General features: G+C 58.3%; 50 protein-coding genes and 1 riboswitch (1 of these 51 only partly in view). Of the genes, 19 read left to right on the forward strand and 31 right to left on the reverse strand.

Going from position 1 to position 57,671, the window contains the following annotated elements:
• Positions 1 to 116 precede the first annotated feature (116 nt).
• From ACFSKT_RS03680 to ACFSKT_RS03715, 8 genes are all read right to left on the reverse strand, one after another.
• Positions 117 to 1,277 carry a BMP family ABC transporter substrate-binding protein gene (locus tag ACFSKT_RS03680; RefSeq protein WP_377720447.1) on the reverse strand — a complete coding sequence of 387 codons (1,161 nt, stop codon included), beginning with the start codon at positions 1,275 to 1,277 and terminating at the stop codon, positions 117 to 119.
• A gap of 184 nt (positions 1,278 to 1,461) precedes the next feature.
• Positions 1,462 to 2,070 carry a nucleotidyltransferase family protein gene (locus ACFSKT_RS03685; RefSeq protein WP_377720448.1) on the reverse strand — a complete coding sequence of 203 codons (609 nt, stop codon included), beginning with the start codon at positions 2,068 to 2,070 and terminating at the stop codon, positions 1,462 to 1,464.
• Entirely contained in the window at positions 2,006 to 3,070 is a 1,065-nt protein-coding gene (locus ACFSKT_RS03690) for an XdhC family protein (protein WP_377720449.1), read from the reverse strand. The genes ACFSKT_RS03685 and ACFSKT_RS03690 overlap by 65 nt, the downstream gene beginning before the upstream one ends.
• A 228-nt stretch (positions 3,071 to 3,298) precedes the next feature.
• The gene (locus tag ACFSKT_RS03695; protein WP_377720450.1) at positions 3,299 to 3,721 is read right to left on the reverse strand and encodes a GNAT family N-acetyltransferase; all 423 of its coding nucleotides are present in this window, start codon (positions 3,719 to 3,721) and stop codon (positions 3,299 to 3,301) included.
• A gap of 28 nt (positions 3,722 to 3,749) precedes the next feature.
• Positions 3,750 to 4,556 (reverse strand): hypothetical protein, encoded by an 807-nt coding sequence (locus ACFSKT_RS03700; protein ID WP_377720451.1) that lies wholly within the window; start codon positions 4,554 to 4,556, stop codon positions 3,750 to 3,752.
• 23 nt (positions 4,557 to 4,579) lie between these two features.
• Positions 4,580 to 4,945 carry an ArsR/SmtB family transcription factor gene (locus ACFSKT_RS03705; RefSeq protein WP_377720641.1) on the reverse strand — a complete coding sequence of 122 codons (366 nt, stop codon included), beginning with the start codon at positions 4,943 to 4,945 and terminating at the stop codon, positions 4,580 to 4,582.
• A gap of 430 nt (positions 4,946 to 5,375) precedes the next feature.
• Positions 5,376 to 8,183: a glycoside hydrolase family 3 protein gene (locus ACFSKT_RS03710; RefSeq protein ID WP_377720452.1), complete on the reverse strand. Its 2,808-nt coding sequence runs from the start codon at positions 8,181 to 8,183 to the stop codon at positions 5,376 to 5,378.
• A gap of 237 nt (positions 8,184 to 8,420) precedes the next feature.
• A complete protein-coding gene (locus ACFSKT_RS03715) occupies positions 8,421 to 8,825 on the reverse strand; it encodes a hypothetical protein (RefSeq protein ID WP_377720453.1) in 405 nt (134 codons plus the stop codon).
• A gap of 409 nt (positions 8,826 to 9,234) precedes the next feature.
• Here ACFSKT_RS03715 and ACFSKT_RS03720 point away from each other — a divergent pair, with 409 nt between their 5' ends.
• Positions 9,235 to 9,381: a DUF4023 domain-containing protein gene (locus tag ACFSKT_RS03720; RefSeq protein WP_377720454.1), complete on the forward strand. Its 147-nt coding sequence runs from the start codon at positions 9,235 to 9,237 to the stop codon at positions 9,379 to 9,381.
• Positions 9,382 to 9,490: 109 nt separating this feature from the next.
• A complete protein-coding gene (xerS, locus tag ACFSKT_RS03725) occupies positions 9,491 to 10,591 on the forward strand; it encodes a tyrosine recombinase XerS (protein WP_377720455.1) in 1,101 nt (366 codons plus the stop codon).
• 75 nt (positions 10,592 to 10,666) lie between these two features.
• Here the strand turns inward: xerS and ACFSKT_RS03730 are convergent, their stop codons facing one another.
• Positions 10,667 to 11,416 (reverse strand): SDR family NAD(P)-dependent oxidoreductase, encoded by a 750-nt coding sequence (locus ACFSKT_RS03730; RefSeq protein WP_377720456.1) that lies wholly within the window; start codon positions 11,414 to 11,416, stop codon positions 10,667 to 10,669.
• A gap of 205 nt (positions 11,417 to 11,621) precedes the next feature.
• Here ACFSKT_RS03730 and ACFSKT_RS03735 point away from each other — a divergent pair, with 205 nt between their 5' ends.
• Positions 11,622 to 11,924 carry a DUF3817 domain-containing protein gene (locus ACFSKT_RS03735; RefSeq protein ID WP_377720457.1) on the forward strand — a complete coding sequence of 101 codons (303 nt, stop codon included), beginning with the start codon at positions 11,622 to 11,624 and terminating at the stop codon, positions 11,922 to 11,924.
• A gap of 209 nt (positions 11,925 to 12,133) precedes the next feature.
• Here ACFSKT_RS03735 and ACFSKT_RS03740 read toward each other — a convergent pair whose 3' ends face one another.
• The 7 genes from ACFSKT_RS03740 to ACFSKT_RS03770 all read right to left on the reverse strand — a co-directional run bounded on the left by ACFSKT_RS03740 (position 12,134) and on the right by ACFSKT_RS03770 (position 18,333).
• On the reverse strand, positions 12,134 to 12,730 hold the full coding sequence (locus ACFSKT_RS03740; RefSeq protein ID WP_377720458.1) for a spore coat protein: 597 nt from the start codon (positions 12,728 to 12,730) through the stop codon (positions 12,134 to 12,136).
• Between the two features lie 180 nt (positions 12,731 to 12,910).
• Positions 12,911 to 13,570: a TetR/AcrR family transcriptional regulator gene (locus ACFSKT_RS03745; RefSeq protein ID WP_377720459.1), complete on the reverse strand. Its 660-nt coding sequence runs from the start codon at positions 13,568 to 13,570 to the stop codon at positions 12,911 to 12,913.
• A gap of 44 nt (positions 13,571 to 13,614) precedes the next feature.
• Positions 13,615 to 14,637: an ABC transporter permease gene (locus tag ACFSKT_RS03750; protein WP_377720460.1), complete on the reverse strand. Its 1,023-nt coding sequence runs from the start codon at positions 14,635 to 14,637 to the stop codon at positions 13,615 to 13,617.
• Positions 14,634 to 15,389: an ABC transporter ATP-binding protein gene (locus ACFSKT_RS03755; RefSeq protein WP_377720461.1), complete on the reverse strand. Its 756-nt coding sequence runs from the start codon at positions 15,387 to 15,389 to the stop codon at positions 14,634 to 14,636. Before ACFSKT_RS03755 ends, ACFSKT_RS03750 begins: the two co-directional genes overlap by 4 nt.
• Before the next feature lie 187 nt (positions 15,390 to 15,576).
• Positions 15,577 to 16,227, reverse strand: a complete 651-nt coding sequence (locus tag ACFSKT_RS03760; RefSeq protein ID WP_377720462.1) for a carbohydrate-binding family 9-like protein — start codon at positions 16,225 to 16,227, stop codon at positions 15,577 to 15,579.
• A gap of 178 nt (positions 16,228 to 16,405) precedes the next feature.
• On the reverse strand, positions 16,406 to 17,434 hold the full coding sequence (locus tag ACFSKT_RS03765; RefSeq protein ID WP_377720463.1) for a Gfo/Idh/MocA family protein: 1,029 nt from the start codon (positions 17,432 to 17,434) through the stop codon (positions 16,406 to 16,408).
• 50 nt (positions 17,435 to 17,484) lie between these two features.
• Positions 17,485 to 18,333, reverse strand: coding sequence for a sugar phosphate isomerase/epimerase family protein (locus tag ACFSKT_RS03770; protein ID WP_377720464.1), 849 nt, complete (start codon positions 18,331 to 18,333; stop codon positions 17,485 to 17,487).
• Positions 18,334 to 18,499: 166 nt separating this feature from the next.
• On the opposite strand from ACFSKT_RS03770, the gene ACFSKT_RS03775 reads away from it, so the two are divergent.
• Positions 18,500 to 19,408: an AraC family transcriptional regulator gene (locus tag ACFSKT_RS03775; RefSeq protein WP_377720465.1), complete on the forward strand. Its 909-nt coding sequence runs from the start codon at positions 18,500 to 18,502 to the stop codon at positions 19,406 to 19,408.
• Positions 19,409 to 19,512: 104 nt separating this feature from the next.
• Here the strand turns inward: ACFSKT_RS03775 and ACFSKT_RS03780 are convergent, their stop codons facing one another.
• The 3 genes from ACFSKT_RS03780 to ACFSKT_RS03790 all read right to left on the reverse strand — a co-directional run bounded on the left by ACFSKT_RS03780 (position 19,513) and on the right by ACFSKT_RS03790 (position 28,446).
• Entirely contained in the window at positions 19,513 to 20,361 is an 849-nt protein-coding gene (locus ACFSKT_RS03780; protein ID WP_377720466.1) for an SDR family oxidoreductase, read from the reverse strand.
• A 65-nt stretch (positions 20,362 to 20,426) separates the two neighbouring features.
• Entirely contained in the window at positions 20,427 to 26,150 is a 5,724-nt protein-coding gene (locus tag ACFSKT_RS03785) for a HAMP domain-containing protein (protein WP_377720467.1), read from the reverse strand.
• Positions 26,151 to 26,262: 112 nt separating this feature from the next.
• A complete protein-coding gene (locus ACFSKT_RS03790; RefSeq protein ID WP_377720468.1) occupies positions 26,263 to 28,446 on the reverse strand; it encodes a PAS domain-containing protein in 2,184 nt (727 codons plus the stop codon).
• Positions 28,447 to 28,894: 448 nt separating this feature from the next.
• On the opposite strand from ACFSKT_RS03790, the gene ACFSKT_RS03795 reads away from it, so the two are divergent.
• Positions 28,895 to 29,059: a mechanosensitive ion channel protein MscL gene (locus tag ACFSKT_RS03795; protein WP_377720469.1), complete on the forward strand. Its 165-nt coding sequence runs from the start codon at positions 28,895 to 28,897 to the stop codon at positions 29,057 to 29,059.
• Positions 29,060 to 29,258: 199 nt separating this feature from the next.
• Here the strand turns inward: ACFSKT_RS03795 and ACFSKT_RS03800 are convergent, their stop codons facing one another.
• From ACFSKT_RS03800 to rnhA, 3 genes are all read right to left on the reverse strand, one after another.
• Positions 29,259 to 29,561, reverse strand: a complete 303-nt coding sequence (locus ACFSKT_RS03800) for a DUF6509 family protein (RefSeq protein WP_377720470.1) — start codon at positions 29,559 to 29,561, stop codon at positions 29,259 to 29,261.
• Positions 29,555 to 31,495 carry an ATP-dependent DNA helicase gene (locus ACFSKT_RS03805; RefSeq protein ID WP_377720471.1) on the reverse strand — a complete coding sequence of 647 codons (1,941 nt, stop codon included), beginning with the start codon at positions 31,493 to 31,495 and terminating at the stop codon, positions 29,555 to 29,557. The genes ACFSKT_RS03800 and ACFSKT_RS03805 overlap by 7 nt, the downstream gene beginning before the upstream one ends.
• A 105-nt stretch (positions 31,496 to 31,600) precedes the next feature.
• The gene (gene rnhA / locus ACFSKT_RS03810; protein ID WP_377720472.1) at positions 31,601 to 32,224 is read right to left on the reverse strand and encodes a ribonuclease H; all 624 of its coding nucleotides are present in this window, start codon (positions 32,222 to 32,224) and stop codon (positions 31,601 to 31,603) included.
• 165 nt (positions 32,225 to 32,389) lie between these two features.
• Between rnhA and ACFSKT_RS03815 the strand changes: the two genes are divergently transcribed.
• Positions 32,390 to 33,163, forward strand: coding sequence for an alpha/beta hydrolase (locus ACFSKT_RS03815; RefSeq protein WP_377720473.1), 774 nt, complete (start codon positions 32,390 to 32,392; stop codon positions 33,161 to 33,163).
• Positions 33,164 to 33,478: 315 nt separating this feature from the next.
• On the opposite strand, the gene ACFSKT_RS03820 is transcribed toward ACFSKT_RS03815, so the two are convergent.
• From ACFSKT_RS03820 to fabF, 5 genes are all read right to left on the reverse strand, one after another.
• Entirely contained in the window at positions 33,479 to 34,468 is a 990-nt protein-coding gene (locus ACFSKT_RS03820; RefSeq protein ID WP_377720474.1) for a Gfo/Idh/MocA family protein, read from the reverse strand.
• A 36-nt stretch (positions 34,469 to 34,504) separates the two neighbouring features.
• Positions 34,505 to 35,350 carry an alpha/beta hydrolase family protein gene (locus ACFSKT_RS03825; RefSeq protein WP_377720475.1) on the reverse strand — a complete coding sequence of 282 codons (846 nt, stop codon included), beginning with the start codon at positions 35,348 to 35,350 and terminating at the stop codon, positions 34,505 to 34,507.
• Between the two features lie 192 nt (positions 35,351 to 35,542).
• Complete coding sequence (locus ACFSKT_RS03830) at positions 35,543 to 36,502, reverse strand: DMT family transporter (protein ID WP_377720476.1); 960 nt, start codon at positions 36,500 to 36,502, stop codon at positions 35,543 to 35,545.
• 135 nt (positions 36,503 to 36,637) lie between these two features.
• A riboswitch (FMN riboswitch) is annotated at positions 36,638 to 36,788 on the reverse strand.
• Between the two features lie 186 nt (positions 36,789 to 36,974).
• Entirely contained in the window at positions 36,975 to 37,883 is a 909-nt protein-coding gene (locus ACFSKT_RS03835) for an NAD(P)/FAD-dependent oxidoreductase (RefSeq protein ID WP_377720477.1), read from the reverse strand.
• Between the two features lie 158 nt (positions 37,884 to 38,041).
• Positions 38,042 to 39,283, reverse strand: a complete 1,242-nt coding sequence (gene fabF, locus ACFSKT_RS03840) for a beta-ketoacyl-ACP synthase II (RefSeq protein ID WP_377720478.1) — start codon at positions 39,281 to 39,283, stop codon at positions 38,042 to 38,044.
• Between the two features lie 122 nt (positions 39,284 to 39,405).
• On the opposite strand from fabF, the gene ACFSKT_RS03845 reads away from it, so the two are divergent.
• Complete coding sequence (locus tag ACFSKT_RS03845) at positions 39,406 to 40,248, forward strand: helix-turn-helix transcriptional regulator (RefSeq protein WP_377720479.1); 843 nt, start codon at positions 39,406 to 39,408, stop codon at positions 40,246 to 40,248.
• Between the two features lie 61 nt (positions 40,249 to 40,309).
• Here the strand turns inward: ACFSKT_RS03845 and ACFSKT_RS03850 are convergent, their stop codons facing one another.
• Positions 40,310 to 40,732 (reverse strand): winged helix-turn-helix transcriptional regulator, encoded by a 423-nt coding sequence (locus ACFSKT_RS03850; RefSeq protein ID WP_377720480.1) that lies wholly within the window; start codon positions 40,730 to 40,732, stop codon positions 40,310 to 40,312.
• 103 nt (positions 40,733 to 40,835) lie between these two features.
• Between ACFSKT_RS03850 and ACFSKT_RS03855 the strand changes: the two genes are divergently transcribed.
• The 8 genes from ACFSKT_RS03855 to ACFSKT_RS03890 all read left to right on the forward strand — a co-directional run bounded on the left by ACFSKT_RS03855 (position 40,836) and on the right by ACFSKT_RS03890 (position 49,658).
• Positions 40,836 to 41,849 carry a zinc-dependent alcohol dehydrogenase family protein gene (locus tag ACFSKT_RS03855; protein ID WP_377720481.1) on the forward strand — a complete coding sequence of 338 codons (1,014 nt, stop codon included), beginning with the start codon at positions 40,836 to 40,838 and terminating at the stop codon, positions 41,847 to 41,849.
• 204 nt (positions 41,850 to 42,053) lie between these two features.
• Complete coding sequence (locus ACFSKT_RS03860; RefSeq protein ID WP_377720482.1) at positions 42,054 to 42,212, forward strand: aspartyl-phosphate phosphatase Spo0E family protein; 159 nt, start codon at positions 42,054 to 42,056, stop codon at positions 42,210 to 42,212.
• A 236-nt stretch (positions 42,213 to 42,448) separates the two neighbouring features.
• On the forward strand, positions 42,449 to 43,906 hold the full coding sequence (locus ACFSKT_RS03865) for a PTS mannitol transporter subunit IIBC (RefSeq protein ID WP_377720483.1): 1,458 nt from the start codon (positions 42,449 to 42,451) through the stop codon (positions 43,904 to 43,906).
• A gap of 74 nt (positions 43,907 to 43,980) precedes the next feature.
• Positions 43,981 to 46,044, forward strand: coding sequence for a PRD domain-containing protein (locus tag ACFSKT_RS03870; RefSeq protein WP_377720484.1), 2,064 nt, complete (start codon positions 43,981 to 43,983; stop codon positions 46,042 to 46,044).
• 2 nt (positions 46,045 to 46,046) lie between these two features.
• Positions 46,047 to 46,484, forward strand: a complete 438-nt coding sequence (locus ACFSKT_RS03875; RefSeq protein ID WP_377720485.1) for a PTS mannitol transporter subunit IIA — start codon at positions 46,047 to 46,049, stop codon at positions 46,482 to 46,484.
• Positions 46,481 to 47,647: a mannitol-1-phosphate 5-dehydrogenase gene (locus tag ACFSKT_RS03880; RefSeq protein ID WP_377720486.1), complete on the forward strand. Its 1,167-nt coding sequence runs from the start codon at positions 46,481 to 46,483 to the stop codon at positions 47,645 to 47,647. Before ACFSKT_RS03875 ends, ACFSKT_RS03880 begins: the two co-directional genes overlap by 4 nt.
• A gap of 23 nt (positions 47,648 to 47,670) precedes the next feature.
• A complete protein-coding gene (gene ptsP / locus ACFSKT_RS03885) occupies positions 47,671 to 49,395 on the forward strand; it encodes a phosphoenolpyruvate--protein phosphotransferase (protein WP_377720487.1) in 1,725 nt (574 codons plus the stop codon).
• A gap of 2 nt (positions 49,396 to 49,397) precedes the next feature.
• Entirely contained in the window at positions 49,398 to 49,658 is a 261-nt protein-coding gene (locus ACFSKT_RS03890) for an HPr family phosphocarrier protein (protein WP_377720488.1), read from the forward strand.
• A 143-nt stretch (positions 49,659 to 49,801) separates the two neighbouring features.
• Here ACFSKT_RS03890 and ACFSKT_RS03895 read toward each other — a convergent pair whose 3' ends face one another.
• A complete protein-coding gene (locus ACFSKT_RS03895) occupies positions 49,802 to 50,584 on the reverse strand; it encodes a squalene/phytoene synthase family protein (RefSeq protein WP_377720642.1) in 783 nt (260 codons plus the stop codon).
• A 385-nt stretch (positions 50,585 to 50,969) separates the two neighbouring features.
• Here ACFSKT_RS03895 and ACFSKT_RS03900 point away from each other — a divergent pair, with 385 nt between their 5' ends.
• Positions 50,970 to 51,128, forward strand: a complete 159-nt coding sequence (locus ACFSKT_RS03900) for a hypothetical protein (protein WP_377720489.1) — start codon at positions 50,970 to 50,972, stop codon at positions 51,126 to 51,128.
• Positions 51,129 to 51,250: 122 nt separating this feature from the next.
• Here the strand turns inward: ACFSKT_RS03900 and ACFSKT_RS03905 are convergent, their stop codons facing one another.
• Both ACFSKT_RS03905 and hemA read right to left on the reverse strand, forming a co-directional pair.
• Positions 51,251 to 52,426, reverse strand: coding sequence for a M20 metallopeptidase family protein (locus tag ACFSKT_RS03905; protein ID WP_377720490.1), 1,176 nt, complete (start codon positions 52,424 to 52,426; stop codon positions 51,251 to 51,253).
• Between the two features lie 301 nt (positions 52,427 to 52,727).
• The gene (hemA, locus tag ACFSKT_RS03910; RefSeq protein WP_377720491.1) at positions 52,728 to 54,062 is read right to left on the reverse strand and encodes a glutamyl-tRNA reductase; all 1,335 of its coding nucleotides are present in this window, start codon (positions 54,060 to 54,062) and stop codon (positions 52,728 to 52,730) included.
• A gap of 614 nt (positions 54,063 to 54,676) precedes the next feature.
• Here hemA and ACFSKT_RS03915 point away from each other — a divergent pair.
• The 3 genes in view from ACFSKT_RS03915 to ACFSKT_RS03925 are tightly spaced (at most 27 nt apart) and all read left to right on the forward strand, a layout consistent with a single transcriptional unit that may run on beyond the window.
• Complete coding sequence (locus ACFSKT_RS03915; RefSeq protein ID WP_377720492.1) at positions 54,677 to 55,333, forward strand: helix-turn-helix transcriptional regulator; 657 nt, start codon at positions 54,677 to 54,679, stop codon at positions 55,331 to 55,333.
• Positions 55,334 to 55,335: 2 nt separating this feature from the next.
• Positions 55,336 to 56,487 (forward strand): alanine racemase, encoded by a 1,152-nt coding sequence (locus ACFSKT_RS03920; RefSeq protein WP_377720493.1) that lies wholly within the window; start codon positions 55,336 to 55,338, stop codon positions 56,485 to 56,487.
• A gap of 27 nt (positions 56,488 to 56,514) precedes the next feature.
• Positions 56,515 to 57,671, forward strand: partial view of an N-acyl-D-amino-acid deacylase family protein gene (locus tag ACFSKT_RS03925; RefSeq protein WP_377720494.1) — the 5' portion only. 454 nt of this gene lie beyond the right edge of the window; 1,157 of the gene's 1,611 nt are visible here — the first part of the coding sequence; its start codon is at positions 56,515 to 56,517; the stop codon falls past the right edge of the window.

Genomic DNA, 57,671 nt, shown 5'->3' on the forward strand with positions numbered 1-57,671 from the left:
CCTGCCATCATGCTCGCTCGCATACGCCGATGGAGGCCCGATAAAGAACAAATCCCTTCGACAAGGGATTTGTTCTTCGCTAATTATGGATGAACAGCCGTCTCGGCCGGCGCGTTTTATTGCGGAATCGAGCCTTCGACGCCTTTAACGAACCAATTCATCTCCAAGATCTTGGCGAGCTCCATCGTTTCGCCCGACTTCAGCTTCTCGGCGCCCGACTGGTCGACGATCGGTCCGCTGAAGACGTGCAGCTCGTCGCTTAGGATTTTGGCCTGCGCGTCTTCGACGAGTTTCTTTACGTCGTCCGGGATGTTCTTGCCGAGCGGCGCAAGACCGACCATGCCGTCTTTCATCGATCCCATGTATGGCTCATTTGTCCACGTGCCTTCTTGCACCGCCTTGACGACCTTCGTATAATACGGCCCCCAGTTCCAAATCGGGTTCGTCAGATAGTAATCCGGCGCGAAACGAGACATATCCGAATCGTTGCCGCCCGCGAACGCGCCGCGCTCCGCCGCCGCTTGAATCGTCGCCGGGGAATCTTGATAGGCCATCAAGACGTCCGCGCCTTGATCGAGCAAGCTGACGGCCGCTTGGCGTTCTGTCGTCGGATCGAACCACGTATTGGACCACACGACCGACACTTTCGCATCCGGATTAACGCTCTGGATGCCGAGCGTAAAGGCATTAATGTTATAAATGACTTCCGGGATCGGGAACGCGCCGACATAGCCGATATGATTCTTCTTGGTCATCTTGCCGGCGGCAATGCCGCTCAAGTAGCTCGCTTCGTAATTCTCGCCGAAATACGTGCCCATGTTGTCGTTCGTCTTGTAGCCCGCGCAGTGAACGAACACGACATCCGGGAATTTCTTCGCGACGTTCAGCGTGTAGTCCATATAGCCGAAGCTCGTCGTGAAAATGATATCGTGATTTTGCGCCAGCTCCGTAATGACCCGCTCGGCGTCCGCGCTCTCCGGCACGTTCTCGACCGTATCGGCCTTCACCCCGGTCTGCTCCTCCATATACTTGCGGCCTTCGTCGTGCTGATAGGTCCAGCCGCCGTCGCCCGGCGGCCCGATATAGACGAATGCGACGCGCGGGAGCTTCTTCTCGCCGGCATTCCCGGCAGCTTTCGTGCCTGCCGCGTCTGCGCCGTTCCCGTTATTGGCCCCGCTCTCCTTCGCGTTGTTCGCGCCGGAACAACCCGCCAAAGCCAGAACGACCGTCATGACCATCATCAACGCAAGTATCCCGAACCGGTTACGAAGTTTCATATGAATCCTCCCCATGTCTCTTTGTTTCGTCGGCGTCTGCACTGGATGTTAGGTACAATATAGATCCGTTCGCAACTGACGTCAACTTATATAACATAGGTTATGGCGTTATATCCGAATCAGCACCGCCTCTTTTGTGCACGGCGCCTAATTCTGTCATCAAGGAATCCAACCTGTGACATGATCAACTGTACGTACCGCTCTTCGCTTTCGTCTGGATCGCCTGCCACAGCATCCGGGCATGCTTGAGATCCTCTTGCGTGTCCACGTCCACAAACGCCCATTCGGCCGCGAAGCGAGCGACAGCCCCCCGGTATTCCGGATTGCGAAACAGTCTCCTGGCGCCTTCGTCCCCTTCCAGATCGCCGAGGGCGGAGAACAGCGAACGGCTTAGTATAGCGGGCGGCATCGGCGTCTGCCCCTTGCCGGATGCGACGTAATCGAGGGAGGGGCTGCCCAGGTAGATCTTCATCAGTCTCCGAAGCTGAAGCGAGGAGACGAAGGGCTGATCGGCCAGCGAGATGAGCACGGCATCGGGGTTCTCGCCGCGCAGCGCTTCGATTCCCGCCTGCAGGGAGCGTGATAGCCCTTGCCCAGCGTCCCGGCAGGGTGCAATCCGAAGCTCCGGGAGGACGGCCCTCGCCTCTTCGCGCTCGCACAGCCAAAGCAGCGGATCATCGGGTCTGACGACGACGACGATGGGACTAATCCCGCAGCGCCACATCTCCCTAAGCCCGCGGCTGCCGAGCGTAATGCCCGGCGACAGCTCGAGCGACAGCTTGGGTTCGCCCATTCGTTTGCTGGCTCCAGCCGCCAAATAAATGCCTGCGATTTTCACTGCCGTTTCCCCCTTTGACTCGTAGCGCGCGCCGCTGCGCCCGAACGGCGATCAGCTCCGCGACGATGCTGACGGCAATCTCCTCCGGGCCTTCCGCACCGATCTGCAGTCCTGCGGGCGCATGGACGGGTGTTAAGCGCGAGGCCTCCAAACCATCGACCAACATTTGAATTCTCCGCTGCGATCCGATAATTCCGATATACCCCATCTCCAATTGGGTGAGCGCCGCGAGCATGGCGCGGTCGCGCTGCGCCTGATGGCTGCCGATAACCGCGTACCCGCCGGACTGGATGCCCGCCTCGGCGATGATCGACTCCGGCATTCCGGCAATCAGCTCCGCGTCCGGGAACCGCTCGCGCGTCAGCAATCCTTCCCGCCAATCCGCGACGACGACCCGGAAGCCCGCTTCCTGCGCGCGGCGGCTGATCGGCATCGCGTCTTCGCCGGCGCCGAACAGCAGCAGCGATGGCCTCGGCACGATCAGCGTCTGCGGGAATCGCGGATCTTCGCTCGCCGCTTCTGCGGCAAGGCCGCTCTCCAAGCGGTAGTGGAGCAGCCCGCCGCGAAGCTCGCGGATCAACCGGGTCGTCTCGCCTCGTTCCATCCGGCGTCCGGCTTCGGTCAGACAATCCCACAAATGGCCGCGCACAGGCTCCAACATCACGCTGATCGCGCCGCCGCAGCCGACCGACTCGCCCCAAATCGCGTCCTCGTCGGGATTCATATTATAATCGACGCGCTGCATGTTACCCGTTTGCCAAACTTGAGGCACGCGCGCGAGTAAATCCGCTTCCAGACAGCCCGGACTGATGCTTCCGACCGAACCGGCTTGCAGCCGGAACAGCATCGCCGCTCCGGTCTTTCGATAGGCGTGACCTTTCACCGACGCGATAGTCGCCAGCACGGCAGGCGCGTCTTCTTGCCGAATCGCTTGCAGTATAGGTTGATAATCCATAGACAACGCCTCCTCCTTATCGGCCAATTGCCGGTTTCGTCAGTCTATTATGTTAGTATTCCTTACATATTAGAGCAATTAATTCGTTTAATCAATATATATGTTAGTTTACATGACATTGATTACGGCTAGTGTGCAATTTCTATCGCAACGAAGCGAGCTGCGCACGACAAAGAGGCGGATATCCAATAAGGACATCCGCCTCTCCGAAACGAGGTACATTAGGAATTAGAGTGCTTTCACCATGGCGACATGCGGTATATCCGCTTCATAGAAGACGTCCGAGATTCGCTTATAGCCGAGTTTCTCGTAGAATGGCTCCGCATGGGTCTGCGCATGAAGCTTCGCTTTCTTAAGGCCTTTCGCCAGCGCGATGCCCTCCAGGGCGTCCATAATATGCCGGCCCAGACCCAGCTTGCGGTATTCAGGCAATATGCAAATGCGCTCCATCTTGGCCATGTCTTCCACGACGCGCGTGCGCCCCGTCCCGACCGGCTGGCCTTCGTGATACACGAGCACATGCTCGGCGCGCTCTTCATGCTCGTCGTATTCTTCCTCTTCGGACACGCCCTGCTCGCCCACGAAGACGATTTTCCTGATTTTGTAGACGGCTTCCAGTTCGTCTTTGGCAATCGCTTGTTTCGTTATCATGCTGTCTTCATCCTTTTCTCGTAATCTATCAACGGAGCAGCCGGATCATCTGCACAACCGATCTGCGGTCTCCCGGCAGCACGGCTTCCGCGCTTCGAAGCTGGGACGAGCCGTCGCCGTCGAGGAAAATACCGCCCAGCAGCGCGGCTTCCCGATCCTGCTCGTCATAATCTATGATGGCTTGTCTGAATTGCGACGCCGTCGCGGCATTCTCGCTCACGATCAGCAGCAGACGGCCGCGATCATCGTAGACGGCTGCGGTCCGAAGGCGCCGATCGTCCGGGAAAGGCATCCGCTCGGCGTCCGTCTTCCAACGCCAACTATGCGCGGGACCGGGGCTCAAATCCAGACTGATGCCGCCCTGCGCCCAATACCGGTGCCGATCCTTCACCTTGATATCGGCTGCGCTTCGCACCGTCTGCACGCTGAACCTTTCGGCCGCCGCGTCCCAGACTAATGTGCCTCTGGCATACTTGGCGTTCTCGTCCCCCGAGCCGTAACCGGACGCCGTGTTCACGGGGACGCCGTTATGCACGGCGATGCTCAGCAGCGCTCCCTCATAAAAGAAGCCGCCGTTCACGCCGAAGAATGCCGTATCCGTCACGTTCGCGTTGATCCGCTCGAGCTTGATATTATTCGGCGACGTCTTCAGCAAATGGATCGCCACGCCATCCGGCGACTCGTGCCGGCTGTACGCGTATTCGCGATATCCGCCTGGCTTATCGGCGTTCGGCAGCCGAATCAGCATGTACGCGATACCCGCGAACACGAAGAGGGCTGCTATCAGTATCGCAACGCCCGGCGCGTTAAATTTCGGCAGTCTTCGGAGGCTCATTGGCTTCCGCGCGCCTGCGCTCGTCATGGATGGGTCAAATGCTGAAGCGTCAGCATGAACAGCTGTTCCACATGATCATCGTCAAGCGAATAAAAGACCGTCTTGCCGACTTTGCGCCGCTTGACGATCCGAAGATTGCGCAGCAATCGCAGTTGATGCGAGATCGCCGATTGTCCCATATCCAGTACCTGGGTCAGATCATGCACGCACAGCTCACTTTGCTGCAGCGCATGAATGATTTTCACGCGAGTCGGGTCGCCAAGCGCCTTGAACAGGTCGGCCAGCTGCGCCGCGGACTGCTCGGTCACCAGCTTGCCCCGTATTTCCGCCAGATCGGCGGCCGTGCCTTCGCATGTCGACTCGCACGCTTCCATCGCCGTCTTCTCCATCTCTTTCTCACCCGCCATGTCCATTGGTCTGTCTGCCATTATAGCATATTTCGCAAGAAGGATGCAGACGCATGCCGGCCGCAGCGGTCCAATGCGAACAAGCCGCCCCGAAGGCGGCTGTTCGCAATACAAGGATTCGGGATTAGGAACGCAAACCAATCAGCTTTGGCTGAATGCTGCATTCCCGGTCTTTCGACCGTGAACGCAAACCAATCAGCTTTGGCTGAATGCTGCATTCCCGGTCTTTCGACCGTGAACGCAAACCAATCAGCCCTGAATGCTGCATTCCCAATCTCCCGATTAGGAACGCAAACCAATCCGTACTGGCTGAATGCTGCATTCCCAATCTCCCGATTAGGAACGCAAACCAATCCGTACTGGCTGAATGCTGCATTCCCAATCTCCCGATTAGGAACGCAAACCAATCAGCCTAGCTTAATCGAATGCGGCTAATACGCACGTTGCCCGTCAGAACGAGGCAAACCTCCTGTCGGCCGGTTGCGCCGGTCAATTCGCAGGCAACCGTGTCCCACTCCTGGCTGCCTTTGGCGGTTACTTCCGTCTCGCCGACGAGCGTGCCTTCGGCGCCGCCCAATCGAATCTCGATGCGTCCGCCGCCTTTGATCGCGGCAGCCCGAGCTTCGAATCGCGCTGCGCCCGCGCCGAGCTCCACATCGCGGAAGCTTAACCATGCCCCGTTCGCCGTCGGCACGACGCAGGTGCCGCCTTCCTTGCTTTCGTCCAAATACAACCGGTCGTAATCGTCGTAATTCTCGGCACGCGTCCACTCGCTCAAATCGCGGGCAGGGACGGTCTCGCCATCGACTTCGAGCGTAACCGCAAGCGCGATATCCGCAGACGAGCGACCAACCTGAATCTCGTAGGCGCCGTTCTCGACGCAATAGCGATCGCGCGTAACGTCCCAGAACGCCAGCGCTTCGGCGCTCAATTCGAATTGAACGGTCTTCGTCTCTCCGGCGGCGAGCGTAATGCGCGCAAAGCCAAGCAGCGTCTTGAGCGGGCGTTCCACGCGCGATTGGATCGCGCGGCCGTATAACTGAACGACCTCTTCGGCTGGTGCGCCGCTCGCGTTCGTCACATCGACCGAGACCGTAACCGCCCCGTTCGCCTGGAGACGGTCTGCGCTCAGCCGCAGATTGCCATATTCGATCGTCGCGTACGTCAACCCGTGGCCGAACGGATACAGCGCTTCCCCGTCGAAATATTGATACGTCTTCTTACCCTTGCGGATATCGTATTCCATGAAGTCGGACAGCTGCTCCGCCGACTTGTACCACGTCATATTCAGACGGCCAGCCGGAGCGGCGTCGCCGAACAAGATATCCGCGATCGCATTGCCCAGCTCCTGACCGGCGTGCGATACGTAGATGATCGCCGGGACGTTCTCCTGCGCCCAGTTCAGCGCGAACGGATAACTGCCGACCACGACGAGGACCATATTCGGATTCGCGGCGTATACTTCCCGCACGAGACGCTCCTGTGATTCCGCGAGCGACAGATCCGGACGGTCGATCTCCTCTTTGCCGTTAATGAGCGGATGGTTGCCGACCACGACGACCGCGACCTCCGCTTCTTTCGCCGCGCGTACCGCGTCGGCCAAGCCGTCTTTCACTTGAATCATGCGCAGCGGGGCGGCATGATCCGCGCCCGGACGATCCGACAGCGCCAATTCGTCGCCGCGCAGCTCGAGCGCCCGCTTATTCCACGACGTCAGCTTCACCTCGCCGGACGCCTGCGGATGCACGTTCACGATCTCCTTCACGAACCAGCCCCAAATGTCGTCGGCGCCGGCTGTCAGCGTCGCATCGTTCGCCGTCGTCACGTATTTGCCTGTCGTACGGCTGATGAAGGTGTGCGCACCCCAGCCCCAATCCGTGGCGTGGAAAATCTCGCCTTCGCCTTGGATCGCTTTGACGACGAGCGCATCGCTATGCTCGACGGACAACGCACGGCCGTCCGCGCAGGCGAAGCGCACCAGATCGCTGCCATCCTCGAATGCGACGGACTTGCCTTCAAGTTTGGCCTGAATCGCTTCCAGCGGCGTTACTTTGTAAGGGAAGGTGCCCGAATACCAGTCGCGGTAGACCCTATTCGCCAGCGGTCCGAGGACCGCCGCGTTATTCAGCTTCCCGGCGTTCAACGGGAGCAAGCCGCCCTCGTTCTTCAGCAGCACGACCGACTTGCGCGCCGCTTCGCGCGACAATGCCGCGTGCTCCGAAGAGAGCAGCACGGATTCGCCGATCGCTTCGTATGGGTTATCCTCGGGATTGAATTCGCCCAGCCTTATGCGCACGCGGAATGTGTTGCGCAGCGCGCGGTCCAGATCCGACTCCTCCAGCAATCCTTGCGCAAGCGCCTCGCGGATCGCCGCGCAGACCGGCTCGAACTCGTCCGTAATCGAGTCGACGCCGCTCTTAATCGTGTCGGCCACTGCGTGCGCGTATGTCTCATAATAGTGATGATCGTTCACGATGCCCATCATGTCGCCGGCGTCGCTGACGACGAAGCCGTCCATGCCCCACTTCTCCTTGACGACGCGGTTGACGTCTTCGAGCAGTAGCGCAGGCGTGCCGTTGACCGAATTGTAGGCGGTCATCATCGATTGCGCGCCGCCTTTGACGAACGCCGGCTCGAACGCCTTCAAATAATATTCGTTCATGTTGCGCGGATCGATCGATACCGAGCAGCTGCCGCGATTAATCTCGTTGTTATTACCCAGGAAGTGCTTCAGCGTCGCGACAGCCTTGAAATAAAACGGGTGATCGCCCTGCATGCCCTGGACGAGCGCGGCCGACAGCTCGCCCGTCAAATGCGGGTCTTCGCCGTAGGCTTCTTCGGTGCGCCCCCATCTTGGATCGCGCTCCATATCGACCGTCGGTGCCCACAATGTCAAGCCGTTAATCGCCGGATTGCGTTTGTAGAACACGCGCGCTTCGTCGCCGATGGCGGAGCCGATTCGCTGCAGCAGCTCCGTATCCCACGTACAGGCCAGTCCGATCGGCTGCGGGTACGACGTCGCTTCGCCGAGCCAGGCGATACCGTGCGCCGCTTCCGTACCATGCTTATAAGGGCCGATGCCGAGCCGGTCGATCGCAGCCATATATTGCGGCATCAGCCGCACCTTTTCGTCCAGTGTCAATCGGGAGACCAGGTCCTCCACGCGCGCTTCGAGGGGCAATGACGCGTCCTGGAACGGATATTGAGTCGATTTAGCCATGATAAACACTCCTATCCCCGGCTTGAAGCCAGGTTATGCTGTAGGGTGAGTGTATCATAGACGCAAGGATACGCAGAACGGGTGCGATTAGTGGTGTTTTCATGTCATTTTTGGATACGTAAGCCGATGCTCGCAAGAGCGGCGCCCAACACAAAGGACCGTCTCGCTCCGCGGCGAAACGGTCCTATCTTGCAATCTCTGGACATACACGGCGAATAAGCCGATAGCAGCAGTCGGTCACGCTTCATGGGCGGCGTACACGGACATCGGATTTGTTCCGTGCGCCAACTCCCAAACCGGAAGCTCCTCGTGCTCGCCGAGCAGGATCCCCTGCGAGAACGCGATCCATTCCCGAATCGAATCGGGCTGCTCGAAATTTCCCATATTCTCAAGCGTCGTCTCCAGACGCTGAACCTCGTGCAAATTATGCTTTTCCATCACGGAGCCGGTAAAAGCATACAGGCATTTTTGGAAGAACGACTGATGCCTGCAGTTGTCATCGCCGGCGAGCTCGATCAAAATTTGCAAATTGTTGAAGTCAATGAGCGTTATCGCCCAATGCGGATGCGGGAGGCTTGTCCCTTCATAGGCCCAGCGGCGAATTTCGTTATGCGTCGGATTCCATATATTTTTGATCATCATGTTCATATACACTCCTGCCAAGTAAGCTCTAACGTTACATTTGCGATATAGGAATTTATAAGGTTAACGCTTATAAATCAACCTCTACATCATCGGATTGAACCGCGCCGCGCCATTCAAGACGGCGACAACCGTTTCACCTTGCGTCGTCAGGCATTTGATATGTATATGTTGTATACCCCAAAACATGCAATTATTATCACAAATGCAACAAAAATTTCTTGCTGCGCTACCAACCCTATTGCCGGTCGGCATGGAAATGTTTCTTTCGTCTACGGTTAAATTTGCCACGCTTCCACGTCTTCCGATCCGGGCATCCTACCGCTGAAGCAGGCGGCTGCCATAATGGGCGCGCGGCTTCCTCGACGCCCTATCCGACTATATGCAGGCGAAAGGACGGAAATCGACGATGAACGAATCCTTGAACGGATCGACGAGCGAATTCGTGGCGAAGGTGCACGATACGCAGGAGAAAGCCCAGAAGAACAAGGCGATCCACGGCAAAGGAACGCCATCCTCCAAGCTGCCGACCAAGCAGCACGGCAATAACCCGTAACTTCAGCGAACGGCAGATTCGGCATGCGGCCGAACTGCCGTTTTTCCGATTCCCGCTCATTTCCATCGACCGTTCGCCTCTGCTACAATAGGGACAAGAGGTGAAGCGCATGAACATCATCAAGATCAAGGACCGCCAGGAATTGGATCGCAAGGTGCCGACCATGCCCTGGTACGTCGAGAAATTTATAGGCTATAAGCTGCCCGATCTCTCGCCCTCTTCGCTGCTCGAATATGTGCGCGATTACGAGACGTTCTTCTCCTGGCTCCTCGCCGAGGGGCTCGCCGAAGGACCCGCCCTCCGCGACGTGAAACTGGAAGAGCTGGAGCGGCTGCATATGGACAGCATCGACCATTTCAAGATGTTCCTTGCCACCCGCAAGGAGCATGCGAACAGCCGCACGACGATTACGCGCAAGCTGTCGTCACTGCGTTCTCTGTTCCATTACTTAAGCCAAATCGCGGAGGACGAGAATTTCTACCCGCTGCTCAAGCGCAACGTGATGGCGAAGGTCTCGATCAAACGGACCCACAAGCCGAAGGATACAGCGGCCAAGCTCGAAGGCAAGCTGCTGCAGGAGAACGAGATCGACGAATTTATCCGGTTCATTCATGAAGATTACGCCCAAGAGGTTGCAGATAATAAGCAGGCGCTCTATGCCTATACGCAGAATCGCGTGCGGGACACGTGCATCATCAGCCTCATTCTGAATTCCGGTCTTCGCGTCTCCGAGGTCGTCAACATGAACGTCGACGATTTCGATATGAAGAAGAAGCTGCTGTACGTCTTCCGTAAAGGCAAAAACGACGATACGTTCAAGACGCCGGTCTACTTCCGCCAGGAGGCCATTCGCGAGCTGCAGCAGTATATGGCGCTCCGAGACAGCCGCTATAAGGCGCCCAGACGCGAGAAGGCGCTGTTCCTCGCGATCGCCAACGGGAAGACGGAAGGTTCCCGGATGACGAAACGGGCGATCCAGGAGATGGTCATCAAATACGCCAAGCGATTCGGCAAGCCGTATTTATCCGTCCACAAGCTTCGCCATTCGTTCGCAACGGATTATTATTTGCGCAACGATCTCTATATGACGCAGGAGCAGCTCGGCCACGCTTCCCCGGAGACGACGCAAATCTATGCTCATCTGACGGACAAAACGATGTCGGAAGCGATCGACCGGCAGAAGGAAACCAAATCGGCGGAAAACCTCTAAAGCGAAGCCGCAGCTTCCGCTACAACGATACGCGCCCGTCGAATGTCAATCATTCGACGGGCGCGTATCGTTGTGTTATTCTTCGTAGATCATGCGATGCGTCATGCCGCCGTCGACCGTCAAATTAATGCCGGTCACGAAATCATTGCCCGGGCCTGTCAAATAGAAGCACGCTTTCAGAATATCATCAGGCTTGCCGACTCGTCCGGATGGATGCTGCGCATGGTCCGCCGGTCGCAGCGCGTCATAGTCGCCGTTCTCGATCCATCCCGGGCTGATGCAATTCACCGTGATGCCATGACCGCCGAGCGACACGGCCAGCGCGTGCGTCAGCGAGACGATGCCGCCTTTCGTCGCCGCATACGCTTCGCCGTTCGGCTCGGACATCGCGGCGCGGGTCGAGGCGATATTGACGATCCTCCCTCTGCCCTGCGCTTTCATCCGGATCGCCGCTTCCCGCGCGCACAAGAAGGTGCCCCGCAAATTGACGTTCACGACGTTGTCCCATTCCTCGACGCTCAGCTCGAGCGGCGACTTCCAGATGCCGAAGCCCGCATTGTTGATGAGAATATCAATCGACTCGGCCTGCTCGTTCACGCGGTTAAATAACGCGGCTATATCTGCGGGCGAACCGAGATCGGCTGCGAAAAATTCCGCTTGGCCACCGGCTTCCCGTATCTCCTTGGCGAGCTGCTGCCCGGCGGCTTCGTCCTTATCGGTCAAGATCGTCCGGGCGCCGGCCGCCGCGTAGCCGAACGACAGATGCCGCCCGATGCCGCCTGTCGCGCCGGTTATAAGCACTGATTGTCCTTCGAATGTAAACATGAATCGCCTTCCTTCCCCTAGCTTCGCTTATTTCCTTGATCGGTGAATTGACGAGTTGTTGTACGTGCCGCCTCGCAGTAATAGACGGCAATAGCCGTTTTGCCTTGTAAAGTACACCAATTTGTCAAACAAGTCAACGCCATCGTGACAAAGCTATCGTAATATTTAAGGGAATGAAATGATATCATCTTGGAGGCTGTCCCTAATGACGTTAAAAACGGCTGTTGGAAGATTTCGGTTAATTGCGCTTGTGGAGGGCTTATCGTTTCTGGTGCTGTTGTTCATTGCCATGCCGCTGAAGTATTGGGCTGACATGCCCGGAGCCGTCTCGGTCGTCGGAGGCCTGCACGGGGCGCTGTTCGGGCTGTACATGCTTGCGCTGGTCCATGCGGCGATTGAGGCCCGATGGCCATGGAAACGAGATGCGCTGGCATTCATCCTCGCCTTTATCCCCTTCGGAACCTTCCTTTTGGACGCTCAAATCCGCCGGAATCCATCCGGACGCTAAAGCCGCCCAGCCGCGCTCGAGCGGCGTTCGACCGGCTAATTTTTGACACCCGGATGAAAATTATCCCTGAATGTGTCGAGTTGTGCGCTCGCCCGGGAAATAAAAACCGTCTATTTCCCGCACAACGCCAATTACCCGGCCTCGGGCGCGAAAGAGCCTCCGGCGAAGAAACACTTTCTTCGCCGGAGGCTCTTGTGCTGCTTATGCGTTTAGCGCGTAGCGAAAGCTCCTTGCGGTGCCGGCGCGTACGTTTGGATCATCGTTTGCGTCGTGTTATCTTGCAGCGTCGGCACTTGGTAGAACCCTTTTTGATTCATGTATTGCCACAGCTCGTACGCTTGCTCGGAGCAGTTCACGGCCGATTGCTGCAGGTATGCGCGGAACTGCGGGTTCGTACATTCCAGGGCCGCCAACATTTTCTTGACGGCGCCGTTCTTGTGGCAGTTCAGCGCCGCGCAAGCAACGTCGCGATCATCTAATTGCTCGCCAGGCTGGTTCGGCGCCGCGGGAGTCGGCTGACGCAGCCCGAGAAGCGGCTGCACGTTCTTCGGCGCGCGGAATTGCGCCGGCTGCGCCGCGCCTTGACCGTTAATCAGCTGAACGAAGGTCTGGTAGCCTTGCGTCATGAATTGGAGTTGATTGTCCAGAATCCGAGCCAGCTGCGGATCTTGAACGAACGGACGGTACACTTGGAATAGGTTGATCGCATCGATGGAAGCCGCCAGGACTTCGTGAATTTCGAGAATTTCATGCGCGCCGTATTGCGCCGTGCCGTACTGCTGCTGTGCTTGGGATTGCGATGTCATAGGATGTTCCTCCTCGGAATGTTTAGGTCGGTAACGACGATTGATTAGCCCGCAACCACGTGCGACTTCATTCGTCGACAGTCGCGAGCCCGTTGTATTGTGGTTAGAAATGCCTTCTTTTATGTACTAGGCCACAAAAAAAGAGACCCGGACACGTCTCCGAAGGTCTCTTTCTCCATCTCACGGGGCAAGCCCCTTCATAATAAAATCAATCGTTGCCTGTCGTTCAGCCTCGTCGTCCCATTCGACGCCCCGCTGAAGGAGTAAGGCGCGCATCAGGACGTAGCTCATGATGGTGCCGACGGATAAGCGGATGACCGTCCGTGTCGGCAGCAGAATCAATTGGCCCTCGCGTTGAAACTTCTCTACGACGCGCGTGACCCGCTCGAGCACCTGCGTGACGACGAGCTCCTCCAGCGTGCGCTGCAGATCGGGGTGGAACGGCAGCTCCTGCAGCACGATTTTGAGCATGCTTGCATTCTCTTCCACGAACGCGATGCGATTCTCGATGAATGCCCGCAGGAACTGTTCGTAGCTGTCATATCCGGTTTGGAGCACGTTCTTGAACTCGCGGAGCAGGAACGGCGCAAGCAGCTTGATGATGCCAGGCGTGACGATCGACAGCAGCAAGTCTTTCTTCGTCTTGTAATGCCGGAATATCGTGCCCTCCGCCACCCCCGCGCGCTGCGCGATTTCGCTCGTCGACGAAGCGGCGAAGCCTTTCTCCGCGAACACTTCGACGGCCGACTCGACGATCCGCCGCTGCTTCTCCGTCATGCGCTGGCCTTCCGATTCGACGCGAAGCAGCTCCTCGATCCATGGTTCGTATGCGTTTGCCACTTGTAATACCTCCTACTGCCTATATAAGTTGAACAAGCGATGTGTTAAATCGACCGCTGTTTCTTTAACGCCGCCACGTTGAGCAGCGCGAACGCGATCGAGAAGCCGAGCAGCACGAGCACGTTGACGAGGATGTCGGAGAGCCCTTCCCCTCGGATCATCGTCCCGCGCAAGGCGTCTGCGCCGTAATAGAGCGGCATGAAGAAGCTGAGCTTTTGCAGCCATGGATTCATCGTATCCAAGCTGAACAACCCCGAGAAGAACACCTGCGGCACGATGACAATGGGAATGAACTGGATGATCTGAAACTCGGTGCTGGCGAATGAGGAGAGCAGCGTACCGAGCGTAAGCGCCGCCAACGACAGGAGCAGATTAATCAGCAGTACGAGCCAGAACGAGCCATCCATATAAAGATCGAGCGCGTAAATCGAATACCCCGCGATGAGCGCGGCTTGGAGCAGCGTAAACAAACCGAATCCGCCCAAATAACCGGCGACCACTTCGCCGCGACGGATCGGCGTGGCCAGCAGACGCTCCAACGTGCCCGTCGTTCGTTCGCGCAGGAACGAGACACCGGCCAGCAGGAAGACGAAGAAGAAGGAGAAGAAGCCGACCAACACCGGTCCGAACGAGTCGAAGCTGGTCAGGTCCGCTTTGCCGTGAAGGTAATGAACGTCCGGCTGCGCGCTCTCCCCTCCCGTTTGCCCCATGGCGCGTTGAAGCATCATTTGCACGCCTTGGCTCACCGCGGGATCGCTTCCTTCCAGCAGGATCGCGGGTCTCCCGTCCGCCATCTCCAGCAGCGCGTCGAGTTCGCCGTCTCGCAGCGCCTCCATCCCCGCTTCGCGATGGTCATAGATCGTCACGTTCGCACCGGCCTTCTCCAGCTTCGCCGCCACCAATTGCGGCATGCCGGCGACGCCGATATCCGGTTCGGGCTCCTGCCCGTTGAAGACGAAGTACATCAGGGTAAGCACCAGCAGCGGCGCGAGGAAAAGCAAGGCGAGCGTTCTCTTGTCCCGGACGAATTGCTGCATGATCCGTGTCGCGAGCGCGGATATTCTCATTGCCCCGCACCTCCCCCGAGCGCGATGAACGCTTCCTCGATCGTCGCCTTCCCGCTCTGGCGCTTCAGCGCCTCAGGCGTGTCGACGGCGGTCAAGCGTCCCTCCCGAAGCAGTCCGATCCGATCGCAGCGATCCGCCTCGTCCATGACATGGGTCGTCAAAATAATCGTCGTCCCCTTATCCCGCATCGCGAGCAGCTCCTGCCAGATCGCAAGACGCAGTACCGGATCGATTCCGACCGTCGGCTCATCCAGAATGAGCAATTCGGGCTCGTGCAGAAGCGCGATCGCGAGCGAAAGTCTGCGCTTCATGCCGCCGGAGTAAGCCGCCACTGATTTGTCGAGATGATCCAACAGATCGACCATGCCCATGGCCGCTTGAATCCGGGATGTAAGACGCGTGCCTTGCAATCCGTACAGTTTTCCGAAAAACTGCAGATTTTGCTTGGCCGAAAGCTCGTTATAGAGGGCATCGGACTGAGCCATATAACCGAACCGGCTCAACATCGCAAGCCTTGGCATTCGTTCTCCGAACAGCCGGATTTCGCCTCGATCGGTTCGGTCAATGCCGGTGATGAGCTTGATTAACGTTGTTTTGCCCGAACCCGATGGTCCCAACAGTCCGAGAAGCTCGCCTCTCTTTACGTCTAGCGAGATCCCGTTCAGGATCATGCGGCTGCCGAATGCCCGCGTGACACTCTCGATCGATAACACCGTCTCCTGTTCGTTGTTGGCCATTACGCTCATCGCCATGCGCCAATCACACCTTTCGACGAATGTGAGTAATCACTCATTTATAAATTCATTGTAGCATCTCACTTGCACATCGTAAAGTGAGTAATCACTCCTATTTTGTTTCGGCATGTCCTTCGTGGAGACCAAAGCAAACCAAAGACCGCATCTTGTCCGGACGCGGTCTCTTCTTCTCTTGAGTATCCTCTTACATAATGAACTCCATCCAGCCGAATGCCTGCGACAGATGAAAATTCACGGCGCCCGTCGGGCTCCACGCTTGATATTCGCGCTCTCCGTTCGGCTGCTCGTCGATTCGGTAGAAATTCGTCCGCCAGCAATCGCCGGCTTCGATCGGTCTGCGGAAGGCGTTCATCGGGATGCGGATATCGTACACTCGCGTACTGTCCGCGGAGACCGCAACTTCGGTCTCCATTCCCTCGATATTCCACGCTAGATCGGCTTGAACGATTGCTCCCCTGCCGTCGTTCTGGATGAGCGCGTCGAAAATCACGTTATTCGGACTGACTTCGATTTCCATATACTCTGTGCCCATGCCGAGCTCGTCGATGAAAATCTCGATCACGTCCTGTTCGTAGAGCGGATCGTCCCGGTCTGTATACACCGAAATCATATAGGGGTCCTGACAAACGAAGCGGATATGCAGAAACTCGCGGTCCCAGCATGCGCTTACGCGCGTCGGTTCGAGCGGCGGAAGTCCGGTCACGGTGTCAACGAGCGGCACCGTCTCGAACAGCTGCCACGGGACAGATTCAGGCCCTGCGACCACGGAGCCGTGCTCCGGAATTTTCTTGCATCGATAGATGTAGTCGCTGCTTGGCAGATACTTGGCCTTCATTCGAATCCTCCCTCATAGTAAGCGGCTCTTCTCATCATATCGCGTGCCCGCGCATCTGTCAGTCGATTGCCGCGATATTTCACAGCATGAAGGGTAACTGGTTCCGCGCCTATAAAAAAGCCGACTTCTTGGAGAAGTCGGCTGATGGCCATCCTTAACTATGCGCTTACATGCCATGTCATCCTCGGACGGCTGCCCGCACCTCAACCCATGCCGAACCGTTATCGGCGGACTGCTGCTCCGCCTCGATAATCGCCAGACTTCCCGCGGCGGAAGCGGCGGTGCTGACCGTGTTCGTCCCGCCCTTCTCGATCACATCCAAGAAGTATCGGATCTGACGATAGTACCCGTCATCGGCCGCAAGCTCCGGGCTGAAGGACGGCTCGCTCGACGGATATACCTTTAACTCGCCCCGCTCGAATACGATCGTGCACGTATCGAAGTTGACCCGATAACCCATGATGAAGCCATGCTCGCCGGCAAAAGTCCAGTCTGCCTGCGCGTTGATCACCGCGCCGTCGGGGTAGGCATACTGCGTGGACACGATATCGTGTCCGCTGCCCGGTATGACGTTCCTGCCGATCGTCGACACGCGATCCGGCTTGCCGAGCAGCCAATGAATCATGTCCGTGTCGTGGATGTGCATGTCGAGCAGGCAGCCTCCGCTCTGCTCGCCATTCAGGAACCAGCCTTGGGGCGCGCCCGAGCCGCGATAGAAGAAGCCGGCCTTGATCGCGCCGTATCGGCCGTCATCCACGCACGCTTTCAAATATTCATAGGCGGGCCAGAACCGCAAGCATTGCCCAATCAACAGCTGCTTGCCGGTTCGCTCGGCCGTCCCCGCCATCCGCTCGCCTTCCGCCAGCGTCCTCGCGATCGGCTTCTCGCACAGTACATGATACCCGCCCTCCAACAAGCGACAGGTCAGCTCGGCATGCAGCGGCGTCGGGAGCGTAATATCGATCATGTCCAACTCTTCGTTCGCCAACATCGTCTCGATATCGTCGTACAGCCGATAAGCCGTCAGATCGTAGACGTCCCGCGCCGTCGCGATATTGCCATCCGCCTTGCCGTTCTTCAGCTCCTCGATGCGAAGGTCGCAGATCGCTTTCAGCTCGATGGGAAATCCTTCCGAGGCGAGCCGGTTATAATTGTCAAAATGCATGCGGCCCATGAAGCCGAAGCCGATTAATCCTACCTTTACCATGCGATCTCCTCCTTGTAATGGCCGCCTACCCTGTCGCTTTCGTACATGCGCTAACGCTGCGTTCTGCCCAAAATGGCATCCATCGCGGCCGACGTATTGTAAATGATCTGATCGCCATGATGCGCGTAGGAGGGGATCATTTCGGCGGTGACATAACGGTCATAGCCGATTGATGCCAACGCCGCCACGACGGCTGGATAATCGACGTCGCCGGCAAGCAGATCGACGAATCCGTGCAAGCCGCCCGCTTGACGCCGGTAATCTTTGAAGTGCACCTTTTTGATCCGCTTGCCAAGGATGCGGATCCATTGTTCCGGATAACCGGCGTGCACGACGTTGCCGACATCGAAATACGAGCCGACGTAATCGGAGCCGACCGCATCGATGAAGCCGCGAAGCTCGAGCGGCGAGAGCAGGAATTTGTTCCACACATTCTCGATGCCGATGTGGACGCCCGAGTGGCGTGCGTCGTTCGCCAAGGCCGCAATCGCCTCCAGCGCCCGATCATAAGCGCGTTCGTAATCGACGACCTCGCTGCCCGGAATAAAATCGACGCCAACCGCTCCCGGGATGACCAAGATCGTATCCGCGCCCAGAATCGCCGCCAGCTCCAGCTGCTTCCTGCACACATCGATCGCCTTGTTCCTCGTCTCACGTGACTCGCTCGTCATCGAATACGACCAGTACAGCCCCGTCGCGAATCCGCTGATCTCCAGCTCCGATTCCTGCAGCAGCGCCTTGATCTGCAGCGCTTCCTTCTCCGTCGTCTGCAGCCCAAGCTCGCCTTCTTCGTTTAACGCCAGCTCGATCCCCTCGAATCCAGCCGCCTTCGCCAGTCGGATGCAATCCGCCGCCGGCATGCCTTCCCGAAACGACCACACGTTAATGCCCTTCTTCATTCCTTTCGCCTCCTAGTTGCACAATTCCGTATCTTTGGACAACCCGATATTCGATGATGAAATCGCTTCATGTCTATATTATAATGGGTTTCAACAAATCTGAATTTAGCGGATGCAGTCATTAGTTGGACGATTCCGGTCAATTGAAGGGGAAGTGACGCAACCGATGTCCGAACATCTACACGATCGGCACGCAGAGCGTCGGTCGTCGCCATATCGCGAATGGTCGCCCAGCATTCATTACGCCCAGACGCAGACGCTTCCGCCAGGCCGGATGATTTTGCGACGGTTGTACGATTTCGAGCTGCTCTACGTGAGTCATGGCTCGGCCAGGACGCATATGCGCGACCGGCAATACGACCTGTCGGCCGGACAGCTCATCTTCTTGTCGCCCGGCGTCTATCACCAGAACGAGATCGTATCCGATCCGCACGCCAAATTCATCGGCATCCACTTCGATTTCTTCGACGAGTTGGACGTGCAGGGCGAAGACGACATGGTCGTGAACGAGGAGCATCCGAAGCCCGATAAATTCGCGGTGGAGGCGGTTGCGCCCGATTTCGCGCCGCTGTCGGATAATCCGATCTATGTGCCGGGACACTACGCCGTCTCCCTAATGGAACAGCTCGTCCATGAGTTCGCGATGCGTCGTCCCGGTTACGAGCTCGTCTGTAAGGCGCATATGATGAACATCCTGGCCCACCTGCTCCGCGCGCAATTCGCGCGCACGAAGGCCAATGCCACCGTGCACGGCAGCCGGATCGCCGAGATGATGGAGGCGATGGAACTGGCGCCGGACGCGGACTGGAGCAACAAGACGCTCGCGGCCAAACTCAACATGAACGAGGATCACATGGCTAAGCTGTTCAAAGGTATCGCCGGCAAACCGCCCGGCGAATATCTGGCGTTCATTCGCCACCGGGAAGCGCGCAGGCTGCTGCGAGAGACCGATCTCACCGTAGAACGGGTCGGCCGCCGGGTCGGTTACGAAGATCTCCATTATTTCAGCCGCGTCTTCAAACGCCATGAAGGATTGTCCCCTCGGGAATATCGGAAGCTGGCGCGTATCTTGTAACAGAGCTGTCGATTCACGAAAAAACGAAAAACAAAAAAACCTCTGCCCCCGACGAATGAGCTATGTCATCCGCCGGGCAGAGGTTTTTAATGTCGTTAATGATTTTACTTACCCTTGCGGGTCAGCGCGGCAAGCTCTTCCCATTCCTGCGGCGTAATCTCAGCCAGATCGTTGAATTGGCCGGCGCCCTTCAACCATTCGCCGCCGTCGATCGTAATGACCTCGCCGTTCACGAACGAAGCATAATCCGAGATTAAATACGCGGCCAGATTGGTCAGTTCTTCCTTATCGCCGACGCGGCCAAGCGGCACGCGGTTGACGAGCTTCGCGGACAGCTCCGGCGTCGGCGCCAGCCGGCTCCACGCGCCGTCCGTCGGGAATAGCCCCGGCGCGATCGCCGCTTGGCGGATGCCATGCGGCGCCCATTCGACCGCAAGCGATCGGGTCAGCGCCAGCACGCCGGCTTTGGCCGCGGCGGACGGCACGACGTAGCCGGACCCCGTCGACGCATAAGTGGTGACGATATTCAGCATCGTTCCGCCGCGTCCTTGCTCAATCCACCGCTTCCCGACTTCGAGCGTCGCATAGAAGGTACCGTGCAGCACGATATTCAGCACGGCGTCGACCGCGCGAGGAGACAGCTTCTCGGTCGGACTTGCGAAATTGCCGGCCGCGTTATTGACGAGCACGTCGATCGCGCCGTAATGGCGTTCCACCGCATCGATCATGCTCGCAACCTGCTGCGAATCTCTGACGTCGCAAGCGGTATAGAACACCTCGCGCCCTTCGCCGCCCATCTCCGCAGCCGCCTGGGCGAGTACCTCTTCCCGTCGGCTGGCGATTGCGATTCTCGCGCCGAGCGAGAGGAATTTCTCGGCCATGGATCGACCGAGTCCCGTGCCACCGCCGGTAATCAGAACAACTTTCCCTTTCAGCAAATCCTTCTCGAACATGCTGCCACCCCTTGTCGGTTATGGTTGACGCCATTGCCGTTGTCATGCCCAATTTCGTGCCGTCGTTATTCGGCGTTCCCCTCGTTGTCCAGCCAGCTCCGGATCATCGAGAGCAATTGCGCGCTGTTCACCGGCTTCGTAATATAATCGGACGCGCCGGCTTCCAGGCACAATTCCCTGTCGCCCTTCATCGCTTTGGCGGTGAGCGCGATAATCGGCAAGCCCGCGAATTGCGGGTCGCGACGGATCAGCCTGGTCGTCTCGTAGCCGTCCATGACCGGCATCATAATATCCATCAGCACAATGTCGATCTCCGGATTCCGCTTAAGCGTATCGATCGCATCCTGTCCGTTCTCGGCCGGAATGACCCGCATGTTATGACGTTCCAGAATGGTCGTCAGCGCGAAAATATTCCGGATGTCGTCATCGACGACCATGACGTTCTTATACGCGATCATCTCGTCCGAGGAGTGAAGCTTGACGACCGTCTCCTTCGACGATTCCGGTAAATTCTCGGCTTTGCGGTGCAGGAAGAGCGATGTCGCTTCGATAATCTGCAGCGAGGTCTTCGCATCCTTCAACACCGCCGTCTTCTCCAGATCCTCTAGCTCCAGCTCTTGTTCGACCGGCAGCTTGCGACTGCGGAAGATGACGATCGGCTTGAATTTATTGGCGGCCTGCTTCTGCATCTCCCGCACGAAACGCGGCGCCTCCATGTCCGGCAGCTCGTTATCCAGCAGGACGCAATCGAACGTCTTTGCCTTCAATTGGTTCAATGCCTTGCGGGCGGTATCCACAGTTACGATGCGGACGTCCTTGCCGGTCAGCAGCTCGACCCACTGCGCACGCCGCTCTTCCGGACCGGCGACGAGCAGCATTTGGCGTACCTCGACGGAGGCATATCCGTTCAGCTTGTCCAACGCGTTCTCGAGCTCTTCGTTCGTGACCGGCTTGCGGATAAAGTCGAATACGCCTTTCTGCTTGAGCGCGACTTCGTCCTCTTCCACCGTGATCACCGTCACCGGGATATGAGACACGTCCAGATCGTTCTTCAACTGGTCGATGACGAGCCAGCCGTCCGTGTCCTTCAGGCGCAGATCCAGCGTTATGCCCACCGGACGATATTTGCGCGCCAGCTCCAATGCATTGCTGCCAGTCGTCGTGACGATAGCCTTGATCCCTTTCTTGTGCAGCAGCTGAATCAGAATTTCGTTGAACTTGTTGTCGTCCTCGATGATGAGAAAGACGCGATCGTCCGGCTGAATGTCGTGGCGGTCGTCCGCGATCCCCTTCTCGAGCTCGAGCGCATAGCTTCTTGTCTTGTGCGCGGGGACGACGTCGATGACTTCCGGCACGTATTTAGACTTGCCTGGATGCGGGTCATGGCTCATCCCCTCCACCGGCAAATAGAGATTGAACGTGCTGCCTCTGCCGACGCTGCTCGTGAGCGTGATCTCGCCGCCGAGCATCGTGGCAATCTCGCGGGAAATGGCAAGGCCAAGTCCCGTGCCGCCGTATTCGCGATTCGTGCTGCCGTCGGCTTGCTGGAACGCCTCGAAGACGATCTGCTGTTTCTCTTCGGAAATGCCGATGCCCGAGTCGCTTACGGTGAAGCAGAGAACATTATCCGCCTGCGCCAGATGTATGTTGTCCGTGCTCCAGCCGTGGTCGGCTTTGCGGACGTACATGGCCACTTGACCACGCTCCGTGAATTTGAACGCGTTCGAGAGCAGGTTTTTCAGGATCTGCTGAAGCCGCTTCACGTCCGTCACGATGAGCTTCGGTACGTCGGGCTCGACGATGATCCGGTAGTCCAGCTTCTTATCCTCCGCGATCGGCCGGAACGTGCGATCCAGACCGTTTGCCAGCTCCGCCGTCGATACCTCGGAATAATCCGGCGTGACCGTGCCGGATTCGATTTTGGACAGATCGAGAATATCATTAATCAGGTTAAGCAAATCCATGCCCGATTCTTGGATCGTCAACGAATATTTCACTTGATTGTCGGTCAAGTTGTTGTCCGGGTTCTCGGCCAGCTGTTCGGCAAGCAGCAGCAGCGAGTTGAGCGGCGTGCGCAGCTCATGCGACATGTTGGCCAGGAATTCGGATTTGTAGCGCGACGTCGTCGCCAGCTGCTCGGCTTTCTCTTCCAGATAGCGCTTCGCCAGCTCGACTTCGTTGTTCTTGCTTTCGACCTCTGCTTTTTGGATGACGAGCAGCTTCGCCTTGTCCTCCAGTTCTTCGTTCGTCTCCTTCAGCTCCAGCTGCTGCTTCTGCAGCTCTTCGGCAAGCGACTGCGACTGCACGAGCAGCTCCTCGGTTCTGCGGTTCGCCTGCATCGTGTTCATGACGATGCCGATCGACTCGGTGAGCTGGTCAAGCAGTGCGATGTCGATCTCGCTGAACGGACGGAAGGAGGCCAGCTCCAGCACCGCCAGCACCTGATCTTCGAAAATAATCGGCAGCAGCACGATGTTGAGCGGCGACGCTTCGCCAAGTCCGGAGGAAATGACAACATAGTCGCTCGGCACGTTCGTCAGCAAGATCCGCTGCTTCTCGATCAGACACTGGCCGACCAGACCTTCGCCTGGACGGTATACATTCGACAGGTGCTTCCGGTTCTGATACGCATAGCTGGCGAACAGCTTCAAGAACGGCTCGCCGCCTTCATTCTCGTTGATATAGATGACGCCGTGCTGCATGGAGACGAGCGGCGCCAGCTCCGAGAGAATCATGCGGCTGACCGCCAACAGGTCGCGCTGGCCTTGCAGCATGCGCGAGAATTTGGCTAGGTTCGTCTTCAGCCAGTCCTGCTCGGTGTTAATGCGCGTCGTTTCCTTCAGATTGCGGATCATCTCGTTGATATTATCCTTCAGCTCGGCGACCTCGCCGGCTGCCGCGACGTCGATCGAACGCGACAGATCTCCTTTGGTTACGGCGGTCGCAACGTTCGTGATCGCGCGTACCTGCGTCGTCAGCGTACTCGCCATATAGTTAACGTTATAAGTAAGATCCAGCCAGGTGCCCGACGCCCCCGGCACGTTCGCCTGGCCGCCCAGCTTCCCTTCCGCGCCTACCTCGCGCGCTACCGTCGTGACCTGGTCGGCGAAGGTCGCCAGCGTGTCGATCATGTTGTTGATCGTATCCGTCAGCTCGGCGATCTCGCCCTTGGCGTCGACGGTCAGCTTCTGCTTCAGGTTGCCGTTCGCGACCGCGGTCACGACTTTGGCGATGCCCCGCACCTGATCGGTTAGGTTCGTCGCCATGATATTAACGTTGTCGGTCAAGTCTTTCCACGTGCCGCCGACGCCGCGTACTTGCGCCTGGCCGCCCAGCTTGCCGTCGGTGCCGACCTCGCGCGCCACGCGCGTAACCTCGGAGGCGAACGAGTTGAGCTGGTCCACCATCGTATTGATCGTATTCTTCAGCTCGAGCAGCTCGCCCTTAACGTCGACCGTAATCTTCTTCGACAGGTCGCCGTTCGCGACGGCGGTCGTCACGCCCGCGATATTCCGTACCTGGTTCGTCAGATTCGAGGCCATGTTATTAACGCTGTCGGTCAAGTCCTTCCACGTGCCGGAGACGTCCTTCACGTCCGCCTGCACGCCCAGCTTTCCTTCCGTGCCGACCTCGCGCGCCACGCGCGTAACCTCGGAGGCGAACGTCGAGAGCTGATCCACCATCGTGTTCATCGTATTCTTCAGCTCGAGCATTTCGCCTTCGACGTCGACGGTAATTTTACGCGAAAGGTCGCCTTTGGCGACGGCCGTCGTCACGCCGGCAATGTTCCGTACTTGGTCGGTCAGATTGCGAGCCATGTTATTAACGTTCTGCGTCAAATCCTTCCATGTGCCGCCGACGCCTTTAACCTCGGCTTGACCGCCCAGCTTCCCTTCCGTGCCGACCTCGCGCGCCACCCTCGACACCTCGGAGGCGAACGTCGAGAGCTGATCCACCATCGTATTGATCGTGTTCTTCAGCTCCAGCATCTCGCCTTGTACGTCGGCAGTAATCTTCTTCGACAGATCGCCGTTCGCGACCGCCGTCGTGACGACCGCGATGTTCCGCACCTGGTTCGTCAGATTGGAGGCCATGTTGTTAACGCTCTCCGTCAAATCCCGCCACGTGCCGGCAACGCCGCGAACGGTCGCCTGGCCGCCGAGAATGCCCTCGGTGCCGACCTCGAGCGCCACGCGCGTGACCTCGGAGGCGAACGTCGAGAGCTGGTCCACCATCGCGTTGATGGTGTTCTTCAGCTCAAGAATCTCGCCTTTCGCGTTGACCGTGATTTGCTTGGACAGGTCGCCCTTCGCGACGGCCGTCGTCACGTCCGCGATATTGCGCACCTGATCCGTCAGCGTGGAGGCCATGAAGTTAACGCTGTCCGTCAAATCCTTCCACGTGCCCGATACGCCCTGCACGTGCGCTTGACCGCCCAGCTTGCCTTCCGTCGATACTTCGCGCGCCACGCGCGTAACCTCTGAAGCGAAGTTGCTCAGCTGGTCGACCATCGTGTTAATCGTGCTCTTCAGCTGGAGAATTTCGCCCTTGGCGTCGACCGTGATCGTCTTCGACAGATCGCCCTTCGCGACGGCCGTCGTCACTTCGGCGATACCGCGCACCTGATTCGTCAGGTTGCTCGCCATATAGTTAACGCTCTCCGTCAGCTCACGCCAGGTGCCGGCGACGCCGGTGACTTCGGCTTGGCCGCCCAGACGTCCTTCCGTGCCGACCTCCAGCGCCACCCGCGTGACCTCGGAGGCGAACGTCGAGAGCTGATCCACCATGGTGTTGATCGTGTTCTTGAGTTCCAATACTTCGCCCTGCACGTCCGCCGTAATATGTTTGGACAAGTCGCCGTTGGCGACCGCGGTCGTCACGACCGCGATGTTGCGCACCTGCTCGGTCAGATTGCTCGCCATGTAGTTAACGCTTTCCGTCAAATCCCGCCATGTGCCGGAGACGCCCTTAACGTCCGCTTGACCGCCGAGCTTGCCTTCCGTGCCGACCTCCCGCGCCACGCGCGTCACCTCGGAGGAGAACGTCGAGAGCTGATCCACCATCGTATTGATCGTATCTTTCAGCTCGAGGATCTCGCCCTTCGCGTTAACGGTGATCTGCTTCGACAAGTCGCCATTGGCGACGGCCGTCGTCACCGCCGCGATATTGCGCACCTGATCGGTCAGATTGCTCGCCATGTTATTGACGCTGTCGGTCAAGTCTTTCCACGTGCCGGAGACGCCGCGGACATCCGCTTGTCCGCCCAGAATGCCTTCCGTGCCGACCTCCCGCGCGACGCGCGTTACCTCCGAGGCGAAGGTGCTGAGCTGGTTAACCATCATATTAATGTTGCTCGCCGAGCGCAGGAACTCGCCGGTCAGCGGTCTGCCCTCGAATTCGACGTCGACCTTCTGGGTCAAGTCGCCCTGTGCGACAGCATTGATGACGCGAACCATCTCGCTCGTCGGCTGGATCAGGTCGGTGACGAGTCCGTTCAGCGACTCGACCGCGGTCTCCCATGACCCGCCGTTATTGTTATGCTCGAACCGCCGCGACAGCTTGCCTTCTTTGCCGACGACCCTTGCGACGGTCTGAATCTCGCTTACGAGTGACTCCTGCATGTCCATAATTTCATTGAAGGTATCCGCGATTTTGCCTGCAACGCCGGTATAATCGTATGGCATGCGATGCGAAAAGTTGCCTTTCTTCATCGCCATCAGCGCATTCAACAATTCTGCTGTATCCAGCTGTACTCTTCCACCGTCAAGATTACGATCCTGCTCTGACATCCGAATTGTCCTCTCCAGGTTTGATTAAATTGGAATTATATCTACCTATGTATGCTATTGTACTAGAAATAGATTAAGGTTGTCACATGAGAGAGTCCGGTTGGACCATAACCTAATTGGCGGGAACCCGCTGCGTCGAGGGATCCGGCATGCGAACGGGAAGAATGACCTCCACCGACGTTCCGACGCCTTGCCTGCTGCTGATGGAAAGCCGGCCGTGATGCGCTTCGATAATTCTGCGCATGACCATGTAACCGAGTCCCGTGCCTTTTTCCTTCGTCGTATAGAATGGCTCGCCCAGACGCTTCACCATCTCCTCCGGCATGCCGCAGCCTTGGTCGGCGAAGCGGATGCCAAGCTCGCCTTCGTTCAAGCGAATCGTGACCTCGATCGTACATCCGGGACCCGATGCTTCGATGGCGTTCTTCAGTAAATTCACGAACACCTGCTTCAGCTGATTGCCGTCGCCTGAAATATAAGCCTGTTCTTCTCCCGCGCCAAGCCGGATTTCAATATTGTTCATGACCGCCTGCGTGGCAAGCAGCATGATCGTCTGCTCCAGCACCTCCCGCACGTCCACGTCGGCAACCCGGCTCACCTGGGGCTTCGCCAGCACCAGCAATTCGCTCGAGATGAACTCGATGCGCGATAGCTCCTCCTGAATGATGCCTAAATATGGCAGTTTCGCATTGGCGTTTTGCGTTTGCAGCAGCTTGACAAAGCCTTTCAGCGCGGTCAGCGGATTGCGGATTTCATGCGCGACCGCGGCGGCCAGCTGGCCGACCACCTTCAGCTTATCCGACTTCCGGAGCAATTCCTCGGTTTCGAGCGTATCCGTCATATCCTTGATAATGACGTACGTTCCGACCCTTTGGCCGCCGACAATGATCGGCACGACCGTATTGGTGACGACGATGACTTTCCCGTCCTTGCGCTGAAGTTTCGAATCGATGCGCTCTAGCTCGACGCCATCCGTGGTATTCAAATAATCCCGGGCCACGCGCTCCGCTTCGGAAGGCGTAAGGAGCATCGAGTAACTTTGTCCGTTCAACTCGTCGGCGCCATACCCCGTTAATCGCGCCATCGAGGGATTCGCGCCGATCAATGTCCCGTCCATATCCAGCGCGCAGACGCCGTCCGGATGATGGTGAATGATGGACCAGGAGCGCTGTTCGCTCTCCAGCAGCTGGCGTTCGGTGCTCTTCAGCACGGTGATGTCTTGAATAATGCCTGTCATGCGGCTGGAATCCGCGGCGTTGACTTGCCCTTTCACAAAGACGACGCGCTCTTCGCCGTTCGGGCGAACGATGCGGCATTCCGTCTGGAAGCTCCCGTTGCGCCAGCCACCCTGCCATGCGTCCAGCACCCGGTCCGCATCCTCCTGTAACACCGTCTTCAACAGGTTCTCGTGCTCGACATGGCCGTCGCGCGTCGGCGGCATGCCGAAGATACGGAAGCTCTCTTGCGACCAATACATCCGATTGATCTTCGTGTTCATCTCCCAGCTGCCGATATGCGCGATGCTCTGTGATTGCTCGAGCAGGGAGATGCTTTTGCGCAGAAGCGCTTCGGTGACATATTCGCTCGTGACGTCCTTGGCAATCCCATAGACGCCGACGATCTGACCGCGATCGAAGATCGGGAAATTATTCACGATAAAATTGCGCATCGCGCCATCCGCCCGGATGATCCGGACCGGATAGCTCTGGGCCACCCCTTCCGCCGCCCGGTAGAAATGCTCGCGCACCCGCGGCAAATCCTGCGGGACGATCAATCCCGCGAAATCGCGCCGCATCAACTCGGCCGCCGAATAGCCGGAAAGCCGCACGGACGATGCGTTCACTTGTATGTATTTGCCTTTCAGATCAAGCAAGTAGACGGCATCCGGACTATGCTCGAAGAGGGATTGCACCATTTGCTCGGCCGATGACATTAACGTTCCCGACTCGGGCGTCCGCTCGATGAATGCCGAATAGCCATGCTCGTCCGGATAGACGCGTATCAGATAGATCTCGCCCGTATCGGGATCGATCCCTTCGCTCACCCGCGCGCCACCGATCGCCTCCGCGCGGCGAACGATGTCCATCAAGCTATTCCGCATCCAATCGCTGCCTCCGGCCGTCGTCGCGCCCTGACCCGATGATCCGCCGTAAAATTTAATTAACGCATGCGGACATGCAAACGAGAGCTCGCCTTCTGCATCGAAGCGAACGTAATAATGCCGCACTCTATCCGGCGACCAGTAGGCTGGTTGCTCCGAATCCGCGTCCGGCGCCATGTCTGGCACTTTATTCATGGTCACAATTCCCCCTTCGGTCTCGCTGTCTGATAGGAATATTCAACATATCGAGGAAGGAACCTGCCTTCATAAGCAAATAAAAACGGTACAATATTAAGCAATTCGGAAATGGATGCATGCCAATAGACCTTCTCGTGCCCGGAAGGTCTGCTTGTCGCCCGAAAGCCATTATTTGTACGCGGCATCCCCTTGGCTCGCCGCTGCGACGCGGCCGTTACCCCTGTCACGATTTCGTCAAAATCATCTTAAAAAACGATAAAACAGGCCAATTCGCTAGTCTTTTCCGTGTCGAATCCGCATAATATGGCAGTGTTTCGGTGAGGAGCGCTTAACGCGGAGGTAACATAACCACCGAAATTTGACTGCAAGCTAACATTTATTTGACAGTCGCTTCATAGGTTTGCGCTATGCTTGGAGCAGTAGAAGACGAAGGAGGTGAATAACGTTGATCGTGTTCGACGTGATCGTGGACGGCAAAGTAAAGGAAACGCTTCGTCCCGTCAACCAGCGACTGAAGGAAATCCAGCTGTACGTCAAATCCGAATCCGCCCGCTTGATCGAGAAGTACGGCAGCAACGTCCAGCTGAACCGAAGAATGCAGTACAAATAAGGCCCCCGGCGGAGGTCTTTTTTGACATACAGGAACGTGTAAGTTTCACGTCTATACATCAGCCGGTTATGCCTCCGAATGACGCCCGTATCACCGCAACTGTAAGCGCAGCCGCTCCCGCTTGCTGCCCCGAACGCTGCATGACAAAAACACCCGCGCAGGTGCGCGGGTGCCGCTGACGTGCCTTCTCGGAGCGCGACTAGCTGCCGCCTTCCGCTTCCGCCGTCCGTTCCTTGCAGAACGACAGCAAGAACGCGACCTCTTCCTCTTCGAGATCGAAATCCAAGTAACGGTCGGTCGACCGTTCGTGCAGATCGTATTTCACGATGGACCCTTCGCCGTCCTGCTCCTTGTACACGACACGCGCGTACACGCCCAGCTCATGATGCAATTCGTCATCCTCGGGAATGTCGAGATTCAGCACGAATTCGTAGCGCTTGCCCGGCAAAATGCCGAACGGATCTTTGACTTGCTCGGCCGTATACGATGATATGGTTAGCATATGGTATTCCTTTCTGTGCCTGAAGGCAGGAACGCGGCGATGCGCGAGCGCACCTCGGCTTGATTAAGCGCTTGTCCCAGTATGGAAATATAACCCTCGTCCTCCCGGGAGCGGATGAGCCTGCCGATGCCTTGGCGAAGACGCAGGAGCATATAGGGCATGTCCACCTCTTCGAACGGATCGGCGGCATCCGCTCGCCGCGAAGCGAACACGGCATCATTCGGCGGGAACGGCAGCTCCCAGACGATCACGTGTGACAGCGATGGCCCCGGAATATCGAGCCCCTCCCACAACGTCACCGCGCATAGAACGCTATGCTCGTCCTGCTGGAAGGCCGAGATCAGCGAGCTGATCTCCGCGCTTCCTTCATAGAGGAAGCGGTAGCCGGCTGCTTCCGGGTGCTGCCCGATCGACGCCTTGAACTGCCGCAGCTGTTCTTCGGCGGGGAAGAGAATAAGCGCCCTTCCTTCCGTCAGCCGCATCAGATCCAAGACGAGCTTCGTCTTGTCCGTGTCGTTCTGGTCCGGCAGCAGCGCGGCTTTCATCTGCGCTTGATAGTCATACGGCGAGTCCACCGAGAACGAGAGATAGTCGCGGATGCCCAGCGTACCGGCCATATAGTCGAACGAGCCGCTGACGGACATCGTGGCCGAAGAGAAGACGATCGGCATTTTCCGGCTGAACACCCGCTCCTCCAGCACTTCCTTCACTTTCTTCGGCATGATCACGAGCGACATGCCGTCGCGGTCTTCCTCCAGCCAGCTGATCAGCTGCTTAGGCTGCACGAACAGGCCGAGCGCCAGCTGAATCATCTCGATGTGCTCCTCGACGATCGTCAGGTGGTACGTAACCAGCGTGAACAGTCCGCTCTCGAAGACGAGCTCCTCTTCGATCTCCGCCAGCAGCGATCGGAACCGATTCGCTTCCTGCAGCAGCGCGTCGGTGATGACGACATCCTTACGGTTCGATCCGGATACGCGGCGGCTGCCCTTCTCCAGCAGGTCGAACAATTTCTCGCTCTGCGCGATAGCGTCCTCGACCGCGTACGCCAGCTTCTCCCGTACCTCGCCTTCCAGCAAACGCGTGATAATGCTTTCGAATACGGCATGTTTCAGCTTGTACGTCAGCGCGTTCTGCGCCGCCGTCTCCAGCAAGTGTCCTTCGTCGAAGACGACCGAGCTATGCTCCGGAAGCAGCGGCAGCTGGCCTTCTCGCTTGCGCGCCTCGTACGTCCACACATGCTCCATGTAGAAGTCGTGCGAGCAAATGATGATATCGGCCGCCTTGCGGAAATGCTCGCGCGAGATCGTCTGGCCGCACCGATGACGCTGGCTGCAGACGAGACAGTCCTGGAAGACGTCCCAGCCGATCTTCCGCCATTGTTCGTCGTCCAGCTCCGGGTAATCTTTGCGGTTGCCGTACGGCAGGAACGCTTGCATCGAATCCGGTTGGCGCACGAACGCGGGCAAGCTGTCGTAGAGATCCCGGAACCGCTCCCCGTCCTCTTCATGCTCGAATCTCGCGCCATCCAGCTTGTTCAAGCAAATATATTGATCGGGCGACTTGCCCAGCCGCGCGTCGATCGTCAAGTTCAGATGCCGCGCCAGCTTGGCGATATCGCCCTCTTCCTTGACAAGCTGCTCGATCAGCGATTCGTCCGCGCAGGCCACGATCGCCGGTTTGCGGGTGTAACGCGCATACATGACGGCATAGAGGAGGTAGACAAGCGTCTTGCCCGTGCCTACCCCCGCCTCCGCCAAGATCGTCTTCTTCTCGTTGTAGGCCCGCTCCAGCTGGAACGCCATGTAGATTTGCTCGTCGCGCACCTCGAACCCTGCTTCGGGCAGCCGCTCGTAAAAGACATCCGCAATCCAGTCGCTGGCCTGCTGCATGAACGGCTCTTTCGGGTCAAAATCAAAAGGATAAGTACTCAATCAGGACGTGCCCCCGTCTCGTAGCGTTGAAAACATTTCACCATTATACCGCAAAACGAGCGGACGGGAAAATGATGCGCGAATGTGCTTATTTCCCGCAGCCCGTTATTTCCGCCCATAGTCGGCCTTGATCTCGCCCCAGGCCGCCGTATTCCACTTGCGCACCGGCGCATGTGCGGGATGGCGCTTCAACCAATCGAGCGCTTCGTCGACCAGCGTCCAAATCTCACGGGTCGACGCGTCGCGGGCCAGATTCGTATTCACGGCGCGGTTCTTGACCCAAAGCATCGCCGTCTGCGAATCGGAATACACGATCTTCTCCAAGCCTTGCTCCTGAATAAGCCGCAGCGCGTGGACAATCGCGAGGAACTCGCCGAGATTGTTCGTCCCTTTGGCGATCGGAGGGTGCTCGAACAGAACGGCTCCCGTTACCGTATCGACGCCCTTATATTCCACGATGCCCGGATTGCCCTTGCTGCCGACGTCGACGGAGATGCTGTTCGCGACTATCTCCTCCTTCGCAGCCGCAGCCCCCGTGCCGCGGGCCGCCGACGTCGCGGCACGCTCGCTCGCTTCCCCGGCGTACGCCGCCTCGGCTTCGGCCTTCGACTCGAACGACTTGAAGCGCGCCCCCGAGAACCCCGTCGTCTGCTTCTGGCAGTCCGCCCAAGTCGTGTAGATGCCGGGCTTGCGGCCCGCCCATACGACGTAATATTTCGATTTCGCCAATTCATTCACCTCATTAAATAATTTCTGCTGCGCTAGTTTGCCGCGATCACCGCCATACGAACCGTTGATACGCCGTATCCGCAAAGACTGGCCGCATCGTTCCAGGATCGCGCGCATACCTATCCCTATAGCGTCTATTCTACCGCAAAAAGGAGAATGTCCGAGATGAGTATCATTTCCGCCCATGCGGCACCCGTCCGCTCCGAGCCGATGACGTTCGTGCTTGTGCATGGATCATGGGCCGATGCCGGGTTCTGGAACGGCACCGCGGCCGCGCTACGGCAGATGGGCCATACGGTCCATGCGCCGGAATATCCCGGTCATGGAGGCGATCCGAACAAGAACGTCACCCATGCTCAGATGAGCACGGCCGTAGGCGATTACATCGCCGGCAAGCAGCTCCAGGATGTCGTGCTGGTCGGACACAGCTTCGGCGGCACCATCATTCAGAAGGCGGCCGAGCTTGTCCCGGACCGGCTCAAGCGGCTTGTATTCTGGAATGCCTTCGTCCTGAACGACGGCCAATCGATGGCCGACGTTCTGCCCAAGGAAGCCGTCGACTTCTTCCTGCAGCTGGCATCCGCCTCCGCGGATAACACGATCGCGCTCCCATTCCCGTACTTCCGTGACGCATTCGTCAATACCGCGGATCTGCCGACGGCGCATGATATACACCGCCATTCTCCCCCCGAGCCGGCAGCCCCGTTTCGGGAGGCCTTGGATTTGAAGCGATTCTATGCGCTGCAAGTGCCGAAGAGCTATCTCTATCTGACGGAAGATAACGTCCTTCCTCAATTCGACGACACCGGCTGGCATCCGCATTTCTCGAGCAGGCTTGGTCAATTCCGCCTTATCAAAGGCCATGGCGATCATATGACGCCGGCGTACGTGCAGCCCGACAAGCTCGCGCGGCTGCTTGTCCAGGCCGGACGCGATTAGCGAGCATGCCCGAATTCGCGTATGCGATCTTATAGGCAGACAAAAACCGGCGGCGCATCCTGCTCCGTCGGTTTTGGCCTGTTTACGATTTGTCGGATTTGGTGGCAAGCTCGATCATCATGATGACCAGAATCAGCAGTTGAATGAGCAGATCGGCACTCATGGCATTCCCTCCATGCGTTCGTCATGCTCCTTCAGCCGGCCCTCTCCCATGCCGATGTCCAACTATACGCCTTACGTTTCCCGTTATCATATCTATGCGCGCAAGCTGCGATTTATGACCGACAGCTGCGCCAACAGCGGGTCAACTAGACATTAGTTCGCATCCGCCGGAAAGACGAGACCGATCTGCTTGCGCGCTTCATCCATCACTTCCATGGCCGTGAGCGAGCTGGCATGGGAATTGACTTCGGATTCCAGCTTGCCCTGGGCGAGCAGAGAGACGAATTCCCGCACCTCGTACATCATGTTATCTTCGATCTGCTTCGAGTCGGTGATGTCCTCTACCCGTCCGTCCCGATAATGAATGCGGACCTGGCTCGGCTCGCTGATGTGGTTGATGACGATGCTGCCTTCCTCGCCTTGAATTTCCGACGGTACATAGGAATTCGAGATCTTGGAATACATCAGCACCGCATCCAGGTCGCCGTATTTCAAAATCAGGCTGCCGTTGCCGTCGACGCCGGATTCGAGCATGTATGCTTCCGCTTGTACCGCGCTCGGCTTGCCGAACAGCACGGCGGTCGGATACACGCAATAGACGCCGATATCCATTAGCGAGCCATTGGACAGCTCCGGCTTGAATGCGTTCAAGACCGTTCCCTGCTTGTAGGCGTCATAACGCGAAGAATACTGACAGTAGCTCGCGAAGAAGCGGCGAACGCGTCCGATCTTGTGCAGATTGTTCCGGATGGCGGTAAAGTTCGGCGTCAACGTCGACTTCAGCGCCTCCATGAACAAAACGTTGTTCCGCTTGGCCGTCTCGATCATCTCGCGCAGCTCGCGCGCGTTGGATGCGGCTGGCTTCTCGCACAAGACGTGCTTGCCGTGCTCCATGCTTGCGATCGATTGCCCGGCGTGATAAGCGTTGGGACTTGCCACATAGACGGCGTCGATCACGTCGCTTTGGAGCATCTCGTCCAGCGACGTGAACCGATGCTCGATCCCCAGCTTGTCCGCGTATTCGTTCGCCCGCGCTTCCGTGCGCGAATAGACGGCCGCGATTTCCGCGCCTTCCGCCAGTCTCGCTGCTTTCACGAATTTCTCCGTTATCGTGTTGGTGCCAATTATGCCGAATCGAATCATTCTATTCGCTCCTGTTGCTTGATTTGATCATGAATGTTACCGATGTTCCTGAAGAAAATCGACGGTTAATTCCAGCGCACGCTCGAGATGCGGCGTCGGGCCGGCGAACGGATGGACCGCGCCGAAGGTATGGTTCGCGCCTTCAATCCGCAAATGCCGCTGATCCGGCGCGGCCTGACGGAGTCGTTCATGACCGAGGACGAGCCGCGGCGCATCCTGGTCGCCTTGAATCGTTAACACCGGCACCGTCAAGCTCGCGATGGCCTTAAGGATGTCGAACCGCTCGCGGTTTTGCGCCAAATCCTCGAAGAACCCCGCCGTAATCGGCATCTGCTGCTTCGTGCGCGCGTTCTCCACATAGCCGATCCCGTCGCGAAGCACCTGCTCTCGGAACTCGTCTCCGAACAGATTGGCGTCGGCGATCCCGTTCCAGCTTACGACCGCTTGGCATGCATCCGGATGGCTGGCCGCGGCAATCAGACTGTTGCCTCCGCCACGGCTGTGGCCGACCAGCGCGATCCGCGACGCGTCCATCCGATCCGACAGCGGCAAGTCGCCGGCCTGCAAACGCTCGAGCAGCGCGGACAAATCCGCCTGTTCCCGGCTGTATGTATTCCGTCCGAATTTGTGCAGCTCGTCGAAATCGGATTGGCCGACTCCGTTGCAGCTGAAATTGAACGTCACGACCGCGAACCCGCTTTGCGCCAGCCGCTCGGCGGCATACGGGAAGAATCCCCAATCCTTAAAGCCTTTGAAGCCGTGGACGAGCAGCACGACCGGTCTGCGTCCTTCCTCGCCGGTCGCGCGCACTTCGCCTCGAATGGTCAAATCCCGTTCGAGCGCGAACTCGAAAGAAGCCGTATCAAGCGGTTGTTGATCCATGATCCTTCCTCCTTGCCTCGTCTATGCCTGCCGCGTTTCACTATCTTACCAAAGATTGATTCTCCACGGGTAATCAATTTTCACCTGGCGAGCGGATTGGTTTTGAAGCAAATTGTGAACATTTTCGTTGCTATATATGTAGAAAAAGAGCGGCCTCTATCGAGGCGCGCTCTGCATGCGCAATATTTGAATTTATGGCTTCGGTGCCGGTTTCTCGGGTTCGTCCTGCTGCCACGAGATCGCGAACAGCGTCGTCCAGATCAACATGAAGCCGATCAACTGCGGGAACGAGATCATTTGATCGAAGACGACCCAGTTAATAATGACGCCGACCATCGGGAAGCTGAGCTCCGCCAGCGTGGCGTAAGAGGCCTTCACCGTGCTCAGCCCTTTGTAGTAGAGCAGCATGCTGAACAGCCCGGGCAGCAGCGCCGAAAGCGCCAAATTAAGGACGAGCAGCCCCGTATCGCGCCCTTCGGCCGGCATCGTCCATCCGTGGCTCTGCGTCAGCGTGAGGACGAACAGCAGCGGCAGCGCCAGGATGAACCGAAGCGAGGTGACCGTCTCGTAGGACATTTTGCCCAGCATGTAACGGCCCATCACGGTGGAGCCGCCCCATAGCAGCGCGGCGCCGATCGAGAACATGCTGCCGATCTGAATAAAGTCGGAGGCGCCGCTTTGGGGAATCGAGAACCCGAAGGTCAGGAGATACGTGCCCAACAGCGCCAGCACGAACAAGAAGCCGAACCTGCGAGGCAGATGCTCCTTCAGCAGCCAGCGCGCGAGCAAAATCGCGAATAGCGGCTGAAGCTTCTGCAGCAGCAGAACCGCGTTCAGATCGCCGCTCGCCAGCCCCTTCGTGAACAGGATCGTGGCGATCGCCGAGCCGCCCCATGACACGAACAGCAGCGCGCCGACATGCGATAGCCGCAGGCCGCTAAGCTCGCCGCGGCGGCTCCATAGGACGGGCGCGGCGAAGAGGAACAGAATCGCGTGTTCCAGCAGAACGATCTGCGTGGAAGTCAGATGCTCCAGCAGCAAGATGCGGAACAGCGGGTCGACGCCCCATAACGCGGCGCCGATGACGACGAGCCAGAACGCGGGCAGGCCGCGCTTGGTTCGCAGAACAGGTGTTACCGATACGGTACTCATGAATAATTACCCCTTCTGGATCCAGGGACATGAAGGAAGAAGGCCCCGTCTTGCGCGTCATGCGCAAAACGGGGCCAGTCAAATAAACCTGCGGATTAGCCTCTTTAGACGAGACGAGTCCCCCGCAAATTTACAGCTGATCTTCTACCATCCGGACTATACCGTCGGCCTTGGATTCGCACCAAATCAGTCCCCCGCCCGCTGACGGGAAGAGGAGTCGCGGGCTTCTTTCCTCCATGTGAAAGTTACCGCCGGTCGGGAATTGCACCCTACCCCGAAGATCGATATTAGATTTTGCAATGCCACTTCACTTTCTATAGTTTATTACTTTCTTCTCAAAATGTCTAGCCCACAATTCAAAGTGCTGCACTATGAATAAATAAGCGGCGCGTGGACGCGACTTCCGGCGATTGCTCAGTCGCCGCATGACAACGTTGAATTCGGAATGCCATCGACAACGCAGGTTCGATTGTTAGGCGTCCCGAAAAACGTCTTCCGTCAAATCGGCGTTCACGCCCATCGCGGCCCTGCTGCCTTCCGCGGCGGCAATGACCAGCTGGGACGGCGAGACGACCGAGGAATCGCCGGCGGCGTAGACGCCTCGCGCGCTCGTTCGGCCGAACGCGTCGGTAACGATGGCGCCGAACGCATTCAATTCGCAGCCCAGCTGCTCGCCGAAATCGCTCTTCTGCGCGAATCTCGGCGTCACGAAGCCGCCATCTCGCGCAATCGACGTCCCGTCCTTGAACCGGATGGCCTCGAGCTGCCCGTCTCTCCCCTCGTACCTTGCGATCGGCTTCGTATACACGCTGATGCCTCTCCGGTGCAGCGCGATCTGCTGCTCGGCCGACAAATTCGTCTGCCAATTGGTGCAGACGATTAGATCTTTGCTCCAGTTGTAGAGCAGCTTGGCCGTATGGAACGCGCCAGCGCTCTCGGACACGAGCACGAGCCGCTTGTCGCGCAGCTCCCAACCGTCGCAGTACGGGCAATTGAACAAGCTGCTGCCATAGAAATCGCCGAAGCCCTCGATGTCCGGGAAGGACTCCGCCAGCCCCGTTGCCAAAATGATTCGTCCAGCCTCGTATTGCGAGCCGCTTGCGGTCTGCAGCGAAAATCCCGATGGCGACCGATTCACGCGGATGACCTTCTGACGCGCTGCGGCGACGGATGGATAACGTGCCAGCTCCTCGTGCGCGAGTCTTCGAAACTCGGCAGGCTGTACGCCGTCCCGAGTCAGGAAACCGTGCGATGCCCGCGTCACCCGGTTACGGGGCTGCCCGTCGTCGAGCAGCAGCACCTCTCTTCTGGCGCGCCCCAGCAAGAGCGCGGCGTTCAATCCGGCCGGCCCCCCGCCGAGAATCGCGCAATCATACCGCATAGTTCTCCTCCTTCACTTGTCCGATCCCTTGCCCCCTAATTCCGCAATATAGATAAATATGGCAGCTGCGCCTGTTTTCATTCCCCTTTGACGATTTTTAAATACTCGTGCAAGCAAAAAGGCGGTCGCCATCCGGAATGGCAACCGCTCGTTCATGGTTATTGTTCTACCCAGCGCTTGATCACGATAACGGCGTTATGGCCGCCGAATCCGAACGAATTCGAGATGCCGATTCGCAGCTCGGCCCGCCGCGCCTCGTTCGGCACGACGTCCAGATCGCAATCGGGATCGGGCGTCTCTTGGTTGATCGTCGGCGGAATAATGCCGGTTCGCAAACTCTGCACGAGCGCGATCGCTTCCGCTCCTCCGGCAGCGCCGAGCATATGGCCGGTCATCGATTTGTTCGCGGTCACCGGGATGCGGTAGGCGGCTTCGCCAAACAAGCGCTTGATCGCCATCGTCTCGGAGCGGTCGCCCAGCTCCGTGCTCGTCGCATGCGCGCTGATGACGTCCACTTCCTCCGGCCCAATGCCCGCTTCCCGAATCGCTTCGCGCATGGCGCGGTAGGCGCCTTCGCCTTCCGGATGGGTCGCGACAATATGATACGCATCGGAGCTCGCCCCGTAACCGATCACTTCGGCGAGTATCGGCGCCCCGCGGTCGCGGGCGTGCGTCAGCGATTCCAGCACGAGTATGGCCGCGCCTTCGCCGAGGACGAACCCGTCGCGGCCGGCGTCGAACGGTCGGCTCGCCCGCTCCGGCTCGTCATTGCGCGTGGACACGGCGGTCGCGTTCGCGAAGCTTGCCGTTGCAATCTCGGAGACGGCCGCCTCCGAACCGCCGGCGAAGATGACGTCCGTTCTTCCGGATTGGATGCGGTGATACGCCTCTCCGATCGCCGTGTTGCCGATCGAGCAAGCCGTCACCGGCGCGAGCGTCGGGCCGAGCGCGCCCAACCGGATGCTGATCATGGCCGCTGCCATGTTCGCGATCATCATCGGCACGAGCGTCGGACTGACGCGGCCCGGGCCTTTGCCAAGCAGCGTCGCGTGCTGCTCCGTCAGCGTGTGGATGCCGCCGATGCCCGACCCGACATAGACGCCAAGACGCTCCTTGTCGATGCTCGCAAGGTCCAGCGCGGCATGTGCCAACGCTTGATCGGCGGCCGCAAGCGCGAACTGGCAGAACCGGTCCATCCGCCGTGCTTCCTTCGTCCCGAATAACGCCTGAGCGTCGAAATCACGCACGGTGCCGGCAATCCTCGCCTTATGGCCTGCCGTATCGAACGATTCGATCGCCCGCACGCCCGATTCCCCTCGCGTCAGCTTGTCCCAGAACGCGTCAACGCTGTTGCCCAGCGGCGATACGATACCCATGCCCGTAATAACGACTCTTTCCATGTCCACCCATCCCCTTCCAGCCTCTTATGGATGTAATCTTGCCATCTATGTTATCCTATTACAAGTTGTTGTTTATCCTAGTATAAGTGCTACCAGCTTACGTCACGAAAGAAGGGATCCGCATGCATCAACCCACCCGGCTGCAAGCGCTGTCGGCATTCTTGAAGGCGGCTCGCGCCCGCCTGACGCCGGAGACGGCCGGCCTTCCGGCCGGCACTCGCAGACGGACGCCCGGCTTGCGAAGGGAAGAAGTGGCGCAGCTCGCAGGTGTCAGCTCCACCTGGTATACCTGGCTGGAGCAAGGGCGGGATATCCAGGTATCGGCCTCCGTGCTGGACAATGTCGCGGCGGCCCTTCGGCTGACGGACGACGAGCGGAAGTATATGTACGCGCTTGCTTCGGATTCCGGCGCAAGCGTCGCCAAGCTTGCGGCTGACAATCCGCGGCTGACGCCCTCCTTGCGCAAGATCATCGACGAGCTGCGGTATTGTCCGGCGATTATATCGGACCGAAAATGCCAGATCGTCGGCTGGAACGCCGCGGCCGCTTACGTCTTCATGGACTTCGAGCAAATTCCCGAGCACGAGCGCAATATGATCAAGCTGCTCTTCACGCGCCGGGAGTTCCAGCGGTTAGCCGTGAATTGGGAACAGTTCGCCGGCGGCTTCCTGGCCATGTTCCGCTCCTATTACGGTCAGTACGTCGACGATGAATGGTACGAACACTTCCTGCGCGGCATGATCGCCGATCACCCTGACTTCAGACGGCTTTGGGAACAAGGTCAGGTCAGTTATGCGCCCGAGGTGCTGCTCGAATTTCGCCATGCCAAGGCGCGCAAGATGCTTTTCCAGTTAACCTCCCTGCAGGCGCACGGCAGCGGCGATTTGCGCTGCAGCATCTATACGCCCGCCCCCGAGTCGAATACGGAAGCGAAATTGAAGCAATACATGGATGCGGCGCCATAATCGGCGCAGCGCCGAATAAGGGACTTGGGATACGGCGGACGTATCCTAAGTCCCTTCATCTTCACCCACGACTGCTGTGCTGCTCCTCCCTCTCGCTGCCCGCGTCTTGGTCTGAGCGCTTGTCGTAGGCGTCTCGCGCCTCGCGCACCAGCGGATAATGATCGACCGCCCAGGACTTCATATGCCGAAGCGGGATGAGGAGCGAACGCCCAAGCGGGGTCAGCCGATATTCGACGCCCGGCGGGATCGTATCGTGAACGTCCCGCTCTAGGAGACCGTCGCGTTCTAATTGCCGCAGCGTTTGCGTGAGCATCTTTTTGGATATCCCTTCGATTCTACGAAGAAATTCGCCGTATCGGACGGCGCCGCCTTCCATGGCATAGATGGCGAGAACCGCCCATTTGCTCGCGATAATTTCCAGCAACAAACTGTAGCCGCATTTCGCGATCGAAATATCCGGCACCGCTGCCTTTCGTTTGCCCATCGTCTCTCCCTCCGATAATCCGGATACTTTAAAGTGCCTACTTACTTTATTTTAGTTCGCAGACTAAAGTGTGTCTATACCGATAAACGAAGGAGAGATAGCCATGAAATTGTATGAGCTTAACGGAGGATTTAGTTTGGATCACTTGAAAATGGCCGATCGGCCCATACCCGTGCCGGGGCCACGCGAGGTGCTGATCCGCATACGCGCCGTGTCGCTAAATGCTAGAGATCTAGGCGTCATCGACGGCTTCTACGCTCCCGACTTGCCCCTCCCGTTCACGCCGGTTTCGGACGGCGTCGGCGAGATCGTTGGCATCGGCTCGGACGTCAGCCGCTTCAACATCGGAGACCGCGTGAGCGGCATATTCACCCAGCAGTGGCTGACAGGTCCCCCGCATCGCCGTTACGCTGGGAGCACGCTTGGCAGCCCGCTGCCTGGATTATTAACCGAGTATGCGGTGATCGACGAGAACGGCCTTGTCTTTGTTCCGAATTATCTGACCGACCCGGAGGCTGCGGCGCTTCCCTGCGCAGGCGTGACGGCTTGGCATGCGATCGTGGAAGAAGGCCGCGTGAAAGCTGGCGACACGGTCGTCGTGCAAGGCACCGGCGGCGTAGCGCTCTTCGCGCTGCAGTTCGCGAAACTGCACGGCGCGAGGGTCATCGTCGCTTCCGGGAGCGACGAGAAGCTGGCGCGCGCCAAAGCCCTCGGCGCAGACTTCGGGATCAATTATCGGTCGACGCCGGATTGGGATGAAGCTGTAAGGGCGATTACCGGGGGAGAAGGCGCCGATCATGTGGTTGATCTCGGCGGCGCCGCGACGATTGAACGCTCCGTTAACGCCGTTCGAACCGGCGGGCGGGTCAGCGTCGTCGGCATTCTGTCAGGCGCGCGAACGAACAACCTCGATCTGATTGCCGTGCTGCAGAAGAAAATCACCCTGCAAGGCATTAATGTCGGCAGCCGCGCCATGTTCGAGGCCATGAACCTCGCCCTTGAGACCGGCCGCATACGTCCCGTAATCGACAGCGTATTTCCATTCGAAGAAGCCGTGGACGCCCTTCGTCGACTGGAGCAAGGCGTTCACTTCGGTAAAATCGTCGTTACCGTCTAAAGCACGCTTCACGCCATCTCTCGGCATTTGATTGCCAAAAGATGGTTTTTTTATTCCCTATTGTTTTGCTACGAATTGGAGCGGGTATAAGGAGGATGGAAGGTAATCATTCGGAGCATTTCCTGATTTTCACGCTTTTCTAATTGTTTTCTCACAACTGCGGTTTATACTAGGCTCATAACTTCGAAAAAGGGATGGTGCCAGATGGCGGAAATGAATCCTATGATCAACCGGCTGCGTTCGAAAATGATTGCTGTTGCGGAGAAACACGGCATGAATCTGCTCCATCCTGAGGTTATTTATTGGAGCCAGCAGCTGGATGTGCTCATCGTCGAATCGATGCAAATGCCGAAAACCGCATGAATTGCCCTACATATGCCAAACACGCGAGAACCGTGGATTAGCCAAGCGCCGCTTGCTTCTAATGCCCCGGTTCTTTTTGTTATGCCTGCCGCCAATGCAAATGTTGGCAACAGCGTTCATGACGAAACCTGATTTTCCTTGAATTGAAGCTGTAAGCGTTCTCCATTAGGATGGAATCATTCCCGTTATCGGATGCAAACGATGCGGGCGTGACGAAATAAAGGGAGGATTACCTGATGTCCAACACCGTACAACCACAAAAAGAAGGTGTCCGGGTAGCAGTACAACGATTCGGGCGCTTCCTTAGCGGGATGGTCATGCCGAATATCGGCGCGTTCATCGCATGGGGACTCATCACGGCGCTCTTCATTCCGACCGGCTGGATTCCGAACGAAGAACTGGCCAAATTGGTGGACCCGATGATCAAGTACCTGCTGCCGCTCTTGATCGGCTACACGGGCGGCACGATGATCCATGGCACGCGGGGCGGCGTCATCGGCGCCGTCGCGACGATGGGCGTCGTGATCGGCGCCGACATCCCGATGTTCCTGGGCGCGATGCTCGTCGGCCCCGGCGCCGCTTGGGTGCTGAAGCAATTCGACAAGGCCATCGAAGGCAAAATCAAGTCCGGCTTCGAAATGCTCGTCAACAACTTCTCGTCCGGCATCATCGGCGGCATTCTCGCCGTCATTGCTTTCAAGGCGATCGGCCCGATCGTCCAGGCGATCAGCAACGTGCTCGCCGACGGCGTCGAGTTCCTGATCGATAATCATCTGCTCGCCTTTGCCAACGTGCTCATCGAGCCGGGCAAAATCCTGTTCCTCAACAACGCCATCAACCATGGCGTACTGAGCCCGATCGCGCTGGAGCAAGCGTCGGAGGTCGGCAAATCGATTATCTTCATGCTCGAATCGAACCCGGGTCCGGGTCTTGGCATCCTGCTGGCGTACTGCATCTTCGGTCGCGGCTCGGCCAAACAATCGGCTCCCGGCGCTGCCATCATCCACTTCTTCGGCGGGATTCACGAGATCTACTTCCCGTACGTGCTGATGAACCCGCGCCTTATTCTGGCGGCGATCGCGGGCGGCGTGGCCGGCACCGCGACGTTCTCCTTGTTCAATGCGGGTCTTGTCGCGCCGCCGTCGCCAGGCAGCATTTTCGCCTACATCGCGATGGCGCCTAAAGGCGGCATGTTCGCGATCTTCACCGGCGTGATCGCAGGCGCCCTCGTCTCTTTCGTCGTCGCGTCGCTGCTGCTGAAGACGAGCCGCAAGACGGAGCAAGACGACGAGCTGGAGCAAGCTTCGGCCAAAATGAAAGAAATGAAAAGTGCGGGCATTGCCACTCCGGCGGCTTCGGCCGCGGCTGAAACTGCCGCAGCCGCTTCTGTTCCTGCAGCCAATGACCGGCGCGCCAAGGCGGACGTAAGCAAAATCGTCTTCTCCTGCGACGCCGGCATGGGATCGAGCGCGATGGGCGCGTCCATATTAAGGAAGAAGATCACGACCGCCGGCATTCCGGTCACCGTCGTGAACACGGCAATCAGCGACATCCCTGCCGACGCGGATATCGTCATTACGCATAAGACGCTGACCGACCGCGCGAAGCAGAAGGCGCCGAACGCCGAGCACATCTCGATCGATAATTTCCTGAAAAGTCCGGAATACGACGACCTCGTCAAACGATTGTCGTAATGCTCCCTCTGTAACGCTGACGCCCCTGGCTTCGGCGTTACAGCTCTTTTATTCCAAGACGTAGGATGATGCCCATGAAAATGTCGAACCGGCAGCGCCAGATCGCGGCGCTGCTTACGAACCGGCCGGACGGCATCACCGTCGCCGAAATCGCGGAATCGGTCCGCGTGAGCGCGAGAACCGTCCACCGGGAGCTGCAGGATATCGAGACCGCCTTGAACGACGCCGGCATCGCCCTGCTGCGCAAGTCCGGCTCTGGACTCGCGCTGGACGCGGAACCCGAGAAGCTGGACGCTTTCCGACGCACGCTCAAGCATGCGGACGTCACCGGATTGGGCCACGGCGCCCAAGAACGCAAAGTGCTGACGATGCTGCGGCTGATCGAGGAATCGGAACCGACGAAATTGTTTGCGCTCGCGCATGAACTGCAGGCGGCGATTCCGACGATCAGCAGCGATCTGGACGAGTGGGAATCGCTGTTAACCGGCTCGGGTCTTGCGCTGGAGCGGCGACGCGGCTACGGCGTCGAGCTTCAGGGCAGCGAGCGGGCGATCCGGCGGTTCATCTTCCGGCTGGCCCGCCAATTTCTCGATCCGGCCGATTTGTTCGAGGCCGCCGATGATGCGGCGGGACATTCGCCGATACGCGAACGTCTGCTGGAGCTGATCGGGCTCGAAGGCTTCTTCCGCGTCGAGAAGGCGCTGTGGCGGCTCGAGGAGCAGCACAGAACGAATCTTTCCGAAGAATCGTACACGCTTCTCGTGCTCCGCCTGGCGATCGCCCTCTCCCGATATCTCGCTGGCCGCATCGTCGATGCGATGCCGGAGGAATCGACGCCGAGCGATTGGGAACGGGCGCATGCCTATGCGCGATTCCTGGATGTGAATCTGCCCGAGCGCGAACTGGCCTATGCCGCTCACTTGCTGTCCGGTTGGGACGCTTCCGAGCAAGTTCCGGTCGCCGAGCACTTCCCGCAAATCGAGCTCGTCGTGGAGCTTATCGCAGAGGTGGAAAGCCGGCTAGGCGTCTCCCTGATGCGCGACCGCTCGCTCATCGAAGGTCTCCTTCATCATATGGAGCCCGCTCTGCAACGCATCCGGGAAGGACAGCAAATTCGCAATCCGCTCCTACTTCAAATCAAGCGGGATTACGCGGAACTGTTCGAGGCCATTCGCGAAGCGACGGCGAGGAAGCTGAGCGGTTATGAGCTTCCCGAAGAAGAAATCGGCTTTCTGACGATGCATTTCGGCGCGGCGCTGGAGCGCGCCAACCTGTTGACTGTGCCCGTGCGCGCCCTGCTCGTCTGCACGAGCGGCATCGGCTCGTCCAAAATGCTGGCGGTCCGCATCACGAAGGAGCTGCCGCAGATCGAGTTGATCGGACGGGTGTCTTGGTTCGAAGCCGTCCGGACCCCTCCGTCCGATTACGATCTCATTATTTCGACCGTTGATTTGCCCATTAAGCCGGAGCGTTACATTAAATTAAGTCCCCTCCTCACGTCGGAGGAGACCGAACGGCTCCGGAAGTTCGTCCATAAGCTGGCGGCAGCCCCGACCGTCGCCCGGAATGAAACGAGCCGTCCGCAGGTATCCGCGGCGCCTACGGAACTGAACGCCATCGCAAGGTTGGCCGGGCTGCGCGATTATGCGCTCGAGGCGCATGCGCTGATCGAGCGGTTCGATGCCATCACGCTGGCATGCCCGCCCGGCGCCGAATTCGAGGCGGTGCTGCAGGACATCTGCGGCTATGCGTTAAAGCTCGGCGCGCTAACCGCCCCGGCTCCGGTAGTGGCCGGCTTGCTCGAACGCGAACGGCACGGCAGCCAGCTCATTCCCGATACGGAGCTCGCCCTCGTGCATACGCGAAGCGATGCCGTACGCTTCCCGCTCCTGCTTCTGTTCCGGCTCGACCATCCGGTCGCGCTCTCGGGCGGCGCGGGCGCGCGCCAGCTGCTGCTCATGCTCGCGCCGCACGAGCTGTCGAAATCCGCGCTTGCCATTTTAAGTGAAATTAGCGCCCTGCTGCTCCTGCCGGAAACGCTGGCGCTGCTGGAAGACGGCGATACAGAACAGATACGCGTCTTTCTTGCCGGCGAGCTGGAGCATGTCATTAAATCAAAAATGGATTGGAGAGTTTAACCATGCCTATTCTTTCGACCGATAAAGTGAAATTAAACGCTGCCGCAAGCGACAAATACGAAGCGATCAGACTCGCTGGCGAACTGCTCGTCCAAGCGGGCCACGCGCCGGCCGAGTACGTGGACAAAATGATCGAACGCGAGAACGCCCTATCCACCTATATGGGCGGCGGCCTTGCGATCCCGCATGGCACGAACGAGGCGAAAAGCTTGATTCGCTCGACGGGCTTGTCGATCGTCGTGCTTCCCGAGGGCGTCGATTTCGGCGAAGGCGAACCGGCGAACCTGGTCATCGGCATCGCCGCTGCCGGGGACGATCATCTGGAGCTGCTCACCAACGTGGCCATGCTTGTCTCGGATGACGAGAACATGGCTCAGATTCTGAATGCTTCCTCCGCGGAAGAGCTGATCGCCATCTTCGAGAGGGGGATGGAAGGATGAAGGCCGTTCATTTTGGCGCCGGCAATATCGGACGCGGCTTCATCGGGCTCCTGCTCTCCCGAGCCGGTTATGAGGTCGTCTTCTCCGACGTGAACGACACGCTCGTGAGCGCGCTTCAATCCCGGCGCGCATATACCGTCTCTCTTGCGGACAGCAGCGACGAGCTGATCTTGGTGGAAGGCGTGGATGCGATCGACGGCAAAGACGCGCGGCTCGTCGCCGAGACGGTCGCTTCGGCCGATCTCGTCACGACCGCCGTGGGCGTACACATCCTGAAGCATATCGCCGGCGCCCTCGCGCAGGGCATCGCGCTGCGGCTGCAAGCCGAGCAGCCCTCGCCGCTGCACGTAATCGCCTGTGAGAACGCGATCGGCGGGAGCACGCAGCTGAAGGAGTCGGTGCTCGGGCATCTTCCAGTCGAGCTTCATGAAGCTTTCAATCGGTACATCGCCTTCCCCGACGCCGCGGTCGATCGTATCGTGCCGATCCAGCATCACGAGGATCCGCTTCATGTCACCGTCGAGCCCTTCTATGAATGGGTCATCGACCGCTCGGCCATGCTGCCGGGTTTGCCCGACATTGACGGCGTTCATTACGTAGATGGCCTGGAGCCTTACATTGAACGGAAGCTGTTCACGGTGAATACCGGCCACTGCACCGCCGCTTACCACGGCTACCTAGCCGGATGCCGGACGATCCAGGAAGCGCTGGCATCCGCGTCGGTAGCCGCCGAGGTACGCGCCGTCCTTGAAGAGACGGGTGCGGTGTTGGTGCGCAAATACGGATTTCCCGCGGACGAACACGCCCGCTATATCGATAAAATCCTGAGCCGTTTCACGAACCCGCATCTTAGCGATGAAGTCGAGCGTGTCGGCCGTTCGCCGATCCGGAAGCTATCGCCGAACGATCGCTTGGTCCGCCCTGCCCTGCTCGCGCTGGAGAACGGTCTGCCCTACGGGCATCTCGCCTTCGCCATGGCCGCCGCGCTGCGATTTGATGATGCGGACGATGCCGAAGCGGCCGAGATTCAACAATCACTCCGGTCAAATGGGCTGTCCGCAACAATCGCACGCTATTCCGGTCTTGCGGAAGATCATCCGATTCATGCCGAGATCGTTCGTCGCTACGAAGCCACGCGTCCACATCAACGCGGGCTCGCCTAACCGAGAGAAGGAGGTCTAACAACATGAGTCAAATCCTATCCGGAATCGCCGCCTCGCCTGGTTATGCGATTGCCAGCATCGTGACGCTCAAGCCGGCTCGCCCCGCTCCCCTTCGGGAACAAGTCGCGGACACGCATGCGGAGCAGGCCCGCTTGGCGGCAGCGATCGAACAGTCCAGAGCGGAGCTCCGAACGATACGGCAGCTGACCGAACAGCGTCTTGGCGCGGAGAAAGCGGAGATTTTCGAAGGCCACTTGATGCTGCTGGAAGATCCCGAGCTCATCGACGCGACGAACGAGAAGATCGCCGAGGAAGCGGTGAACGCCGAGTACGCGCTGCATGAAGTCGCCGGCATGTTCATCGCCATGCTGGAGTCGATGGAGAACGAGCTGCTTCGCGAACGCGCGGTCGATATTCGAGACATTACCGCGCGCGTGACAAGTCATCTGCTGGGCGAGCCGCACCAAGACTTGTCGACGATCACGGAAACCTGCATCATCGCGGCTGAAGATCTGACGCCTTCGGATACGGCGCAGCTGAATCTCGACGCGGTGCAAGGGTTCGTTACCGTCGTCGGCAGCCGCACCTCCCACTCTGCGATCATGGCCCGGTCGCTCGATGTGCCAGCCATCGTCGGCATCGGGGAATCGCTGCTTGATCTCCCGGGCGGCACGCTAGTCGTGATGGATGCAATGGAAGGCCGCCTGATCGTGAATCCGACCGACGAAGAATTGGCGGAATACAAGGCGAGGAAGCGGAAGTACGACGAGCGCAAGGCGAATCTGGCCCGGCTGAAAGAGCTGCCGACCGCTTCGCTTGACGGCGCCCGCGTCGAATTGGCCGCCAACATCGGCCGCGTCGAGGACGTCGCCAAAGCGATCGCAAACGGCGCTGAAGGCATCGGCCTGTTCCGCACCGAGTTTCTCTATATGGGACGTGATTCGCTGCCGAGCGAAGAGGAGCAGATGCACAGCTATAAGGCCGTGCTGGAGAAAATGGAAGGCAAACCCGTCGTCATCCGAACGCTCGATATCGGCGGGGACAAGGAGCTGCCGTACTTGAATTTGCCCAAGGAAAGCAACCCCTTCCTCGGTCTGCGGGCGCTCCGCTTCTGTCTGAAGCGCGAAGACCTGTTCCGGACCCAGCTTCGGGCGCTGCTGCGAGCCAGCCGCTTCGGCAACCTCAAAATCATGTTCCCGATGATCGCGGTGCTGGACGAATTGCGAGAAGCGAAGCGCGTCCTTGCCGAGGAGCGCGCCAAGCTCGAATCGGAAGGTGTCGAACTCGCTGCCCGCATCGAAGTCGGCATGATGATCGAAGTGCCTTCCGCCGCCGTCGCCGCCGATCTGTTCGCCAAGGAAGTGGATTTCTTCAGCATCGGCACGAACGATCTCATTCAATATACGATGGCCGCCGACCGTATGAACGAATCGGTCGCCTACCTCTATCAACCTTGCCATCCAACGATTCTCCGTTTGGTCAACATGGTCATTCGCGCCGCCGAACGCGAAGGCAAGTGGGTCGGCATGTGCGGCGAGATGGCCGGCGACCCGTCGGCGGTCCCTCTCCTGCTCGGGCTCGGACTCCACGAATTCAGCATGAGCGCCGGTTCCGTATTGCCGACGCGCGAGCTGATTGCGGGATTGTCCAAGCATGAATGGTCGCGACTGGCCGAACAAGCGCTGACCATGCGAACGCAGGAAGAGGTCCTGCATTTTGTCCAACACCAGCTTAAAGGAGCGAATTAACCATGCTTACGAAAACATTCACCGTCATCAACCCGACCGGTTTTCACGTCCGTCCCGCCAAAACGTTCGTTCAAGCCGCCAACGGCTTTCCCTGCAAAGTCACGCTCATGAACAAAAACAAAAAAGCCAACGGCAAAAGTTCGATCGGCCTCTTGACGCTCGGGATCGCCCAGCACGACGAGGTGACGCTCGAAGTCGACGGCGAGCAAGAAGAGCAAGCGATGGAAGCGCTTGGCGCCCTATTGACCCAAATGTACGAATAATTGTCCTTATCTCGCTTATATCCTCACGTTGCATACAAAGAGTACGCGGCTGACTAAGCTGCGTACTTTTTTGCGTCTCTATCAACGGAAAAAAAGCGGACGCACCGCGCGTCCGCTTCTTCAACTCTAGCACTGCTATTCAGTTACCCGCTTAGCTTGTTTACAATCTTCAAGACCGCGTCCCGCGTCAGCTTGTTGCCGCCGCCCGAGATAAGCTTGACGGTCGCGTGCGCGAGCGCCAGCGGAATTTTGCAGAACGCCTTCGCCTGCCCTTCTTTCAGTTCGGCCAAATAGGCGTCCGCTTCCTTCAGATTGCGTCGCGTGTAGGCGAGCATCTCGTCCATGCCCCAGCCCTTCGGGAAAAAGCTGACGCCGCGCGTGCTGTCCTCCGCCTTATTCCGCAGAATATTGACCGCCTGCAGGCCGCGTCCGAAGGCGACCGCCCGGCCCCGGTCGGATTGCGTGCCGTCGTTCCACAGCCACAGCTCCGACAGCATCTCGCCGACCATGCCGGCCACGCTGTATGTATAGCGGTCCAGATCGTCTTCCGTATCGATGATCCACTTCTTATCCACCCAATACGCCATCTCGTCGGACATTTTCGCCGTATATCGGTAGACCGTCGGCGCGATATCCGCTGGACATAGTCCGGCCCATTCGTGCAGCTGCCAGCTCACTTCCGGCAAGCTCTGTTTATACGGGGCGAGCACTTCCCGCGCACGAACGAGCGGCTCTTCGGATTGGAACGAGTCGCGCACGTCGTGCAGCAGTTTGATTTTGAGCTCGTCGTCCAAGTCGGTATGATCTTCGATCTCGTCGATCGCCCGCATGCACAGATAGCCGGATGCGACCGCCTTCTGCAGCTGGCCTTCCAAACGGCTGATCGGGATGAAGAAGGTTCGGCTCGTCTTCTTTAACATCGTCATGGCATCTTGATGGATCATAGTCGTAATAGGTGTTCCCTCCAAAGTCAACAAGTGTGCAGCGGCAATCAAGCATGGAATTGGATAAAGGCCTCTCCGCGCATAAATATGCTTATGGTCCAATTTTCTCACATTAGACAAGCTGATGCAACTTTGCTTCCCGCTGTTATTACCCGTTTTCGCAGTGGCGTACCCATGCATGAGAGACGAATTTTGAGGCATCTTACAAAGAAAGGAGCTGATTCCCATCTCTTACAAAAGACACATCGATAGCGGCAAAATCTCGGTCGAGGTTAACGAGCGGGACAGTCGCTCGGCCAAGGAAGAAGCCGCGCAGTTCGTCAAGCGCAAGGCGCTCGACAATATTACCGAGGAGTTCGGCAGCGAAGTGCTGGCCAACGAAGAGTCGGACGTTTCGCTGAGCAACGTGGACATCCATTTCAACGAGGAAGTGATCTCCCATGAAGAGGGTGTATTCAAGAAACGGATCGTCGACAGCCGCAAAATGACCGCCGAGGCGGAAGCCGACATCACGATCGACGATTAGAACGCTCCGGTCTTTCATCCGCATTGGACGCGATGACACCGCGGTTATTCGAAGCTGTGCATCTCCTAAACAAGACGTAAGACAGCCAAGCGAGAGACGCTCTCGCTTGGCTGTCTATTTGTTCAGTCCGTTAAATAATCCAGCGCGAGCGCCAGGAACATTTTGCCTGAGATTAGCAAGGCGCGCTCGTCGATATCGAATCGTGGATGATGATGCGCGTAATGCGTGCGCTCGTCGTCATTGCGCGCGCCGACGTGGAAGAACGCGCCTGGACGCTGCTCCAGATAGTACGCGAAGTCCTCCGCTCCCATCTGTGGATCCAGCGTGAGCAGCGCCTCTTCGCCATATACGCTGCGGATCAGCCCCTGCACGCGCGCCGTCTCCTCCGGCGCATTGACGACTGGCGGATAGCCGTACGTATATTCGATCTCGCATCCCGCATGATACGCCGACGTGATGCCCCCGATGATCGAACGGATCTCCGCCTCGATCTCGGCCCGCACCGTCTTGTCGAACGTGCGGACGGTTCCCTGCAGCTTCGTCTTGTCCGCGATGACGTTGAACGCATTGCCGGCTTGGAATACCCCGACGGAGACGACGGCAGGCTGTATCGGATTGACGCGGCGGCTGACGATCTGCTGCAGGCCATTGACGACCTGACAGCCGACCACGATCGAATCGACCGTCGTGTGCGGCATGGCCCCGTGTCCGCCCTTGCCGAAAATGTGCACGGTGAAGGCGTCGGCCGCCGCCATCGCGGGACCCTCCTTCAAACCGATCTTGCCCAGCGGCAGATCCGATGCGAGGTGGATGCCGTACACGGCGTCGACTCTCTCCAGCGCGCCGGCTTCGATCATGCCTTTGGCGCCGCCCGGCGGCAGCTCTTCCGCGTGCTGGAAGAGGAAGACGATATTGCCTTTCAACTGATCCCGCACCTGGCTTAACACGCGGGCAACGCCAAGAAGCGCGGACGTGTGTCCGTCATGCCCGCAGGCATGCATGACGCCGGGCACCTGCGATTTGTACGGCACGTCTTTCTCGTCCTGGATGGGCAGCGCGTCGAAGTCCGCGCGGAACGCGATCGTCGGACCGTCGGAGCCGCCGCGTAAATAAGCGACTATGCCATTGCCGCCAACGCCTTCCTTCACCTCTAGGCCGAAGGCGTTGAGATGATCCGCGATGAATCGGGCCGTCCGCGTCTCCTGGAACGACAGCTCCGGGTTTTGATGCAAATATCGGCGCCATTCGAAGATTTCTTGCTCGTGTTTCTCCAATTCCTTGTACAATACTTCCAGCATGCGCATACGCCCTCTCCTGAATCTTCTCTTTGTCTTGTTATATGTAGCCCATTTACGCTAATGCCAGTGAAGCGGAGATGTATCCGCTTCCTAATTGTAATATTCCGAATATTATACCAGCCTACCTGATTTATCAAGTACATTTTGAGATGTTTTTAATTTTAAAATGTTATTATTTAGTATTTATTTATCTTATTATCAGCTAGTACACTCGATATGCAACACGACTGGAATGGCAAAAACAACAAAAAATAGTCTTCAACGAAGTCGAAGACTATTTTCATACCATTATTTTCATTTATTAGGCGATTGCATTCCGCATATCGTCTTCACCGTCTGCATCCGCCGCATCCGGTTCGGCGATTCGCCTCGTCTCCTCTTCAATCCCGAATATTCGGGTAAACGCTTCGATCGCGGCTTCGCCACCGCGTCCCGTCGCCAGCTCTTTGATGTTCAGGATCGGGTCCCGCAGCAGCTGATTGACAATGCTCTTGGTCAGCTTGCCGATCACCTTCCGCTCCCGTTCGTCCAGCTCCGGCAGCTTCTTGAGCATATCTTGATACGCGCTCTCTCGCACCGCGTCCGCCTTCTCCCGAAGCGCGGCGATGGCCGGCGCGACGCCGAGCTCTTTCATCCATAAGGCAAAATCGTTGCGCTCCTTCTGAATGACCGGGGTCAGCTTGAGCGCTTCCTTCGCTCTCGCCTCCGCATTCTCGTTCACAATCGCGCCAAGCCGGTCGATATCGATCAGCGTCACGCCGTCCAGCTCGTCCGCGAGCGGATCGATGTCGCGCGGCACGCCCATGTCGATCATGAGAAGCGGTTCGCTTCGGTTCAGTCTCGCCCTTCGCAGCATATCGGCCGTAATAACCGACTCGGCGGCACCGGTAGCCGTCATTACCAACTCCGCCTCGCTTAGGAGCTCGGGCAGCGTCTCCCACGAACTGGCGGCGATGCCGAATCGGCCCGCGAATTGCGCGGCCCTGTCGTAGGACCGATTTATGACGATAATTCTGTCCGCTCCTCTTGCCTGCATATGCTTGACGGCTAATTCGCTCATGTGCCCGGCGCCGACAACCACGATGCGCTTCCCTGCCAACGCGCCAATCTTGCGCACCGCAAGCTCGACCGCCGCATAGCTGACGGAGACGGGCTTCTGCCCGATTCTCGTCTCGGTATGCAGCCGTTTCGCCAGCGTCACCGCCTGCTTGAAGAGCCGGTTGAACACGGCGCCCGTCGCCGGCAGACTTTGCGAATACAAGAAGGCATCTCGCACCTGACCCAATATTTGCGTCTCGCCGACCACCATGGAATCCAGCCCGCTCGTGACCTTGAACAGGTGCTCGACCGCCGCGTTGTCCTCGTGGACATAGAACGATGCCGCGAATTGTTCTTTGCTCAAGTTAAACTTGCGTTCCATTATATATGCGAGATCGAGCATGAATTGCTCTTTCCGTTCTGCCACGGCATACACTTCCGTCCGGTTGCAGGTCGATAGAATGACGCCTTCCATCATGCTCTTGGAGGCGCGAAGCCCGGCCAGCATGTCCGCGATCTCCTGCTCGGATAACGCCAGCTTCTCCCGAATCTCTACCGGTGCCGTCTTATAGTTTAAACCTGCCGCGATGATGCGCATATGCTACACTGCCTTTCCGCTGCGTTCCTAGTTCCGTTATTCCCATTTTCGTATCTCTTGTACACATCATATCATGAAGGGGACAAAAATCAATACTTATTTATAATGATTATAAATAAGAAATCGTGCTTGTGATTTATTAGCGCAAATAAGCAATCAAACTTTTTGTTATTTCGACAAATTATTTGTTTGCACGTCTGGCGAAATATGCTACCATCTAGGTGAAACGGGTGGCGCCGTATTTAACAGCGGCACAAGTTACATTCCGTAGAATTCTAAGCTAATTTATAAGGCGAAGCTTATAAATTCTTAGAATTCAAGGTGAAACGGGTGGCGTCGTACTTAACGGCGGCACAAGTTTCATTCCGTAGAATTCTAAGCTAATTTATAAGGCGAAGCTTATAAATTCTTAGAATTCAAGGTGAAACGGGTGGCGCCGTATTTAACGGCGGCACGAGTTTCATTCCGTAGAATTCTTAGCTAATTTATAAAGGCGAAGCTTATAAATTCTTAGAATTCAAGGTGAAACGCAGGCGACGTGTTACAGGCGACGGCGCGTTTGGGAATGCAATTTCAGCAATCATGCAGTCAGGATCTATGGAAAGGAGCCGAACATGGAATCCATACAAGATGAAATGCCCTTCCTGACTTCCCTCGTCAAAGGGCTTGCCGCCCAATTCGGCCCGAATTGCGAGGTCGTCCTGCACGACCTGCAGCGCGAGTACGACAGCACGATCGTGGCCATTGAGAACGGACATATTACCGGACGCAAGGTCGGCGATCCCGGCACGAACCTCGGCCTCGAAATTCTAAGCGGCCATGCCAGCGGCGACGCGAAGTCCGGCTACGTCACCCAGACGAAGGACGGCCGGCTGCTGCGATCCACCTCGCTGTATATGAAGAACGCGAGCGGACAGACGATTGGGTCGCTGTGCATCAACTTCGATATTACCGAGCTGGCCGTGGCCGAGAAGACGCTGCAGTCCCTTACCTTCGGAGGCGGAAGCCCGATCGTGCGCGAGTCGTTCGTCTCCAATGTCGGCGATCTGCTTGACGCGCTCCTGCAAGAAGCGCAGGACGCGGTCGGCCGCCCGGTCGCGCATATGACGAAGGAAGACAAGGTCAAATTCATCCAGACGCTGAACGCCAAGGGCGCCTTCCTCGTGAAGAAAGCCGGCGAGCGCGTATGCGCCTACTTGAACATCTCGAAATACACGCTCTACAGCTACCTGGACGAAGGCAAATCCGCTTCCGAATCCGAGGAGGGTTAACCATGACGCAGTCACAAGGAAGCACAAGCACCGCGCAGCCGATGCATCCCGCGCTGGCCGGGCTCGAAACGCCATGCATCGTGATCGACGCGGCTGTAATGGACGCCAATATCGCGCAGGCGGCGCAAATGGCCCAACAAGCCGGCGTCAAGCTGCGCCCCCACGCGAAGACGCATAAGATGCCGCTCATCGCCAAGAAGCAGATCGAGGCCGGCGCGAGCGGCATTACCGTCGCGAAGGTGTCGGAGGCTGAAATTATGGCGGACGGCGGCATCGACGATATTTTCATCGCCTATCCGCTCATCGCCGAATCCAAGATTCGCCGCGCGATCGGCGTAAGCAAGCGGATCGCCAACCTGATCGTCGGCGTCGACAGCGAGGAAGGTGCTCGACTCCTCTCTCGTGTCGCGATCAGCGAAGGACATTCGCTTCAGGTTCGCCTGGAGATCGACACGGGGCTGCGAAGAACCGGCGTTCCCTACGAGGAAGCGCTCGAGCTGGCTCAATACATACATAGCCTGGACAGCATCCAATTAACGGGGATATACACGTTCCGCGGCGCGCTGCTGGACGGCAAGTCGACGAAGGATATCGAGGCTGCGGGCAAGGCGGAAGGTCTCATGATGGTCGAGCTTGCCGAGCGCATCCGGGAAGCTGGGGTTCCCGTACAGGACGTCAGTGTTGGCTCCTCCCCTACCGGCGCCTTCGCGGCGACCGTGCCGGGCGTCACCGAGATTCGACCGGGCACCTATGTGTTCCAAGACCGCATGCTGGTCGAATTCGGCACGTGCGCGCTCGAGCAATGCGCGGCTTATGTGTTGGCGACTGTCGTCACGAGCAGACCCGAAGAAGGCCATGCGGTCATCGATGGCGGCAGCAAGACGTTCGCGACGGACGTGCAGCCGAATACGAACCCGCTTCAGCTTCGAGGCTTCGGCCATGTGTTGGAAGCGCCAGACGCGCTGCTCGAGCGTCTATCCGAGGAGCATGGCATCCTGCGAACCGCGCCAGGAACCTCCCTGGCGCCCGGCGATCGCGTGCGCGTCATCCCGAACCATATTTGCAGCACGATCAACCTGCATAATCATGTGTATCTGCTCGAAGAAGACCGCGTCCGCCAGCTCGACGTCGCCGCCCGCGGCATGCTCGAGTAGCCAGGACGCGCGGACAGGAGGAAGCCCATGCTGGATCTAGTACTTAAGAATGGCAAAATCGTCGACGGTACCGGCAATCCTTGGTATGTCGGCGATATCGGCATAAAGAACGGCGAAATCGCCGCCGTCGGCTATGTGGATCAGGAAGCGGAACAGACGATCGACGTCGGCAGACAAGTTATCTCCCCCGGATTCATCGACGGGCACTGCCACTCCGATCTCCTCGTCTTGGATCAGCCGACAAGCGACTTCAAGCTGCTGCAAGGCGTCACGACGGAGGTCGTCGGCAACTGCGGCCTGGCGCCCGCCCCTTTCCTGCCGGGCTATGCGGATGCGCTGCAGCAATACGTGCAGCCCGTCCTCGGCAGTACGCCTTGGGCATGGAACTGGCAATCCATCGAAGGCTACATCGAGACGCTCGTCCGCAACTCCGCGTCCGAGAATGTCGCGACGTATGTCGCACACGGCGCGCTGCGGATCGCCGTCATGGGCTTCGAGAATCGGCCGGCTACAGCCGGCGAGCTCGCCCGGATGAAGGCCCTGCTGGAGGAAGGCATGCGCGCCGGCGCGATCGGATTGTCCATCGGCCTGCTGTATGCGCCGGGCAGTTATACCAGTCAAGAAGAACTGGCCGAATTGTGCAGCGTGCTGCCGAAGTACGACGGCCTGCTGTCCACCCATATTCGCGGCGAAGGCAACAGCTTGATCGCCTCGGTGAAGGAAGTCATTTGGATTGCGGAACGAGCCGGCATCTCGCTGCATATCAGCCATCTGAAGGCGGCCGGGCGCATCAATTGGGGCCAGACGATGACCGCGCTGGAGCTCATTGAATCCGCGCGCGCGCGCGGCATGGACGTCACCTGCGACGTCTATCCCTACACCGCGGGCTCGACGTCGATGACGACGATCCTACCCCCTTGGGTGCTCGAAGGCGGCATACAAGCCACATTAGCGCGTCTGGCCACCCCGCAGCTGCGCGAGCAGATCAAGCGCGAGCTGCGCGAGGAACAGACGACCTGGGACAACCTCGTCTGCTCGACGGGCTGGCAGAGCGTCTATGTGTCGGCGGTGAATTCATCCGGCAATAAGTCGCTGGAAGGCAAGCATGTCGCACAGGTCGCGGCGGAGCGAGGCGGCGTCGATCCCGAGGACGTCATGATGGACCTGCTGCTGGAAGAGAACGG

It is taken from the genome of Paenibacillus xanthanilyticus (genome assembly GCF_042682185.1).
In the GTDB taxonomy this organism is placed as follows: Bacteria; Bacillota; Bacilli; order Paenibacillales; family Paenibacillaceae; genus Paenibacillus_Z; species Paenibacillus_Z xanthanilyticus.

Coding starts and splice junctions, on each gene's coding strand:
- ACFSKT_RS03680 (WP_377720447.1), bottom strand. CDS start 1,277: ATGAAACTTCGTAACCGGTTCGGGATACTTGCGTTGATGATGGTCATG.
- ACFSKT_RS03685 (WP_377720448.1), bottom strand. CDS start 2,070: ATGGGCGAACCCAAGCTGTCGCTCGAGCTGTCGCCGGGCATTACGCTC.
- ACFSKT_RS03690 (WP_377720449.1), bottom strand. CDS start 3,070: ATGGATTATCAACCTATACTGCAAGCGATTCGGCAAGAAGACGCGCCT.
- ACFSKT_RS03695 (WP_377720450.1), bottom strand. CDS start 3,721: ATGATAACGAAACAAGCGATTGCCAAAGACGAACTGGAAGCCGTCTAC.
- ACFSKT_RS03700 (WP_377720451.1), bottom strand. CDS start 4,556: ATGAGCCTCCGAAGACTGCCGAAATTTAACGCGCCGGGCGTTGCGATA.
- ACFSKT_RS03705 (WP_377720641.1), bottom strand. CDS start 4,945: ATGGAGAAGACGGCGATGGAAGCGTGCGAGTCGACATGCGAAGGCACG.
- ACFSKT_RS03710 (WP_377720452.1), bottom strand. CDS start 8,183: ATGGCTAAATCGACTCAATATCCGTTCCAGGACGCGTCATTGCCCCTC.
- ACFSKT_RS03715 (WP_377720453.1), bottom strand. CDS start 8,825: ATGATGATCAAAAATATATGGAATCCGACGCATAACGAAATTCGCCGC.
- ACFSKT_RS03720 (WP_377720454.1), top strand. CDS start 9,235: ATGAACGAATCCTTGAACGGATCGACGAGCGAATTCGTGGCGAAGGTG.
- xerS (WP_377720455.1), top strand. CDS start 9,491: ATGAACATCATCAAGATCAAGGACCGCCAGGAATTGGATCGCAAGGTG.
- ACFSKT_RS03730 (WP_377720456.1), bottom strand. CDS start 11,416: ATGTTTACATTCGAAGGACAATCAGTGCTTATAACCGGCGCGACAGGC.
- ACFSKT_RS03735 (WP_377720457.1), top strand. CDS start 11,622: ATGACGTTAAAAACGGCTGTTGGAAGATTTCGGTTAATTGCGCTTGTG.
- ACFSKT_RS03740 (WP_377720458.1), bottom strand. CDS start 12,730: ATGACATCGCAATCCCAAGCACAGCAGCAGTACGGCACGGCGCAATAC.
- ACFSKT_RS03750 (WP_377720460.1), bottom strand. CDS start 14,637: ATGAGAATATCCGCGCTCGCGACACGGATCATGCAGCAATTCGTCCGG.
- ACFSKT_RS03755 (WP_377720461.1), bottom strand. CDS start 15,389: ATGGCGATGAGCGTAATGGCCAACAACGAACAGGAGACGGTGTTATCG.
- ACFSKT_RS03760 (WP_377720462.1), bottom strand. CDS start 16,227: ATGAAGGCCAAGTATCTGCCAAGCAGCGACTACATCTATCGATGCAAG.
- ACFSKT_RS03765 (WP_377720463.1), bottom strand. CDS start 17,434: ATGGTAAAGGTAGGATTAATCGGCTTCGGCTTCATGGGCCGCATGCAT.
- ACFSKT_RS03770 (WP_377720464.1), bottom strand. CDS start 18,333: ATGAAGAAGGGCATTAACGTGTGGTCGTTTCGGGAAGGCATGCCGGCG.
- ACFSKT_RS03775 (WP_377720465.1), top strand. CDS start 18,500: ATGTCCGAACATCTACACGATCGGCACGCAGAGCGTCGGTCGTCGCCA.
- ACFSKT_RS03780 (WP_377720466.1), bottom strand. CDS start 20,361: ATGTTCGAGAAGGATTTGCTGAAAGGGAAAGTTGTTCTGATTACCGGC.
- ACFSKT_RS03785 (WP_377720467.1), bottom strand. CDS start 26,150: ATGTCAGAGCAGGATCGTAATCTTGACGGTGGAAGAGTACAGCTGGAT.
- ACFSKT_RS03790 (WP_377720468.1), bottom strand. CDS start 28,446: ATGAATAAAGTGCCAGACATGGCGCCGGACGCGGATTCGGAGCAACCA.
- ACFSKT_RS03800 (WP_377720470.1), bottom strand. CDS start 29,561: ATGCTAACCATATCATCGTATACGGCCGAGCAAGTCAAAGATCCGTTC.
- ACFSKT_RS03815 (WP_377720473.1), top strand. CDS start 32,390: ATGAGTATCATTTCCGCCCATGCGGCACCCGTCCGCTCCGAGCCGATG.
- ACFSKT_RS03820 (WP_377720474.1), bottom strand. CDS start 34,468: ATGATTCGATTCGGCATAATTGGCACCAACACGATAACGGAGAAATTC.
- ACFSKT_RS03825 (WP_377720475.1), bottom strand. CDS start 35,350: ATGGATCAACAACCGCTTGATACGGCTTCTTTCGAGTTCGCGCTCGAA.
- ACFSKT_RS03830 (WP_377720476.1), bottom strand. CDS start 36,502: ATGAGTACCGTATCGGTAACACCTGTTCTGCGAACCAAGCGCGGCCTG.
- ACFSKT_RS03835 (WP_377720477.1), bottom strand. CDS start 37,883: ATGCGGTATGATTGCGCGATTCTCGGCGGGGGGCCGGCCGGATTGAAC.
- fabF (WP_377720478.1), bottom strand. CDS start 39,283: ATGGAAAGAGTCGTTATTACGGGCATGGGTATCGTATCGCCGCTGGGC.
- ACFSKT_RS03845 (WP_377720479.1), top strand. CDS start 39,406: ATGCATCAACCCACCCGGCTGCAAGCGCTGTCGGCATTCTTGAAGGCG.
- ACFSKT_RS03850 (WP_377720480.1), bottom strand. CDS start 40,732: ATGGGCAAACGAAAGGCAGCGGTGCCGGATATTTCGATCGCGAAATGC.
- ACFSKT_RS03855 (WP_377720481.1), top strand. CDS start 40,836: ATGAAATTGTATGAGCTTAACGGAGGATTTAGTTTGGATCACTTGAAA.
- ACFSKT_RS03860 (WP_377720482.1), top strand. CDS start 42,054: ATGGCGGAAATGAATCCTATGATCAACCGGCTGCGTTCGAAAATGATT.
- ACFSKT_RS03865 (WP_377720483.1), top strand. CDS start 42,449: ATGTCCAACACCGTACAACCACAAAAAGAAGGTGTCCGGGTAGCAGTA.
- ACFSKT_RS03870 (WP_377720484.1), top strand. CDS start 43,981: ATGAAAATGTCGAACCGGCAGCGCCAGATCGCGGCGCTGCTTACGAAC.
- ACFSKT_RS03875 (WP_377720485.1), top strand. CDS start 46,047: ATGCCTATTCTTTCGACCGATAAAGTGAAATTAAACGCTGCCGCAAGC.
- ACFSKT_RS03880 (WP_377720486.1), top strand. CDS start 46,481: ATGAAGGCCGTTCATTTTGGCGCCGGCAATATCGGACGCGGCTTCATC.
- ptsP (WP_377720487.1), top strand. CDS start 47,671: ATGAGTCAAATCCTATCCGGAATCGCCGCCTCGCCTGGTTATGCGATT.
- ACFSKT_RS03890 (WP_377720488.1), top strand. CDS start 49,398: ATGCTTACGAAAACATTCACCGTCATCAACCCGACCGGTTTTCACGTC.
- ACFSKT_RS03895 (WP_377720642.1), bottom strand. CDS start 50,584: ATGACGATGTTAAAGAAGACGAGCCGAACCTTCTTCATCCCGATCAGC.
- ACFSKT_RS03905 (WP_377720490.1), bottom strand. CDS start 52,426: ATGCTGGAAGTATTGTACAAGGAATTGGAGAAACACGAGCAAGAAATC.
- hemA (WP_377720491.1), bottom strand. CDS start 54,062: ATGCGCATCATCGCGGCAGGTTTAAACTATAAGACGGCACCGGTAGAG.
- ACFSKT_RS03915 (WP_377720492.1), top strand. CDS start 54,677: ATGGAATCCATACAAGATGAAATGCCCTTCCTGACTTCCCTCGTCAAA.
- ACFSKT_RS03920 (WP_377720493.1), top strand. CDS start 55,336: ATGACGCAGTCACAAGGAAGCACAAGCACCGCGCAGCCGATGCATCCC.